This is a genomic window from Arthrobacter sp. FW306-07-I, from assembly GCF_021800405.1.
In the GTDB taxonomy this organism is placed as follows: domain Bacteria; phylum Actinomycetota; class Actinomycetes; order Actinomycetales; family Micrococcaceae; genus Arthrobacter.
The window spans coordinates 3,869,159-3,926,348 of record NZ_CP084550.1 but is presented as its reverse complement, the minus strand read 5'-3'; the positions used below and the strand labels follow the sequence as shown (position 1 = coordinate 3,926,348).

At 65.2% G+C, this 57,190-nt stretch carries 48 protein-coding genes and 3 pseudogenes (1 of these 51 only partly in view); 19 read left to right on the top strand and 32 right to left on the bottom strand.

Translation table 11 applies throughout. The features are described 5' to 3' along the window. The 5 genes and pseudogenes from LFT46_RS18275 to LFT46_RS18255 all read right to left on the bottom strand — a co-directional run. Positions 1-2,439, bottom strand: the 5' portion of a protein-coding gene (locus LFT46_RS18275) for an RHS repeat domain-containing protein (RefSeq protein WP_236820596.1). Its footprint begins 1,872 nt before the window's first position; 2,439 of the gene's 4,311 nt are visible here — the first part of the coding sequence; its start codon is at positions 2,437-2,439; its stop codon lies beyond the left edge, outside the window. Between the two features lie 362 nt (positions 2,440-2,801). Further along, entirely contained in the window at positions 2,802-3,899 is a 1,098-nt protein-coding gene (locus LFT46_RS18270; protein ID WP_236822076.1) for an IS110 family transposase, read from the bottom strand. 458 nt (positions 3,900-4,357) lie between these two features. After that, positions 4,358-5,576, bottom strand: a pseudogene (locus LFT46_RS18265) (IS110 family transposase). Positions 5,577-6,062: 486 nt separating this feature from the next. Beyond that, positions 6,063-6,215: a hypothetical protein gene (locus tag LFT46_RS18260; RefSeq protein ID WP_018762471.1), complete on the bottom strand. Its 153-nt coding sequence runs from the start codon at positions 6,213-6,215 to the stop codon at positions 6,063-6,065. Between the two features lie 897 nt (positions 6,216-7,112). Then, positions 7,113-7,328, bottom strand: coding sequence for an IS3 family transposase (locus tag LFT46_RS18255; RefSeq protein ID WP_442863657.1), 216 nt, complete (start codon positions 7,326-7,328; stop codon positions 7,113-7,115). Between the two features lie 194 nt (positions 7,329-7,522). Between LFT46_RS18255 and LFT46_RS18250 the strand changes: the two are divergent. From LFT46_RS18250 to clpB, 4 genes and pseudogenes are all read left to right on the top strand, one after another. Beyond that, positions 7,523-8,051, top strand: a pseudogene (locus LFT46_RS18250) (single-stranded DNA-binding protein). An 86-nt stretch (positions 8,052-8,137) separates the two neighbouring features. Then, the gene (locus tag LFT46_RS18245; RefSeq protein ID WP_236820595.1) at positions 8,138-8,446 is read left to right on the top strand and encodes a hypothetical protein; all 309 of its coding nucleotides are present in this window, start codon (positions 8,138-8,140) and stop codon (positions 8,444-8,446) included. Continuing rightward, entirely contained in the window at positions 8,443-9,501 is a 1,059-nt protein-coding gene (locus tag LFT46_RS18240) for a sulfate/molybdate ABC transporter ATP-binding protein (protein ID WP_236820594.1), read from the top strand. Before LFT46_RS18245 ends, LFT46_RS18240 begins: the two co-directional genes overlap by 4 nt. Positions 9,502-9,673: 172 nt before the next feature. Then, entirely contained in the window at positions 9,674-12,316 is a 2,643-nt protein-coding gene (gene clpB / locus LFT46_RS18235; RefSeq protein ID WP_236820593.1) for an ATP-dependent chaperone ClpB, read from the top strand. A 43-nt stretch (positions 12,317-12,359) separates the two neighbouring features. On the opposite strand, the gene LFT46_RS18230 is transcribed toward clpB, so the two are convergent. Further along, complete coding sequence (locus tag LFT46_RS18230) at positions 12,360-13,040, bottom strand: septum formation family protein (protein ID WP_236820592.1); 681 nt, start codon at positions 13,038-13,040, stop codon at positions 12,360-12,362. 270 nt (positions 13,041-13,310) lie between these two features. Between LFT46_RS18230 and LFT46_RS18225 the strand changes: the two genes are divergently transcribed. Both LFT46_RS18225 and LFT46_RS18220 read left to right on the top strand, forming a co-directional pair. Further along, positions 13,311-13,544 (top strand): DUF3073 domain-containing protein, encoded by a 234-nt coding sequence (locus LFT46_RS18225; RefSeq protein ID WP_142135039.1) that lies wholly within the window; start codon positions 13,311-13,313, stop codon positions 13,542-13,544. A gap of 216 nt (positions 13,545-13,760) precedes the next feature. Next, positions 13,761-14,534, top strand: coding sequence for a VOC family protein (locus LFT46_RS18220; protein ID WP_236820591.1), 774 nt, complete (start codon positions 13,761-13,763; stop codon positions 14,532-14,534). A gap of 72 nt (positions 14,535-14,606) precedes the next feature. Here LFT46_RS18220 and purM read toward each other — a convergent pair whose 3' ends face one another. From purM to LFT46_RS18205, 3 genes are read right to left on the bottom strand one after another with little or no spacing between them, the layout of a single operon-like run. After that, positions 14,607-15,752 (bottom strand): phosphoribosylformylglycinamidine cyclo-ligase, encoded by a 1,146-nt coding sequence (gene purM, locus LFT46_RS18215; protein WP_236820590.1) that lies wholly within the window; start codon positions 15,750-15,752, stop codon positions 14,607-14,609. After that, positions 15,749-17,419, bottom strand: a complete 1,671-nt coding sequence (gene purF / locus LFT46_RS18210) for an amidophosphoribosyltransferase (protein WP_236820589.1) — start codon at positions 17,417-17,419, stop codon at positions 15,749-15,751. Before purF ends, purM begins: the two co-directional genes overlap by 4 nt. 57 nt (positions 17,420-17,476) lie before the next feature. After that, a complete protein-coding gene (locus tag LFT46_RS18205) occupies positions 17,477-17,791 on the bottom strand; it encodes a hypothetical protein (protein WP_236820588.1) in 315 nt (104 codons plus the stop codon). Positions 17,792-18,116: 325 nt separating this feature from the next. Between LFT46_RS18205 and LFT46_RS18200 the strand changes: the two genes are divergently transcribed. From LFT46_RS18200 to fdhA, 5 genes are all read left to right on the top strand, one after another. Continuing rightward, positions 18,117-19,202 carry an S-(hydroxymethyl)mycothiol dehydrogenase gene (locus tag LFT46_RS18200; RefSeq protein WP_236799833.1) on the top strand — a complete coding sequence of 362 codons (1,086 nt, stop codon included), beginning with the start codon at positions 18,117-18,119 and terminating at the stop codon, positions 19,200-19,202. Further along, positions 19,202-19,822 carry an MBL fold metallo-hydrolase gene (locus LFT46_RS18195; protein ID WP_236799831.1) on the top strand — a complete coding sequence of 207 codons (621 nt, stop codon included), beginning with the start codon at positions 19,202-19,204 and terminating at the stop codon, positions 19,820-19,822. The genes LFT46_RS18200 and LFT46_RS18195 overlap by 1 nt, the downstream gene beginning before the upstream one ends. Positions 19,823-20,386: 564 nt before the next feature. Then, entirely contained in the window at positions 20,387-21,691 is a 1,305-nt protein-coding gene (locus tag LFT46_RS18190) for an aromatic ring-hydroxylating oxygenase subunit alpha (protein WP_236820587.1), read from the top strand. Continuing rightward, positions 21,688-23,097, top strand: coding sequence for a ferredoxin reductase (locus LFT46_RS18185; protein WP_236799827.1), 1,410 nt, complete (start codon positions 21,688-21,690; stop codon positions 23,095-23,097). The genes LFT46_RS18190 and LFT46_RS18185 overlap by 4 nt, the downstream gene beginning before the upstream one ends. Before the next feature lie 137 nt (positions 23,098-23,234). Further along, on the top strand, positions 23,235-24,449 hold the full coding sequence (gene fdhA / locus LFT46_RS18180; RefSeq protein WP_236799825.1) for a formaldehyde dehydrogenase, glutathione-independent: 1,215 nt from the start codon (positions 23,235-23,237) through the stop codon (positions 24,447-24,449). Positions 24,450-24,546: 97 nt separating this feature from the next. On the opposite strand, the gene LFT46_RS18175 is transcribed toward fdhA, so the two are convergent. Continuing rightward, entirely contained in the window at positions 24,547-27,054 is a 2,508-nt protein-coding gene (locus LFT46_RS18175; protein ID WP_236820586.1) for a GcvT family protein, read from the bottom strand. Positions 27,055-27,274: 220 nt separating this feature from the next. Then, positions 27,275-28,606, bottom strand: a complete 1,332-nt coding sequence (locus LFT46_RS18170; protein ID WP_236820585.1) for an MFS transporter — start codon at positions 28,604-28,606, stop codon at positions 27,275-27,277. Between LFT46_RS18170 and LFT46_RS18165 the strand changes: the two genes are divergently transcribed. Beyond that, complete coding sequence (locus LFT46_RS18165; RefSeq protein ID WP_236820584.1) at positions 28,581-28,859, top strand: hypothetical protein; 279 nt, start codon at positions 28,581-28,583, stop codon at positions 28,857-28,859. The genes LFT46_RS18170 and LFT46_RS18165 overlap by 26 nt on opposite strands. A 394-nt stretch (positions 28,860-29,253) precedes the next feature. On the opposite strand, the gene LFT46_RS18160 is transcribed toward LFT46_RS18165, so the two are convergent. The 4 genes from LFT46_RS18160 to purU are packed head-to-tail and all read right to left on the bottom strand — an operon-like array spanning position 29,254 to position 34,310. Then, on the bottom strand, positions 29,254-30,159 hold the full coding sequence (locus tag LFT46_RS18160; protein WP_236799821.1) for a bifunctional 5,10-methylenetetrahydrofolate dehydrogenase/5,10-methenyltetrahydrofolate cyclohydrolase: 906 nt from the start codon (positions 30,157-30,159) through the stop codon (positions 29,254-29,256). After that, positions 30,156-30,857 carry a cyclodeaminase/cyclohydrolase family protein gene (locus tag LFT46_RS18155; RefSeq protein WP_236820583.1) on the bottom strand — a complete coding sequence of 234 codons (702 nt, stop codon included), beginning with the start codon at positions 30,855-30,857 and terminating at the stop codon, positions 30,156-30,158. Before LFT46_RS18155 ends, LFT46_RS18160 begins: the two co-directional genes overlap by 4 nt. A 2-nt stretch (positions 30,858-30,859) precedes the next feature. After that, a complete protein-coding gene (locus tag LFT46_RS18150) occupies positions 30,860-33,352 on the bottom strand; it encodes a GcvT family protein (protein WP_236799818.1) in 2,493 nt (830 codons plus the stop codon). Between the two features lie 52 nt (positions 33,353-33,404). Next, positions 33,405-34,310 carry a formyltetrahydrofolate deformylase gene (gene purU, locus LFT46_RS18145; RefSeq protein ID WP_236799815.1) on the bottom strand — a complete coding sequence of 302 codons (906 nt, stop codon included), beginning with the start codon at positions 34,308-34,310 and terminating at the stop codon, positions 33,405-33,407. A gap of 124 nt (positions 34,311-34,434) precedes the next feature. On the opposite strand from purU, the gene LFT46_RS18140 reads away from it, so the two are divergent. Next, the gene (locus LFT46_RS18140) at positions 34,435-35,115 is read left to right on the top strand and encodes a GntR family transcriptional regulator (RefSeq protein WP_236799813.1); all 681 of its coding nucleotides are present in this window, start codon (positions 34,435-34,437) and stop codon (positions 35,113-35,115) included. 37 nt (positions 35,116-35,152) lie between these two features. After that, the gene (locus tag LFT46_RS18135) at positions 35,153-35,332 is read left to right on the top strand and encodes a hypothetical protein (RefSeq protein ID WP_236820582.1); all 180 of its coding nucleotides are present in this window, start codon (positions 35,153-35,155) and stop codon (positions 35,330-35,332) included. Between the two features lie 151 nt (positions 35,333-35,483). Here the strand turns inward: LFT46_RS18135 and LFT46_RS18130 are convergent, their stop codons facing one another. The 8 genes and pseudogenes from LFT46_RS18130 to LFT46_RS18095 form a co-directional block, all read right to left on the bottom strand. Continuing rightward, on the bottom strand, positions 35,484-37,400 hold the full coding sequence (locus tag LFT46_RS18130; RefSeq protein WP_236820581.1) for a BCCT family transporter: 1,917 nt from the start codon (positions 37,398-37,400) through the stop codon (positions 35,484-35,486). A 261-nt stretch (positions 37,401-37,661) separates the two neighbouring features. Continuing rightward, positions 37,662-38,471, bottom strand: coding sequence for an IclR family transcriptional regulator (locus LFT46_RS18125; RefSeq protein WP_236820580.1), 810 nt, complete (start codon positions 38,469-38,471; stop codon positions 37,662-37,664). Positions 38,472-38,551: 80 nt separating this feature from the next. Further along, a complete protein-coding gene (uraH, locus tag LFT46_RS18120; protein ID WP_236820579.1) occupies positions 38,552-38,890 on the bottom strand; it encodes a hydroxyisourate hydrolase in 339 nt (112 codons plus the stop codon). Further along, positions 38,887-39,384 carry a 2-oxo-4-hydroxy-4-carboxy-5-ureidoimidazoline decarboxylase gene (gene uraD, locus LFT46_RS18115; RefSeq protein WP_236820578.1) on the bottom strand — a complete coding sequence of 166 codons (498 nt, stop codon included), beginning with the start codon at positions 39,382-39,384 and terminating at the stop codon, positions 38,887-38,889. The genes uraH and uraD overlap by 4 nt, the downstream gene beginning before the upstream one ends. 171 nt (positions 39,385-39,555) lie before the next feature. Further along, positions 39,556-39,981, bottom strand: a complete 426-nt coding sequence (locus tag LFT46_RS18110) for an ATP-binding protein (RefSeq protein ID WP_236820577.1) — start codon at positions 39,979-39,981, stop codon at positions 39,556-39,558. Further along, a complete protein-coding gene (locus LFT46_RS18105; RefSeq protein ID WP_141945622.1) occupies positions 39,974-40,306 on the bottom strand; it encodes an STAS domain-containing protein in 333 nt (110 codons plus the stop codon). The genes LFT46_RS18110 and LFT46_RS18105 overlap by 8 nt, the downstream gene beginning before the upstream one ends. Next, positions 40,306-42,264: a glycosyltransferase family 2 protein gene (locus LFT46_RS18100; protein ID WP_236820576.1), complete on the bottom strand. Its 1,959-nt coding sequence runs from the start codon at positions 42,262-42,264 to the stop codon at positions 40,306-40,308. The genes LFT46_RS18105 and LFT46_RS18100 overlap by 1 nt, the downstream gene beginning before the upstream one ends. Further along, a pseudogene (locus LFT46_RS18095) lies at positions 42,261-43,374 on the bottom strand (PP2C family protein-serine/threonine phosphatase). The gene LFT46_RS18100 and the pseudogene LFT46_RS18095 overlap by 4 nt, the downstream one beginning before the upstream one ends. A 266-nt stretch (positions 43,375-43,640) precedes the next feature. Here LFT46_RS18095 and LFT46_RS18090 point away from each other — a divergent pair. Further along, the gene (locus tag LFT46_RS18090) at positions 43,641-43,922 is read left to right on the top strand and encodes a hypothetical protein (protein ID WP_236799800.1); all 282 of its coding nucleotides are present in this window, start codon (positions 43,641-43,643) and stop codon (positions 43,920-43,922) included. Between the two features lie 195 nt (positions 43,923-44,117). Here the strand turns inward: LFT46_RS18090 and LFT46_RS18085 are convergent, their stop codons facing one another. Together LFT46_RS18085 and LFT46_RS18080 are read right to left on the bottom strand one after the other, a co-directional pair. Next, positions 44,118-44,690, bottom strand: coding sequence for a GNAT family N-acetyltransferase (locus tag LFT46_RS18085; protein WP_236820575.1), 573 nt, complete (start codon positions 44,688-44,690; stop codon positions 44,118-44,120). A 9-nt stretch (positions 44,691-44,699) separates the two neighbouring features. Further along, positions 44,700-45,092 carry a hypothetical protein gene (locus LFT46_RS18080; protein WP_236820574.1) on the bottom strand — a complete coding sequence of 131 codons (393 nt, stop codon included), beginning with the start codon at positions 45,090-45,092 and terminating at the stop codon, positions 44,700-44,702. Positions 45,093-45,186: 94 nt separating this feature from the next. Between LFT46_RS18080 and LFT46_RS18075 the strand changes: the two genes are divergently transcribed. Further along, positions 45,187-46,581 carry an MFS transporter gene (locus tag LFT46_RS18075; RefSeq protein ID WP_236820573.1) on the top strand — a complete coding sequence of 465 codons (1,395 nt, stop codon included), beginning with the start codon at positions 45,187-45,189 and terminating at the stop codon, positions 46,579-46,581. Between the two features lie 53 nt (positions 46,582-46,634). Here the strand turns inward: LFT46_RS18075 and bcp are convergent, their stop codons facing one another. From bcp to LFT46_RS18040, 7 genes are all read right to left on the bottom strand, one after another. Then, positions 46,635-47,114, bottom strand: a complete 480-nt coding sequence (gene bcp, locus LFT46_RS18070; RefSeq protein ID WP_236820572.1) for a thioredoxin-dependent thiol peroxidase — start codon at positions 47,112-47,114, stop codon at positions 46,635-46,637. A gap of 81 nt (positions 47,115-47,195) precedes the next feature. After that, positions 47,196-47,858, bottom strand: a complete 663-nt coding sequence (locus tag LFT46_RS18065) for a winged helix-turn-helix domain-containing protein (protein WP_236799793.1) — start codon at positions 47,856-47,858, stop codon at positions 47,196-47,198. Positions 47,859-47,867: 9 nt separating this feature from the next. Beyond that, the gene (gene allB, locus LFT46_RS18060) at positions 47,868-49,211 is read right to left on the bottom strand and encodes an allantoinase AllB (protein WP_236820571.1); all 1,344 of its coding nucleotides are present in this window, start codon (positions 49,209-49,211) and stop codon (positions 47,868-47,870) included. Next, entirely contained in the window at positions 49,204-50,397 is a 1,194-nt protein-coding gene (locus LFT46_RS18055) for a glycerate kinase (RefSeq protein WP_236820570.1), read from the bottom strand. The genes allB and LFT46_RS18055 overlap by 8 nt, the downstream gene beginning before the upstream one ends. Before the next feature lie 2 nt (positions 50,398-50,399). Then, positions 50,400-52,190: a glyoxylate carboligase gene (gene gcl, locus LFT46_RS18050; RefSeq protein WP_236820569.1), complete on the bottom strand. Its 1,791-nt coding sequence runs from the start codon at positions 52,188-52,190 to the stop codon at positions 50,400-50,402. Positions 52,191-52,321: 131 nt separating this feature from the next. After that, positions 52,322-53,200, bottom strand: a complete 879-nt coding sequence (locus tag LFT46_RS18045) for a 2-hydroxy-3-oxopropionate reductase (RefSeq protein ID WP_236820568.1) — start codon at positions 53,198-53,200, stop codon at positions 52,322-52,324. Positions 53,201-53,306: 106 nt separating this feature from the next. Continuing rightward, positions 53,307-54,107, bottom strand: a complete 801-nt coding sequence (locus LFT46_RS18040; RefSeq protein WP_236820567.1) for a hydroxypyruvate isomerase family protein — start codon at positions 54,105-54,107, stop codon at positions 53,307-53,309. A 191-nt stretch (positions 54,108-54,298) separates the two neighbouring features. Here LFT46_RS18040 and LFT46_RS18035 point away from each other — a divergent pair, with 191 nt between their 5' ends. The 3 genes from LFT46_RS18035 (at position 54,299) to LFT46_RS18025 (ending at position 57,171) form a co-directional block, all read left to right on the top strand. Continuing rightward, positions 54,299-55,189: a hypothetical protein gene (locus LFT46_RS18035; RefSeq protein ID WP_236820566.1), complete on the top strand. Its 891-nt coding sequence runs from the start codon at positions 54,299-54,301 to the stop codon at positions 55,187-55,189. 76 nt (positions 55,190-55,265) lie between these two features. Then, complete coding sequence (locus tag LFT46_RS18030; protein WP_236820565.1) at positions 55,266-56,327, top strand: LacI family DNA-binding transcriptional regulator; 1,062 nt, start codon at positions 55,266-55,268, stop codon at positions 56,325-56,327. A gap of 100 nt (positions 56,328-56,427) precedes the next feature. Further along, complete coding sequence (locus LFT46_RS18025) at positions 56,428-57,171, top strand: MBL fold metallo-hydrolase (protein ID WP_236820564.1); 744 nt, start codon at positions 56,428-56,430, stop codon at positions 57,169-57,171. Positions 57,172-57,190: the final 19 nt, after the last annotated feature.

Below are 57,190 nucleotides of genomic sequence, written 5' to 3'. Positions count from 1 at the left end.
CGGGCGGTAGTTCAGTAGCGGGTCCCCGATAGTCGTCGGGTAGGTGAAGGACACCTCCCCTGCCGTCCCTGTGGGCCCGGCCAGAGGTGAGGTGATCTTCGTCAGGGAATTACCCGCATTGTAGGCGTAGGTGGTGGCCTGCCCGAGCCCGTTGGTGCTGCTGGTGCGGTTGTCGTGCCCGTCAAACTTTGCCGAGGTGGTGTTGCCGTTCGGGTCCGTGGTGGTGAGGACGCGGGTTTTGCTGGCGTCCAGGGTGTAGGTGGTCTGTTTGCTGTTCGGGTCGGTCAGGTAGGAGAGGCTGCCGTCCGCGTTGTGCGTCTGGGTCCAGGTCGCGGCCGCGGCGGTGCCTTGGCCGTAGGTGATGGTGTTCACCCATCCGTCCGTGGCGTGGGTCAGGGCCGTGGTGTTGGTGCGGCCGTCGGTGTAGGAGGTGAGTTTGCCGTTGGTGTAGGCGAAGGTGGTGACCGTGCCGGTGGCGTCGGTGATCTTTGACATCCGGCCTTCGCCGCCGCCGTATTCGATGTTGACGGTGCGGTTCAGGGAGTTGTCGGTTATCGCGGAGGGCTGGTTCAGGTTCCGGGTGTCGTTGTAGACGTAGGAGATGGTGCGGCCCTGGGTGTCGGTGGTCTGGGTCAGCCGGCCGTTGCTGTAGGTGTAGCTCACGGTGTTCGGGTTGATGGCGTTCGCGTCGACGGAGCGGACCATGGCGAAGTTGGTCCCGTCGTCCTGGTAGACGTTGGTGATTCCGGTGTCGTTGAACCGCAGCCAGTACTCGGTGGTGGAGATCTTGGTCAAAGAGGCGTTCAGTTCCTGGGCCATCGCGTACGCGCCGGCGGTGTTGGCAAAGGTGTACCAGCCGCCGTCCGGGGCGGTGTAGATCATGTTGCCGGTCGGAGGGTCGATCCTCAGTGCCGTTTCCAGCCGGCCCATCGACAGGGTGGGGCGGTGGTCGTACCTGGTGTTGTACCGCCAGGCGACGTTCATGTCCTGCCCGATGCCACGGATGTTGAACAGCCGGCCGGTGAGAACGGCGTTGCCGTTGGTCGGATTGAGTGCGATTTTCGCGGAGTCGGTCAGGGTGTGGGGAACCATCGAGGCCTTGCCCCGGGCCCCTGACTGGGAACCGTCAACGGTGACCGGTGGGAGCAGGTTCGCGTTGTTGAACCAGCCCTGGGAATCGATCACGTAATTGACGGGGCTGGATCCTTCGTTGTAGATCATGATCTTCCCCGTGGTGGCGCTGGGTCGAACGACAACGTTGTTGGACGCCGGATCCGGGGAGTAGTTCACGGTGCTCAGGTTCGGCTCGGGCTCATCCGAGGGCCAGATCCGCAGGAACCCGCCGCCACTGCTCAACGGGGTCACGTTCATCATCACGCCGGCCAGGTTTGTCGAGGCCACGGGCAGGCCGCCGACCCCGGCGATCTGCAGCTCGATCCTGCCGTAAGGCGCGATTGGGGTGTTCGTCAGCCTCGAGTCGTACAGCCGGGACTCAACCGTCGTGAAAGCACTGTTGGAGACCTGCCCGTCAAAATAGCCCTGGATATCAACGATCACGTTCACCCCCGCCGTGGACGCATAGTGCTTGATATCCACGACGCCGGCGGCATTGAGGTTCAGGACCGCCGCGACGGCGGTGATTTCATTGCCGCGGAAGTTCAGTGAGGTGCCCGGGCCTGCCCCGGCGTCGAAGCCGCCGCCGGGAAGGGTCTCGAAAATCGGGTTCGGGGCATCGGTGCTGATAACGGTGATATTGGCAAACACAGCCGTTGCGGTGTCCGGGACCCCGCCCTTGCCCTTCAACGTCAGGCTCTTGATCCCCGTGCCCGTCCAGGCACCGGCCGGGTAACCCGTCCCGTCGCGGGTATCAATCACCCGGGATGTTGGCACCGAAACGAACGCGCCCGGAGCCGGGGTATCCCCACTGGTGAAATAGCCCTGAACATCGACGATGAACTGCTGCGAGGTAGTGGCCAGCAAGGCAAGCTTGCCGTCGGTCCCCACGGCGACAATCGCGGAATTGGACATCGTGTCCCCGGTCCCGGAATACAACACCGTCGTCTCACGCTGCCGGGCGGTGTTCGGCACGACCTGCGCTGCACTGGCACTGGTACTTCCCACAACCGTCAACGACACCAACACCGCATCCACACCAGTGGTCGGGACCCCGCCTGCGCCCAGGATCTGGAACGGGTACCACGTGTTCGGCGTCAGCGGACCGGTAATCCCGCCCTGACCGGTTCTGGTGTCCACCACCCTGCCCTGTACCGGCACAAACACACCGGCCTGCACCGAAGGTGTGGACTGCATCGGAGCCAGGCCCGGCGTCTGGATGGAGGCCGGAGCAGCGGAGACCGAACCGACACTCCCAGGAACGGCGAACGCCGGTGCGCTTAGCCCCGCGATCGTGATGCTCAGGGCAACAACGGTGGTGATCACCGCCCTGATGGCAAGAAAACCGGCTGAGACAGGCCGAAAAATGGCAGAACGAATCGAGCGCTGAACAGTAGACATCCCCCACGAGCTTTCTACGAAAAGATCCGCGGCAATCCCCAGTTACCGAAAGCCCGAACCCCCCAACGAGTGATGCCCTGACGCTAAACCCCCACGCCAAAAATCAGCAACGATTTGATCAAAACCTTGGACAAAACTGCGGAAGTGCCCGCCATCATTTTCGAAAGCCCATCCGTCACTGTCGTGCAGTTGCGCTGGCCGCGTTCTTGGCAATGCCTGGAGGTCCGGACGACCGCCGCCAAGGCTGATCATCCTGGGTGATGTACTTCGTGTGCTCCCATTCCGGGCTAAGGGGCTGCCCCGGCAACGGGTGATGGGACCGGTTCGGCGGTGGCGTAAAGGGTGTTGAGTTGGCGGTAGAGGGTTCGGGCGATGTAGCGCTTGAGGGATCTGCGGATTTCGCGGTAGCTACGGCCTTCTTGAGTGCGTTTGGTGACGTACTCCCGTGTTCCGGGGTCGTGGACCATCCGGGTCATAGTGATGGTGTGCAAGGCTCGGTTTAGGCGTCTATCACCGCCCCGGTTGAGCCTGTGTCGAACAGTGTTACCGCTTGAGGCTGGCAAGGGATTCACCCCTGCCAGTGAGGCGAAGGCAGCTTCGCTGCGAACCCTTCCTGGATGCGACCAGGCTGTCAGGACAGTGGCGATCGTGACAGCCCCGGCACCCACCATCTCCAATAGCGGCGCAGCGGGGCTTTGCTGAATTAGCTCTGTCATGCGCTTCTGGTTCGCACCCAGCTGAGTGGTTACTTCGATAACGCGGCGCGCCAACCGAACTGCTTCCTCGCGCGCGATAGACAGTTCGATCGGCTCCTGTCGCTCCCGCCATCTGGTGATCGTCGCGATCTGGGCGGGAACCAGCGGTTTACGGGCGTCGATTCCGAGATCATGGGCTCGGAGCAAGGCGATGAGTGCATTGACATTCATTGTTCGGTCCCGGGTCAGCTGGTCCCGGGCGGCGCTGAGGATCCTGAGTCCGGCACGGGTTCCTTCATCCCGGCGTGGAGCTCGGAGCTGGGACTCCTCCAAGCCAAGGACAGCGGCTCCGATGGCGGCGGCGTCCAGCGGGTCCGATTTGCCCAGCCCCCGACGGCCTCGGGCGTTCATCCGTGGGGCCTCGGCGACGTCGTAACCGGCGTCCGTTACTGCCCGGGCCAGACGTGCCCCATATGAGCCGATACCCTCAACAGCCCAAAGACACCCCATATCGCCGTCTGTCCGTCGGCCTACCCAGCCAAGTGCGCGGGACACCCCTGCCGGGGTGGTCGGGAACTGCTCGCACGCGATTTGTCGCTTGGTGCTGGCCTCGATGATGGCGTACGTGTGTGTGCGGGCGTGACAGTCCACGCCGATGACGAACGGGCGGGTCTGCGCAACGATGGTCAACGCGGCCACCCTCCTTCCTTTCGAACGGGCAAGACTGGTCGCATCACGACCGGCGCTGAACCTGGGAGGTGTCACTTCGAGGCAAAACTGTGATGAGCCACAACCTCCAGAGGCTGGGCAAGCTTCTGATCAAGCCACCGTCGTGGGACAGGTCAATGCCGGTCGCTCCACCCCGCGCGGACAAATCGGGGGAAACGCACCCTCAAGGGGCAATTGTTTTTTCGAGTCACGCGCCAGGCAGAACGACCGGCATCAACACTGCCAGCTAGTCCCAGACCAACCGCTGCAAGACTCACAGAATCCTTCTATCCCGCGCTGTTGAATCCATGAACTACTGTCAGCGAGCCTTCAAGTTCTTGTCAATGGTCTGGAAAGCCGTCCTCGCCGGGACCGCTCTATCGCCATGATTCAGCCCGCGTAGTGGCTCTCCTGCTTAGGTTGTGTGGTTGGGGTTGTGGTCAGGCGGCAGATGCGAAGGCGTGTTGCTCATCGAATGGGTTCCGGCGTTTTGAGACAGAAATAGAGCTGCCCGAGGAACCGGTTAAAGAGGTTGCGCTGGGCAGCTGCGTGCCAATCGCCAGCTGCGCGGCGCCGTCGGTAGTGTTCGTAAGCACCCGTGGAGCATTTGAGGGAGGCGAAGGCCCATAGAAATCCTGCGTTCATGAGCCGGTCGTTTTTGACGTATCGTCGGCCGACGTAGATCTTCTTCCCTGATGCGCGGGTGATTGGTGCTGATCCGGCATAGGCCTTCAGCGCTCGGGCGTCAACGAATCGCGTGGGATCGTCCCCCACTTCCGCAAGTATTCGTGCGCCGAGTTGGACGCCTAAGCCTGGGAAGCTCAGAAGAATTTGTGCGTCTGGGTGCTGCAGGAAGGCTTCTTCAACGGCTTCGGCGAGTCTGTCTGCCGCTATGCATGCAGCGTCCAGTTGCAGTAGCAGGGATGCTAATTGCATGCCCATGGCGTCCTCGACGGTCTGTGGGTGCTGGGCGTAGTTAGCCCGGAAGATCTCCTTGATTCTGGCCGCTTCAGCCTCGATTCCCCTGCTGCGTCCTGATCGGCGAAGGGCTGCTTGCAGCTGTGTTGTCGTAAGTTTCGCCGCCCGGGCAGGGGTAGGAGCGATGGTAAGGACCACTCGGGCATCTTCCCGGATGAGGCCATTCTGTTTGGCGAGGAACGCCTGGAGGGCTGCAGGGTAGTAGCACCTCAGGAGCGAGCGGACCTGGTTGGCTATTTGCTGCCGCGCCCAGACAGCGTCTTGCTGAGCGCGGGCCAAGACGGTGATTGCTTGGGCCAATTCGCTGTCCTGCGGCAGGGGTCGGTGGGCTGCCATGTCGGTACGCAGGATGTTTGCCAGGACGAGCGCGTCGCCGTGGTCGGATTTCTTGCCGGAGAGTGCGTACCTATCCCGGTACCGGGCGGCTGAGAGTGGGTTCACCGCGTAAATCCGGCGGGTTCCCGTTCGCAAAGTGGCTACCAAAAGCCCATGGCTGGTCTCGATCGCTATGGGGATCGGGGCCTCCGGGCTGTCTCCGTGCGCAGCGAGCAGTTCCAGTAGGCTCTTGTAGCCTGTGGTGTCATCTGTGATGCGTTGCTTGGCGAGAAGCTCGCCCGCGTCGTTGACGAGCGCGATGTCGTGGTGGTTTTCGGCCCAGTCGATGCCGCAGTACACGTTCAATTCCTGCTCCTAACTCTTTTCCCTGTATGGGTGAGCCTGTTCGGGGCACGCGGCGACCTAATTCCAGGACTCTTTGGTCCGCCATCTCACTAGCCGTTCGTGACACCGGCTCATCCAGGGGGCCTCAGTCTTAATCAAGAGCTCGGCGGCTCGGGAATTTAGAGAGAGGTCTCCCCTTGATGGGCTCGCACCACAAAGAGCTTCCCCCTGGCAGTCCTGCCGGGTTCGCAGACACTCCGCGGGAGCTAGGAAACCGCTTAGGACGCGAAAAGGAGGACGGGTAACCTTCTGTGACGGGCTTCGGGACGCCCAGTCGGCCGAGTGGCTGCCGCTCTTTTGCGAGGCCTCAGGGGCCAGGAAATTTATAGGAGTACACCGGCAGCCCAGGTGTCAGGAAACCCGTCACAGTTAGCGGCTTCGAAAGCCCAATTGGAGCCGCTAATACAGAATTAGGAAATCTATGGTGCAGCGTCAGCGCTGCAGTGGTTACGGCTCGTCGAGCCGGTGGTCTTCCTGGGGAAAGTCTACGGGGCCGGTCGGTGGGCCTGCGGTGAGCAGGCGCAGCTCCAGGAAGTCTTCGATCGGGCTGGCGTCGGGGGCGACGGTGTCGTCCTCGGTCATGCGGATCTCGTCGGCCACGGGTTTCCTTGCCTGCTGTAGGACTGATTGCGTCCTTTCACAGTAGTGGCAGTTTCTGCGGGTTGGCTGGAAGTGGCTGCGCCCGCGGCAGCGTCATCGCGGCCGGCGGAGTGCGCTAGCGGGGGAGGCCGCCGCGCACCTGGGGAAGATCCGACGGGAAGGGCCGGACCCCTTGGGTGAACTGGTCCCCAAATGTTGGACCCTTAGATGTGCCGGATCCACTCTAGCGGCCAAAGAATCGCTGTCGTAGAGAAGGTCCTGCCTCGCTTAGGAGAGGACCTTCTCTACAACCTCTCGTTCGCTACTGGCTTGCAAGTTGTTGGACAACGGATGCAAGAAGTATTCCTATGCCAGTTGCTACAAGGGACAGTCCGAAAATTACCAGTCCTGTGCTGCAAAAACGCCTGAGGCCTTCAGATGAGAGATCCTTTGCAAAGCCTCTAAGCCCGTCCATCATTGAACGGGCGAACCAATTCCGGCTCAAGATGATGAGCACACCGGAGACCACGCAGGCGGCAGCAGAATAGAGCGAGGGCGACAAAGTTATTCTCCTTCAAATTGACCGCCTGAGAGGCGGTACACGAGGAGGATCACACCGGCAATAATTCCTAAGGCGGCAAGCGTCCTGTACTGAAGCCGTTGACGCCTGATATACCGGTCAACGTCCTGGCCTGGGTGACTACGTGAGTAGCTTCTCGCCGCGAAGCTTTCCATCAGTCGGCCTAGAACGAGCATAGCCAGCCCACAGCAAACCCAGATTACGCCGACCAGCTCTGGCGTCGACATCAAATCCTCCAGTCCGTAGCTATTGAATATTGTTGCGCATTCACAGATTGGTGGTTAGGTCACGTTGCTTAGGTCCGGGTGGATTCGCGGAGTAGTTGTAGGTGAATGGACTTAGGCCGCCATAGTCTGCGCACGGTACTGGATCGGACTGAGGCCCTTGAGCTTTGTGGAGATTCGTTCAGTGTTGTACCAGTGGATGTATTCGTGCAGCGCTGACACCAGAGCATCGGTGTTGAGGAATCGGACGCGGTGGAAGAGCTCTTCTTTGAGGTGTCCGAAGAAGTTCTCAATGACGGCGTTGTCGTAGCAGTTGGCTTTGCGAGACATCGATTGGACCGCACCGACGTCCGCCAAGAGTGCCCGCCAAGATGGTGATGTTCTCGGTGTCTGGTGTGGGTTCGTTTTGAGGTCCGGTCCCACCTGGTTGGTCGTGGGTGCGGTCGTGTGTGAGTCCCAGAGCCCACCTTCCCCGAGCGGGCGGCGGCTGATCGCCTCAAAGTACCGGTCATCCCCACCGTTACCTGGGTTGGCGTAGTCGTCGTACAGTAACAACCATTATTGTCATTGGAAACCTGACATCGGACCCCGAGCTGCGCTTCACTCCGAGTGGGTCGGCGGTAGCGAACTTCACCATCGCGTCAACGCCCAGGACGTTTCGACCGTCAGTCCAACGAGTGGAAGGACGGGGAGACCCTGTTCCTCCGTGCCAGTGTCTGGCGGGAAGCGGCGGAGAACGTGGCCGAGTCTCTGACCAAGGGCATGCGTGTGATCGTGACCGGCCGGCTGAAGTCCCGTTCCTACGAGACCAAGGAAGGTGAGAAGCGCACCGTTATCGAGCTCGAGGTGGACGAGATTGGCCCCTCACTTCGGTATGCGAATGCCAAGGTCAACCGCACCCAGCGCAGCGCCCAGAGCGGGCAGGGGAACGGCTACCACAATGCCAACAGCCAACCCCAGACCGGGCCCCAGGACGATCCCTGGGCCGTGCCGGCCACCAGCAATGCCGCCGGCGGATGGGGCAACGGACCCGACTCCGAACCCCCGTTCTAAGCAGTACAACTGTCGGGGTCAGCAGATACGCTGGCCCCGACAGGCAGCGCCCTCTAATCCAGACCACGAGTAAAAAGGACCACCCAATGTCGCATGCAGATGACCTCCGCGCCTGGGCGCGAGGCATGTACCCCACCGAGGCAGCAACGGAGCTGCTGCTAAAGGCGTTCGGGGGGAAGTTCGCTGCACCCGGTAATCCGTGGGTGCACACGAGCGGCGAACCCGAGGGGCCCAATCAGGTGAAGGCGTGGATCGACTTCGCCGCCATCCCCGAAGAGGTCGGGCCGCTCTCCGGCGGGGAACGTCGTTTCCTCATCCGGCGCCCGGCAGCGGGCCGCGCCGGATCCGGACAACGCACGACGGCGGCCGCTCCGGCAGGAGGGAGCGCACAGTGACGCTGTCCTTCCAAGCGGCCGTGGCCGGCCGGGGGTTCGACGTGGCCCTGACCGTCCGGCCGGGCGAAACCGTCGCCGTCATGGGACCCAACGGCGCCGGTAAATCGACCCTGCTGTCCAGCATTGCCGGCCTGCTGCGGCCGGACAGCGGCCGGGCCGAACTCAACGGCAGGACGCTCTTCGACCTCGATGGGGCACAGCACACCTGGTCGCCGCCGCACGACCGCGGCACGGCCCTGCTCGCCCAGGAACCCCTGCTCTTTCCCCATTTGAACGTTCTGGAGAATGTCGCTTTCGGGCCCCGGAGTGCCGGCGTATCCAGGCGGGAGGCCAAGGAGCAGGCCCTGCGGCTGCTGGCAGACGTCGAAGCGGACCATCTGGCCGCGCGTCGTCCTGCCGAGCTCTCGGGTGGGCAGGCCCAGCGCGTCGCCGTGGCCCGGGCGCTCGCCGCCGACCCTGCGCTCCTCCTGCTCGACGAGCCGCTGGCCGCCCTGGACATCCACTCCGCGCCGCTGCTGCGCCGCCTGTTCAAGCGCGTCCTGGCCGGGCGGCAGGCCATTATCGTCACCCACGACGTGCTGGATGCGCTGATGCTCGCGGATCGCGTGGTGATCCTGCAGGACGGCAAGATTGCGGAGGAGGGTCTCACCCGGACCGTCCTGGAGCGCCCGCGAAGCTCTTTCGCCGCCGGGCTTGCCGGGCTGAACATCGTTGCCGGCACCCTCGACGGCACCGGGGTCCGGACCGATGGCGGCCTCAGGGTCACCGGCCACGACGACGAACCCGGCCACCTGCACACGCCGGGCGGTTCCGGCGTAGCCGTCTTCCCGCCGTCGGCCGTTTCCGTGTTCCTGACGGACGCACATGGAAGCCCCCGGAACTCGTTGGCTGTCACCATCACCGATCTGGAGCCGCACGGCGACCAGATCCGCGTCCGCGCCGGAAGCCTCGCCGCGGACATCACGCCTGCCGCTTCCGCGGACCTGGGCCTCGTCCCGGGCATGAAGGTGCACTTCGTGGTGAAGGCTGCCGCCGTGTCCGTGTACGGAACCTAAGGGCCCTGAACACAGGGCCGGAGCCGGTTCCCGGGAGGCCCCCGGTTCTTGAAAGGTCCTCGGGCTCTGGACAGCCGTTTCGCCTTGGGCAAACATGGCTAGTGGACCTCCCCGTTCAAAGTTGAGCGTAGTAGACTCAACTTAGTCAACAAGCCCCCGAAAGGAGCTCTCTTTGGACGTCAAATTCACCACCAAGAGCCAGGAGGCTCTTTCCGCCGCGGCAATGAACGCCTCGACGGCCGGGAACCCCCAGGTGGAACCGGCCCACCTCCTCAAGGCCCTGATGGACCAGCGGGAGGGCGTGGCCGTTGCGCTGCTCCGTGCGACCGGGGCCGACCCCGACGCCGTCAGCGTCCAGGCCAGCAGCGCCATCAAGGCCCTGCCCGCAACGTCCGGCGGCTCCAGCCAGCAGGCCCAGCTGTCCCGGCCTGCGCTGCAGGCCATCCAGCACGCCAAGGAGGAGGCTGACCGGCTGGGCGATTCGTTCGTGTCCACCGAAGTGCTCCTGGTGGGCCTGTCCGCCGGCAATGACGCCGCTGCCCGCCTGCTGCGCGACGCCGGCGCTTCCCGCGAAGCCCTGCTCGCCGCGCTGCCCGGCGTCCGTGGCGACCGCAAGGTGGACAGCCCGGACCCGGAAAACACCTTCCAGGCACTTGAGAAGTACGGCACCGACCTGACTGCCATGGCCCGCGCCGGCAAGCTGGACCCCGTGATCGGCCGCGACTCTGAAATCCGGCGCGTGGTCCAGGTCCTGTCCCGGCGCACCAAGAACAACCCGGTGCTCATCGGTGAGCCCGGCGTGGGCAAGACCGCCGTAGTGGAAGGCCTGGCGCAGCGGATGGTGGCCGGGGACGTCCCGGAAAGCCTGCGCGGCAAGACCCTGATCTCCCTGGACCTGGGTTCCATGGTTGCCGGTGCCAAATACCGTGGTGAGTTTGAAGAACGGCTGAAGGCGGTGCTTGAGGAAATCAAGGGCTCCGATGGCCAGATCGTCACCTTCATCGACGAGATCCACACCGTGGTGGGGGCCGGCGCCACCGGCGACTCCTCCATGGACGCCGGCAACATGCTCAAGCCCATGCTGGCCCGTGGCGAACTGCGGCTGATCGGTGCCACCACCCTGGACGAGTACCGCGAAAACATCGAGAAGGATGCGGCTTTGGAGCGCCGCTTCCAGCAGGTGTACGTAGGTGAGCCCAGCGTGGAGGACACCATCGGCATCCTCCGCGGACTGAAGGAACGCTACGAGGCGCACCACAAGGTGTCCATCGCCGACTCCGCGCTGGTGGCGGCGGCCACGCTCTCCAACCGCTACATTTCCGGCCGGCAGCTGCCGGACAAGGCCATCGACCTGGTCGATGAGGCGGCTTCACGCCTCCGCATGGAAATCGACTCCGCCCCGGAGGAAATCGACCAGCTCCGCCGGCAGGTGGACCGCCTCACCATGGAGGAACTGGCCCTGAGCGGCGAATCGGACCCCGCGTCCGTGGAGCGGTTGGCCGCACTCCGTGCCGACAAGGCGGACAAGGAAGAGGAACTCTCCGCGCTGAATGCCCGGTGGGAAGCCGAGAAGGCCGGCCTCAACCGGGTAGGCGACCTGAAGGCCAAGCTGGATGAGCTGCGCTCCGCCGCTGACAAGGCCCAGCGCGAAGGTGACCTGGAGACGGCTTCGCGGATCCTCTACGGCGAAATCCCGGCGCTGGAACGCGAGCTGAACGCCGCCGCGGAGGCCGAGGCTGCCGTCACGGACAAGCCGGCGCAGATGGTGGCGGAGGAAGTGACCGCGGAAGACATCGCGGAGGTCATCTCGGCCTGGACGGGCATCCCCGCCGGCCGGATGCTGCAGGGCGAAAGCCAGAAGCTGCTGCACATGGAGGAGGAGCTGGGCCGGCGCCTGATCGGCCAGGCCAAGGCCGTGAAGGCAGTGTCGGACGCCGTCCGGCGCGCGCGGGCGGGCATCAGCGACCCCAACCGCCCTACCGGTTCGTTCCTGTTCCTGGGCCCCACAGGCGTGGGCAAGACCGAGCTGGCCAAGGCCCTGGCTGACTTCCTGTTCGACGACGAGCGTGCCATGGTGCGCATCGACATGTCCGAGTACAGCGAGAAGCACAGCGTGGCCCGCCTGGTCGGGGCGCCTCCGGGATACGTGGGCTACGAGGAAGGCGGCCAGCTGACCGAGGCCGTCCGCCGCCGCCCGTACTCCGTGGTGCTGCTGGACGAGGTGGAGAAGGCGCACCCCGAGGTGTTCGACATCCTCCTGCAGGTGCTCGACGACGGCCGCCTCACCGATGGGCAGGGCCGCACCGTGGACTTCCGCAACGTGATCCTGGTGCTGACCTCCAACCTGGGCAGCCAGTTCCTGGTGGACCAGTCGTTGAACGCCGAGGCCAAGCGCAACGCCGTGATGGCCACCGTGAACGCGTCCTTCAAGCCGGAGTTCCTGAACCGGCTCGATGAAGTGGTCCTGTTCGACGCCCTTACGGTGGAGGAACTGGCGCACATCGTGGAACTGCATGTGGCGGAACTGGGTCGGCGGCTGCACGAGCGGCGGCTCACCCTCGATGTCACCGACGGCGCCAAGGCATGGCTGGCGTTGTCCGGCTACGACCCCGCCTACGGTGCCCGGCCGCTGCGCCGCCTGGTGCAGCGCGAGATCGGCGACCGGCTGGCCAAGGCCATCCTGGCGGGCGAGATCAGCGACGGCGACACAGTCCTGGTGGACACCGCGCCGGACTTCGGCGAACTCACCGATTCCAGCGTCGACACGCTGACCGGTGCCCCGAGCTCAGGGCTGTCGGTCCGTCGGAAGGACTAGCCTCGCGCTGCGGTTTGGGTGTGCTGCCCCGGCAGGCTCTCTGTCAGGGCAGCACACTTGCGTTGATCACGTTGCCGCCGTCGGCCGCGACGTAGCAGTCCACCCGACGGTCGCCTGATCCCCAGCTGGTGGTGCTGGGGTAACTGCGCTGGTAGTTGAGCGGGAACTGCTTCGCCGCCGGGCTGAGCTTTGCTGCCTGGCAGACCTCCAGCGCTTTTGCCTTGAGCGGGTCCGCACCCGGATACTCGGCGTCCTGCGGGTAGTGCAGGGTGGCCACCAACTGCGCCGAATGGGGCGTGTCACAGGCCACCACCGTGGACGACAGCGCCTGCGGGTCGAAGTCCTTGAAGCAATCACCAACGGCGTACGCGGCGGGTGCCACCCCTTCCCGGGGGAGGGGCTGGGGGCTGGCGGGCGGAGTGACGGCGGTCTGCAGCACACCCGGTGCAGCGGCTTTCGGTGCCTGGGTGCCCGGGGAAGAGCCCAGCCACACGGCAAGCCATACCAGCGATCCCGCAACCGCCAGGATTACGACGACGAGAAGCGCCTTCCAAAAGGCCGGCCGCCTGTTGGCGCGCTTTTCCAGGGCGGGCTCGTGGGGCGTTTGGGACCAGGTGACGGATTCCGGCGCAGGAGCTGACGTACCGTTTCCGTTAGGGATCTTAGGCAGGCCTCCGGTGCGCGGCGGCGAGGACGGTTTTGGCGGGAGGTCCTGCTGGTTCACGGGTGCGCATCCTCCTGGTTTGGTTCCGCGGCTCGCCAACGGCCGGATAATATCGGCAGTTCTTAGGTGACTCTACCGAAGAAAAATGCCGGAATCCCGCGGGTGGGAGTGCGTCATGGTACCCCACCGGGCCGTGCGGGCCTCGAGGCGGCAAGCGGGGCCCGCCGAAAGCATGTAATCTAGGTGTACGACAAATTGACCAAACATTCCGGGGCCTCACCGATCGCCAAGGTGACCACCTCCGGTCCAAGTACAAAAGGGGGTCACGCCATGGGGCGCGGCCGTCAAAAGGCAAAAGCTACCAAGCAGGCTCGGGACATCAAGTACTACTCCCCGAACACTGACTACTCGGCACTTCAGCGTGAGCTGACGGGCCCTGCCAGTCGTTCAACGAGCCGTTACTCGAATGAGCCGGTCGAACCGGACTATTCGGCTTATGTGGATAAGTACGCGGATGATTTGGATGACGATGACGACGAGGTTGACCACCGTCGCATCGGCTAGTTGTCGCAAGCCCGCCGTGGCTCTGGCCCGGCTGCTGTGGCGCTCAAGCACAGACTGATCCCGCAGGAATGCGGACGCAGGTAATGTGCGGGAACTCCTTTTTGATACCCGGTTCGGGTGACCGCTTACAGCGCGAAGCCCGCTGCCACCCCGGATTACCGGTGCGGCAGCGGGCTTTCCGTATTGCTTCACGGACCGGATTGGTAACCTGACCGGATGACTGTTCGGACCACGTACGCCAACGGCGAGCCCTGCTGGGCGGATCTGCAGACCCCGGATGTTGCCGCCGCCAAAGACTTCTACGGCCGTATCTTCGGCTGGACCTACCAGGACTTTCCCACCCCGGATGGCCGCAGCTACGCGCAGGCCTTCGTGGGCGGAGAGCTGGTATCCACGATCGCACCGCAAAACCCCCTCCAGTTGGAGGCCGGCACTGCCGCAAAGTGGAACATCTACTTCTCCGCCAAGGATGCCGCGGACGTGCTGGAAGAAGCACGCCACACCGGTGGCACTGCTTTGTTCGGCCCGGAGCCGGTGGGCGATACGGGAGTGCTTGGCTTCCTGGCCCCTCCCGGCGGTGGAACCACCGGGATCTGGGAGCCCGGAACGCACTACGGAAGCCGCTTGTTCAACGAGCCCGGTGCGCTTGCCTGGGCGGAACTGTTCACGCCCGAGCCTCCGGCCGCCGTCGGCTTCTTCCAGCAGCTGTTCGGGCATGAGGTCACCGAGTATCCCCAGGACGACGGCGGCAGCTACAGCACGCTGCTCATCGACGGCAGCGAAGTGGCCGGCGTCGTTCCTGCCGATGAATGCGAGCAGGCCGACTGGCAGGTCTATTTCGGCGTGGCGGATGTTGCAGGGGCGGCAGCGGCGGCCCAGGCAGCAGGCGGCGAGGTCCTGGTGGAGCCGGACGAATACCCTGTCGACGGTTCACTGGCCACCATAAGGGATCCCCAGGGCGGAGTGCTCAACCTGATCCAAGTCGATTAAAAGCATCGAGTGCTGAGTACTTGTCGTTCCCAGGCGTGAAAACGACAAGTACCCAGCAATGGATGGAGGGTTTTAGGCGTAGGCGTTGACCAGGCGGACAGCTCCGCCGTCCACGCCCTTGGCGCCCTGCACGTAATCGGGGCCGGACTTGTCGATCGAATCGGAGTCCGCGGTGACGGTGCCCATGATCCAGGACGGCAGCCCGCGCTCGTTGAGGCGGGCCACGGCGGCATCCGCTGCTTGGGGGGACACGATGGCCACCATGCCCACGCCGAGGTTCAGCGTGCGCTCCAGGTCGGCCAGGGGGACGTTGCCCAGTTCGGACACGAGCTTGAAGATGGCCGGCAGTTCCCAGGTGGCGCGGTCAACCGTGGCCACCAGGCCCTGCGGCAGGACACGGGCCAGGTTGGCGGCCAGGCCACCGCCTGTCACGTGGCTGAAGCCGTGCACGGCCGCGCCGGCGCTGACCGGGAAGGTGCGGGCCAGGTCCAGGCAATCGGCCGCGTAGACGCGGGTCGGCTCCAGGAGTTCCTCACCCAGGGTGCGGCCCAGTTCCGAGACCTGGCGGTCCAGCGCCCAGCCGGCATGGTTGATGACGCGGCGGACCAGGGAGTAGCCGTTGGAGTGCAGCCCGGAGGAGGCCATACCGATCACCACGTCCCCGGCGCGGACCCGGTCCGGACCCAGCAGCGCGTCGGCCTCCACTACGCCGGTGGCTGCACCGGCAACGTCGTACTCATGCTCGCCCAGCAGGCCGGGGTGCTCGGCGGTTTCGCCACCCACCAGGGCGGTGCCGGCTACGGAGCAGGCGGAGGCGATGCCGCGGACGATGTCGGCGATGCGCTCCGGGACAACCTTGCCGCAGGCGATGTAGTCGGTCATGTACAGCGGCTCGGCGCCCACCACCACGATGTCGTCCACCACCATGCCCACCAGGTCGAACCCGATGGTGTCGTGGATGTCCATCGCCTGCGCGATGGCCACCTTGGTGCCCACGCCGTCCGTTGAGGTGGCCAGCAGCGGCTTCCTGTAGGTCAGCAGCCTGGAGACGTCGTAGAGGCCCGCGAAGCCGCCCACCCCGCCGATCACCGAGGAGTTGTGGGTCGCCTTGACGGCATCCTTCATGAGCTCGACGGCGCGGTCCCCGGCTTCAACGTCCACGCCGGCGGAGGCGTAGGTGATGCCGGAGTTTTCTGCGGCGGGGCTGGCGGAGGTCATACGGAATCCTTCTTGTCGGCGCTGGTGGCGGCGTGTACGTCGGGCACGAGGTCGGCTTCGGTCAGCAGGTTCTCGAATTCGGAGTCCGGGCCCGGATCGCAACCGGTGGCACCGGACTTTTCCGCGGGATCCTCGGTGGCGTCAACGGCCAGGGCGGCGGTTTCACCGGGGAGCGCGGACGGGGAAGGCTTCAGGCCGCCGAGGTCCGTGCGCTCCAGCAGGTTCTTGCCCAGCTTGTCCGCATCGGGAAGCTTAATGGGGTATTTGCCGGTGAAGCAGGCAGTGCAGAGGCGTTCGCGCGGCTGCCGGGTGGCCCCGATCATGCCGTCCTCTGAGATATAGGCCAGTGAGTCGGCGCCAATGGCCTGGGAGATCTCTTCAATGGTGGCGCCGTTGGCGATCAGCTCGGCCCGGGAGGCGAAGTCGATGCCGTAGAAGCAGGGCCACTGTACCGGCGGGGAGGAAATCTTCACGTGCACGGCGGCAGCTCCGGCTTCCCGGAGCATCCTTACGATGGCCCGCTGGGTGTTGCCGCGGACGATCGAGTCATCCACCACGACAACGCGCTTGCCGCGGATCACCGATTCCAAGGCGTTGAGCTTGAGCCGGATGCCCAGCTGGCGCAGGGTCTGCGACGGCTGGATGAAGGTGCGGCCCACGTAGGAGTTCTTGACGAAGCCGTGGGCGAAAGGGATGCCGGATTCCTCGGCGTAACCGACCGCCGCCGGGGTGCCGGACTCCGGTACGGGGATGACGATATCCGCAACCTGGGTGTTTTCCCGGGCCAGCTGGCGTCCCATCTCCACCCGGGATTCGTACACGGACCGCCCTGCTATGGCGGCGTCCGGGCGCGCAAGGTACACGTACTCAAAAACGCAGCCCGCCGGCGTCGGCTCCGCGAAGCGCTTGGAACGCACCCCGTCCTCGTCAATGGCGATGAACTCACCCGGCTCGATCTCGCGGATGAAGCTGGCACCCACGGTGGCCAGGGCGGACTGTTCGGACGCGACGACCCAGCCGCGCTCCAGCCGGCCCAGGACCAGGGGGCGGATGCCGAAGGTGTCGCGCGCCGCGTAAAGGGTACCTTCATCCATGAAGACGAAGCAGAAGCCGCCTTTGATCTTGGGCAGCAGTTCGGTGGCGGTTTCCTCGAGCGTCTTGCCCGGCTCGCCCTCCAGCAGGGCGGTGACCAACGCGGTGTCCGAGGTGTTGCCCTGCTTCATTTCACCGGTGAGATGACCGCCGTTGCGTTCGGTGATCATGGCGTTGAGTTCCACGGTGTTGGTCAGGTTGCCGTTGTGTGCCAGGGCAACCGTGCCAGTGGCCGTGGCGCCGAGCGTGGGCTGTGCATTGGCCCAGTGGCTGGCGCCGGTGGTGGAGTAGCGGCAGTGGCCCACAGCCAGGTGCCCGGTCAAGGTGTTCAGGGTGGTCTCGTCGAAGACCTGGGAGACGAGGCCCATGTCCTTGTAGACGTTGATCCGTTTGCCGTCGCTGGTCGCTATGCCAGCCGACTCCTGACCGCGGTGCTGCAATGCATACAGCCCGTAATAGGTAAGTTTTGCTACTTCCTCACCCGGTGCCCAGACGCCGAAGACGCCGCAAGCGTCCTGGGGGCCTTTTTCGCCGGGGAGAAGATCATGGGAAAGTTTTCCATCGCCGCGTGCCACTGATCGATTATCGCACGATATGGGGTATGTCTTTTCCGGCCACCGGTTTGTGACCTGCTAGCCCTGGGGATCGGTATCGGGCTCTGAATCCGGAACAGCCTCCACCACGGCCGTCTGCTGCCGTTTCACGCTTCGACGGTCAAGGACCAGCGCCAGGCCAGCACCGAGGATGGCACCGATGGCAGCGAACATGATCAGGAAGAAACCGAAGACGGCTGCGGGGTCGAATGACGCGTCGCCCGGAACCGCATATGCCACCACTGCGGCAGCGATAATTCCCACCACGGCACCCAGGATCAGGAATGGAACGTATTTGGGTGCCCGGCGGACGGTTACTTCGCGCCGCTCGGCAGGGGTTTCTTCAAAAGCCATGCCATCCAGCCTACTGCCGGACATTTGGGCCACATAACAGGACGCCGGGCGGCGGGAGCCCAGGTTTCCTGCCTCGCCAAACTTCGCCCGGAAAGGATCCGTGACCCGCGCCGCAACTGGCCTGCAACTGATATATCTATTGACACGACCTGTAGCCGCTGCCATATTTCCCGTTAGTGCTTTGTGCAACTTGTTGTGTAATCCGCAATCATCCCGCAGGTCGCACTGGCCATGGCGAGACCCCTGGGCCTTGGCACGTCAGCTAGATTGGCACTTGGTGCCGACTCACCGGATCCAGCCGGATCCAGGAAAGGAACACAAGACCATGGTCCACAAAGTCCAAGCAGTTGTGGTTAAGGAAAAGAACGCCCCGGTGTCGCTGGAGACGATCCTGGTGCCGGATCCGGGCCCGGGGGAGGCCTTGGTCGACATCCTGACCTGCGGTGTCTGCCACACCGACCTGCACTACAAGCAGGGCGGTATCGGCGACGACTTCCCGTACCTGCTCGGTCACGAAGCCACTGGCGTGGTTAGCGCTGTCGGCCCTGATGTCACCTCCGTGGCTCCCGGCGACCGGGTCATCCTGAACTGGCGCGCTGTGTGCGGCGAGTGCCGCGCGTGCGCCAAGGGCCAGCCGCAGTACTGCTTCAACACTCATAACGCCACCCAGAAGATGACCCTCGAGGACGGGACCGAGCTTTCCCCGGCCCTGGGCATCGGCGCCTTCGCCGAAAAGACCCTTGTGGCTGCCGGACAATGCACCAAGGTGGACCCCGAGGCGGACGCTGCCGCCGTCGGCCTGCTGGGCTGCGGCATCATGGCCGGCATCGGTGCCGCAATCAACACCGGCGACGTCAAACGCGGCGAGTCCGTGGCAGTGATCGGCTGCGGCGGCGTGGGCATCGCGGCGATCGCCGGCGCCAAGCTGGCGGGCGCGACGACAATCATCGCCGTGGACATCGATGACAACAAGATTGAGATGGCCAAGTCCCTCGGTGCCACCCACGGCGTGAACTCCAAGCAGGAGGACGCGGTGGAAGCCATCCGTGCCCTCACCGGAGGATTTGGCGCGGACGTGGTGATTGACGCCGTCGGCCGTCCTGAAACCTACAAGCAGGCCTTCTACGCCCGCGACCTTGCCGGCCGCGTGGTCCTGGTGGGCGTGCCGACGCCGGAGATGACGCTGGAACTGCCGCTGCTGGACGTCTTCGGGCGCGGCGGCTCGCTGAAGTCCTCCTGGTACGGTGACTGCCTGCCCTCCCGCGACTTCCCCATGCTGGTGTCGCACTACAAGCAGGGCAACCTGGACCTGGACGCCTTCGTCTCCGAACGCATCACCATCAAGCAGGTGGAGGAAGCGTTCGAGAAGATGCACGAGGGTAAGGTCCTGCGCTCGGTGGTGGAGATCTAATGGCAGTCACCATCGAGAACCTGGTCACCTCGGGCACTTTTTCGCTCGACGGCGGCACCTGGGACGTGGACAACAACGTCTGGATCGTGGGCAACGATGAGGAATGCGTCATCATCGATGCGCCCCATGACGCCGCTGCGATCATCAACCAGGTCCGCAGCCGCAAGGTCAAGGCCATCCTGCTCACCCACGCGCATAACGACCACATCGGCGCCGCCCGCGAAGTAGCAGACGCTCTGGGCGCCCCGATCCTCCTGAACTCGGAGGACCTGGTCCTGTGGGAGCAGGTGTACCAGGACGCCAAGCCCGACCAGTACCACGCCGACGGCGATGTGTTCGAAGTTGGCGGGTCCACGCTGCGTGCCATCCACACCCCGGGGCACTCGCCGGGATCCACGTGCTTCTACCTCGAGAGTGAAGGGACGGTCTTCACCGGGGACACGCTGTTCAACGGCGGCCCGGGTGCCACTGGCCGGTCCTACAGCGACTACCCGACCATCCTGACCTCCATCAGGGAGAAGCTGCTGACCCTGCCCGCTGAGACCGTGGTCCGCACAGGCCACGGCGACAACACCACCATCGCCGCGGAACGGGAAACACTGGCCAAGGTGGCGCAGTAGCCAACAAAGAATCGATGCAGTAAGCCCGTGAAGGGCGGAAACAGCGACGGCGACAGTCCGGCAGGTGCCGGTGTCGCCGTCGCTGTTGCATGTTCCCGGTAGTCACGCAGGGTTGTTGCCGTCCGGCCCCCCTCCGGATCCAGGTCCCTGCCGTAGCCGCCGGCGGAAGCCAAGCGCCCGCGAGGTGGCACTTCGCGGCAGTCCAAAGCACTGGGATTGCCGTCAAATGCCAATTCGCGGGCCGTTCCGGGGTGAAAAGTGCGGGTTTATTCGACGCTGCACCTGACACGCAAGGCCTGTTGGCGGCACGCATCGGACGACACATTCCGGGCTTTTCCGTCATATCTGAAATTCATTGACAGCGGGGGTGGCAGGAGTCACACTGTTGCATATGGTGATCGCTGTTGCGTTAGGTGCTTCCAGTTCTCCTCTGGAGTCATCAAGTCTGTTGCTGATGTACCTCCCCACATTGGTGAACAGAACGTCCTGGACAACCCCTGTTGCCCCAGCCGCTCCGTAATCTCCTCAATTTGCTCAAAACCCAGCCCTTTTGGGAGGAAACACATGACTACCTCAGTGAACGCGCCCCTCAGCGCACGCGGAAAGCTCGCTTCAACATTGCCGGCCGAGCAGCTGGCTGAAATTACCGAGTTGTTCGCTCTACGGCGCACCGGCTACTCCCTCGACGCCCCCTTTTACACCGACCCCACCATCTTCAAGCTCGACATGGAGGCCATCTTCGGCCAGCACTGGATCTTTGCCGGCAGCGTTGCCGAGCTGCCGGAGCCGGGCGACTACATCACGGTGGACTACGGCCCCTACTCCCTGATCGTGCTGCGCACCGATGAGGGCGACGTCAACGTCCTGCACAACGTCTGCCGCCACCGGGGTGCGCGGGTCCTGACCGAAGCTGCCGGTTCCACCGGAAACCTGGTCTGTGGCTACCACTCCTGGACTTACTCCCCGGAGGGCAACCTGATCCACGCCTCCGCCCCCGGCGAAGCCAAGTTCGATAAGAACTGCTTTGCCCTCAAGCGCGCCCACAGCCGCGAGGTTGCCGGCCTCATCTTCGTCTGCATCGCTGACGAACCGCCCGCAGACTTCGACGAGACCTCCAAGATCTTTGAGCCCTACCTGGCACCCCACGACCTGTCCAAGACGAAGATTGCCTACCAGCAGAACATCATCGAAGAGGGCAACTGGAAGCTCGTCATGGAGAACAACCGTGAGTGCTACCACTGCGACGGACACCCGGAACTCGCCTGCTCGCTCTTCCCCACATGGGGCCTGACCGAGGGACTGATTCCGGCCCACCTTGAAGAGGTCTGGGACCGCAACAAGGAAGCCCAGTCCTCCCTCGAGGAGCGCTGCCGCCGCTACGGCCTGCCCTACGAGGTGGTTGAGGAACTCGACACCCGCATTGCCGGTATCCGCATCTCACGCGAATCCCTGGACGGCGAAGGCGAATCGTTCTCGGCCGACGGCCGCAGGCTCTCCAAGAAGCTGCTCGGCGACCTGCGGGACTTCCGCCTGGGCCGCTGCTCGATGCACCTGCAGCCCAACAGCTGGTTCCACTTCCTGGGCGACCACGTCATCACGTTCGGCGTCTTCCCCATCAACGAGCACCAGTCCCTGGTCCGCACCACCTGGCTGGTGGCTGACGACGCCGAGGAAGGCGTTGACTACGACCTCGACAAGCTCACCTACACCTGGAAGCAGACCAACATTCAGGACAAGGCGTTCGTGGAACTGTGCCAGCAGGGAGCTGCCAGCCCCGCCTACGAGCCCGGCCCGTACATGAAGAGCGAATACCAGGTGGAGGCCTTCATCAACTGGTACGTCCACCGCGTGCAGGAGCACTTGGCATGATTGACGTCCTCACCCAGACGCAGGTCCAGGAACCACAGCGCATCCGCGGCCTTGAAATGCCGTGGAACCGGGTGATGGGCAGCGTCGAAGGACCGGCCAGCGCAGCCAAGGCCCTGGGCCCGTGGCATCCGCAGGAGTTCATGGCCGAATGCGTCGAAACCATCCCCGAAGCGGGCGGCATGATGACCTTCGTGTTCCGCCGCTCCGATGGTGCACCGCTGGCGTTCCGCCCGGGCCAGTACGTGAACATCGCCTTCCCGGTTAACGGCGAGGACCAGGAACCCGTGGACCGCAGCTACTCGCTGTCCAGTTCGCCCACGGAACCGTGGACCTTCAGCGTTACCGTTAAGCGTGACCCGGGCGGACTGGTTTCCCCTTGGGTGCACCAGAACGTCAGGCCCGGCACCGTCCTGGACATGCTGGGACCTGTGGGCGCATTCCACCTGCCTGACGCCGACCGGCGCGCCCGGTACCTCTTCCTGGCTGCAGGCGCCGGCATCACCCCCATCATGTCGATGCTGCGGACCATCCACTCCCTGCCGGGAACCGCCGACGTGGTGGTGCTCTATCACGGCGCGGAAGCCGGCGGCTTCGCCTTCCACCGGGAGCTGGCCTACATCGCTTCCGTGGACTCGCGCATCAAGGTCTTCTATGCCCTGGGCGACCGCGGCAGGCCCGAGCACTGGGAAGGCTTCAGCGGACGGCTGACCTCAGCCATGATCGATGAGGTGGCGCCCGACGCCAACGGCCGGCAGGTGTACGCCTGTGGACCGGAGGGGTATCTGAACACCGCCACTGAGTTGCTCAGGAAGGTGGGCGTCGACGACACCTCCATCTACATGGAGTTCTTCTCCGGCGACCGGCAAACCCTCCTCGAATACCAGGCCGAGCTCGCCCTGGCGGCGGACATCGCCGAGGAAATCGCTGGGGAAATCGCGGAATCCGCCGAGGACTACTTCGAAGGCCAGCCCGCAGCGTTCGGGATCTACGAGCCCGGCTACGACCAGGACGGAACCCTGCAGGCCACGGGACTGGCGCTGGAAGCTGCCAACCCGGAAGCCCCGGCCCCGGCCGGTGGCACCCCGGCTGTGGCCCCGGATGCGCAGACCCCGGACGCCTCCAGCTTCGACACCGTGGGAACCGGCAGCCTCACCCTGTCCTTCATGCGCACCGGGATCAACGTGCGGATCGACCCCGAGGAGCACATCCTCGAGGTGGCCCAGCGCGCCGGTGTCCGGATCGGCGCCAACTGCAAGGAAGGCATGTGCGGCTCCTGCAAGGTGGTCAAGTTGTCCGGGGAGATCGACATGAACCACCAGGGCGGAATCCGTAAACGTGAAATCGATGCCGGAAAGTTCCTTCCCTGCTGTTCCACCGCGCGCACCGACATGGTGATCGACGCCTAGCCGCGCCCTGGGCCGGCGGGCACCCCGCGGCCCCCAAAGATTCACCGCAAGTGAAAAGTAACACCACACGGAAGGTCTGATGCACCCAGCGTCAGGCCTTCCGTGGCAACCGAACGCCAACCATAGGAGCCATGCCCATGTCAGGTAACAAAGCCGTTGCGTACAAGGAGCCCGGAGTCGTCGAGGTCATCGACACCCCGTATCCCTCGTTTGAGCTGAAAGCCGGCCCCGGCGTCAATCCCGCCAATGTCGGCCGGAAGGTCCCTCACGGGGTCATCCTGCGCACCGTGAGCACCAACATCTGCGGGTCCGACCAGCACATGGTCCGCGGCCGGACCACCGCACCGGCCGGCCTCGTCCTGGGGCACGAGATCACTGGCGAAGTCATCGAGACCGGGCCCGACGTCGAGTTCATCAAGGTCGGGGACATCGTCTCCGTCCCCTTCAACATCTCCTGCGGCCGCTGCCGGAACTGCAAGGAGCGCAAGACCGGGATTTGCCTGAACGTGAACCCCGACCGTCCCGGCTCCGCCTACGGCTACGTGGATATGGGCGGTTGGGTTGGCGGCCAGGCCGAATACGTGCTGGTCCCCTACGCGGACTGGAACCTGCTGCGCTTCCCCGACCGGGACCAGGCACTGGAGAAGATCATGGACCTGACCATGCTCTCCGACATCCTGCCCACCGGTTTCCATGGCGCCGTCACGGCAGGTGTCGGGGTCGGGTCCACCGTGTACGTTGCCGGAGCAGGTCCCGTGGGCCTTGCCGCGGCCGCCAGCGCCCAACTGCTGGGAGCAGCGGTGGTTATCGTGGGCGACCTGAACGAGGATCGCCTGGCCCGGGCCCGGTCCTTTGGCTGTGAAACCGTGAATGTGGCCAACGGCGACCCCGCCGACCAGATCGAGCAGATCCTCGGCGTCCGGGAAGTCGACTCCGGCATCGACGCCGTCGGTTTCGAGGCCCGCGCACACGGCCACGGCGCCCAGGAAGCACCGGCCACCGTCCTTAACTCGCTGATGGACCTCACCACCGCCGGCGGCTCCGTGGGCATCCCCGGTCTCTACGTCACGGGCGATCCCGGAGCAGCGGACGAGGCCGCCCGAAAGGGAAGCCTGTCCCTGTCGCTGGGTACCGGCTGGGCCAAGTCCCTGTCCTTCACCACGGGCCAGTGCCCGGTGATGAAGTACAACCGGCAGTTGATGATGGCCATCCTGCATGACCGAATCCAGATCGCCAAGGCGGTCAACGCCACGGCCATTCCGCTGGAGGATGCCCCGCGCGGGTACGCGGAATTCGATGCCGGAGCCGCGACAAAGTACGTCCTGGACCCGAACGGCTACCTCAACAACTAATGCCTGGTTCCCGTTTATAAAGAGCGGTAAGGCCAAACGGCGGCACCCCGGACTGAGCAGTTCAGTCCGGGGTGCCGCTTGCTGTGGGTGGGGCGGATCAGCCGCGGAGGCGTTCCATGCCCGGGTCAAAGAGCGGTTCGGCGCTGATGGTGGCGGCTACGCGCCGACCGAAGTACTCGATTTCCACGGCGTCCCCTTCGGCCACCGACGAGGGCAGCCAGGCGTAGGCGATGGGCTTGCCGACGGTGAAGCCGTACGCCGCGCTCGTGACGTATCCAGCGGCTTCCCCGCCCACGTACACCGGTTCCTTGCCCAGCACCACTGACGTGCCGTCGTCGACCGTCAGGCAGCGCAGCGTCTTGGCCGCCGGCTGTTCCTTGCGGACCGCCAGGGCCTCGGCACCCACGAACCCGGTCTTGTCCTTGGCCACGGAGAAGCCCAAACCAGCCTGGTAGGGGTTGTGCTCGGAGTTCATGTCCGTGCCCCATAGCCGGTAGCCCTTTTCAAGACGCATGCTGTTGAAGGCGCCGCGGCCGGCAGCGATGATGCCGTGCTCTTGGCCGGCTTCGAACAGCAAGTCCCAGAGCTTCAGCCCGTATTCAGCGGTGGTGTAGAGCTCCCAGCCCAGTTCGCCCACGTAGGAGAGCCGCATGGCCGTGACGGGGATGCCCCCAACGGAGATTTGCTTGGTGCGGAAGTACTTGAGGCCGTCATTGCTCAGGTCGTCCGTGCTGACCTTGCCGATGACCTCGCGGGCCAGCGGGCCCCACAGGCCGATGCAGCAGGTGCTGCCCGTAATGTCGGTGACGTGGACCCACTGCGCGGGATCCGCCGCCGACTGCCGGCGGGCCTCCACCCGGAGGTAGTCGAAGTCAACGTTGCTGTTGACGCCCAGCTGGAACTCCTCCTCCGCGAGCCTTGCCACGGTCACGTCGCTGCGGATGCCGCCGTCGTGCTCCAACAGCAGGCAGTACGTCACGGCACCTGGCTTCTTGGCGATGTTGCCCGTGCTGAGCCGGTGCAGCAGTGCCTGGGCGCCGGGGCCGGTGACGGAGAGGCGCTTCAGCGGCGTCATGTCGAAAAGTCCGACGGCGGTGCGCGTCTTCCACGCTTCGGCGGCGGAGATGGGGGAGTGGAACATGGCGGACCACTCGTCCCTCTCGGGGGCCTGCCATTCTGCGGGCAGCTCTTCGAGGAGCCGGCGGTTGGCTTCGAACCAGTGCGGGCGTTCCCAGGCGGCGGATTCCAGGAAGAAGGCCCCAAGCTCCTTCTGCCGGACGTTGAAGGGGCTGACGCGCAGGTCGCGCGGCGATTCGCGCGGCTGCAGCGGGTGCAGGACGTCGTAGATCTCCACGAAGTTCTGCTGCGAGGTCTCGCTGACGTAGGCGTCGGAGGTCTGCACCTTTTCAAAGCGGGTCAGCTCGCAGCCGTGCAGGTCGGTCTGCGGGTGGCCGTCGATGATCAGCTCCGCCATGGCCTTGGCCACGCCGGCGGAGTGGGTGACCCAGGCGGCCTCGGCCACGAAGAAGCCCTCGAGGTCCGGTGCCTCGCCCATGAGCGGGCCGCCGTCGGGGGTGAAGGAGAAAATGCCGTTGAATCCGTCCTGGATCTCAGTGCTGCGCAGTGCCGGCAGCAGGTCCTGGCTGTCCTCCCACGCGGGAACAAAGTCTTCGAGGGTGAAGTCCAGGCGGGAGGGCATGCGGTGGTCGGACATCTCCTTGGCCGCCACCTTTGGCAGCGCGGACATGTCCACCGGCATCGGGCGGTGGGCGTAGCTGCCGATGCCGATGCGGTCGCCCCATTCGCGGTAGTACAGGTCCTTGTCCTGGTGGCGCAGGATGGGCTTGCTGGCACCCTTCGGAAGCTCGTTGACGCCCTCGAGTTCGGCCAGGGGCGTGGTGACCGCGTACTGGTGGGCCAGCGGCAGCAACGGCACCTCCAGGCCTACCATCTTGCCGAGCTCACGTCCCCAGAACCCGGCGCAGGACACCACGATGTCAGCCGGGATCACGCCGTCGGACGTCTCCACGCCGGTGACCTTGCCGGCTTCCCGGGTGATGCCGGTGACTGTGGTGGAGCCGCGGTAGCTCACGCCGCGCTCGCGCGTGCGCTCGATCAGCAGCTGCACCGCCCGGGCCGCCAGGGCGATTCCGTCGGTGGGGATGAGCAGGCCGCCCAGGACCTCGCGGCCGCCGGAAAGCTTTCCGGTATTCAGCAGCGGGTAGATCTTTTCGCATTCGTCGGCGTCGATGATCCGGCTTTCGACACCCCAGGACGTCATCACGCCCATCTTGCGCTGTAGGTCGGCGAAGCGCTCCGGAGTGGTTGCCAGCTCCAGGCCGCCCACCTGGTTGAAGCAGGACTCGCCGTCCTTGCTCAGGGCGAGGAGCTTGTTCACGGTGTACGTGGCGAATGCCGTCATGGTCCTGGACGGATTGTTCTGGAACACGAGGCCCGGGGCGTGTGACGTGGAGCCGCCTGCCAGTTCCAGCGGGCCCTGCTCGACGACGGTGATGTCGTTCCAGCCGCGGCTTACCAGCTCGTCGGCGAGGTTGGTGCCGACGATGCCGGCTCCGATGATGACGACGCGGGGTGATGCGCTCATGATTTTTGGTTCTCCTGGGTGGTGCTGGAATCCGCCTGACCGGGTGATGGAGTTAGCTTCGCTATGAGCAACGCGCATCACTATATGCAACAGAGTGGCTTAGCTCACATTGGATGTCAAGGATTTCCTGCTTTGTTGCGGGGATCGGCAGCACCGCGTCGAAAGGCAGCAAAGAAGCCCCCGCCGCAGGCACGGCGAGGGCCTCTTGTGCAGTCCCGTGTCAGTGGGAGACGTCTGCTGAGATGTCGGCGAGGGTGCGCCCCTTCGTCTCAGGCGCGAGCCATTGCGAGAGGATTGCCCCGAGTAATGCGACGGCGGCGGCTACGACCATGCTGGGCCCCATGCCGATGTTGCTGATCGCCCACGGCAGGGCGAAGGTGCCGAGCGCGGCTCCAATGCGGCTGAAGGCCGCGGCGAAGCCCATTCCGATGCCGCGCAGATGGCCGGGGAACAGCTCGGCCGGATAGACCTGGGTCAACGTGGTGTAGCCGGCGTTGAAGAAGGAGAAGGCGAGGAACAGGGCGAGCACGAGGATCGCCGGTGCGTCCGCCCAAACTCCGATCACCAGAAGGATGCCTGCGCAGAGCCACTGCCCGGGCACGGTAAGGATTCGGCGGCCGAGCTTGTCAATCAGAAGCACGGTGGTGACAACACCCGCGGTGGCAAGTGCGGACAGCCCGACTCCACCGGCCCAGCCGCCGCCGAAGCCGAACTGGTTGAGCACGTCGTCGGCGAAGGTGGCGATCGCGAAGTACGGAGTGACCGCACAGAACCAAAAACCTGAGGTGAAGAGGGTGGTGCGCCAGTTCTGCCTCGAGAACAGCATTCCGAGGGAGGCGCTCTTGATTTTGGTCCTGCCCTGCGCGGCCTGGGCCTCCTGGATCGCCCTCAGGTCGATCTCTTCGGTGATGCTGTTGTGCATCTGGGGCGATTCGATGTATCTGTGTGCGATCTCGAGTGCTTCCTCACGCCGTCCCTTCGTAATGAGCCAGCTGGGCGATTCGGGGAGCCCGAAGCGGGCGAAGAACAGGACAAATGCGAGGATCGTGCTCGTGCCGATGACGAGGCGCCAGGGGGTGCCGGCATCATGCAGGAGCGTGCCGATGATGAATGCCATCATGAAGCCGACGTACCAGGCGATCAGGGTCAGTCCGAGCAAACGCCCGCGGAGCTTTGGCGGGGAGAACTCTGACAGCAAGGGGCCGCCGATGGAGTATTCACCGCCGATCGCAACGCCCATGAGGAACCGGATGATGGCCAGTTGGATCACGGCTCCGTCTCCGGAAGTTACGAAGAACTGGGCCGCTGAGGCCGCGAGGAACAGGCCCATGTCCACGAGGAACATGGGCTTGCGTCCGAATTTATCGGTAGCCCAGCCGGCCAGCGGGGAGCCGACGAAGATACCAGCCAGCGGGCCTGCCGCAATCATGCCCAGGGACAGTGCGTCGAGCTGGAGCTCTGACCGCATGGGTCCGGTGACGGGGCCGATAATTCCGAGGATGTAACCGTCGAGGAACATTCCGCCGATGAAGACAGCAACAAGCCGCACCATGAAGCGACGTTTGAACGCGGAGCTGGTCTCTTCTGATTTTGAGGTGTCGACGGGGGCCGTCGACCTGGTCGAATTAATCATTGAAATTCGTTCCCTTCGGGCTTCAGCGCAAGCCGCTGACGGCACCGGAGCGCCGTTTTCTGGACTCAGGGACAGACTCCGGTGTCGTCCCCAGGTTCCGGCGCTCTGCACTGCTTTGATCGATGGTGCTGCCATCTTTGATAGTCATCAACAGTTTCCTTTGGTGATTTAGCGGTACCGCCTGGATGCTGACATCGCTGGGCGGGCCGATGGGCGAGGTGCGGATCGGCCAGAATGAATTCGTTCGTCTGTTTCCGAGGCCATCACGGGTGGAGCCGGGGGAAGGGAAGGACATATCCGGGCAAGCTTCGTTCCGTGATGATCAACAAGGTTCGCTTTATGCAACAAAATCGTGCGCTACGTCACACTCAAAGTCAAGACTGTGAACTGTGAAAGTCAGAGTATGTAAGCGCCCTTGCTTCGTTTTCCGGGGCACGCCAAAGGCCCGCTCGTTTACGGCGTCCCGTTTTCCGAAAACGGTGCTTCGATGAGGAATACCTCCCCAGGTCTTAGGCCCATCGAAGCACCTTTCACGGAAAACGCGACTCCCGCTGCGAACGCGGACCTTAGCTTGCCGTTTCCAGGACGTGGTCTCCTGAAACGCCGGCCTGCAGCGGCAGGGGGCACGCTTGCCGCCGTGCGGCCTCCACGGTGTGGAGGAGCAGCAACGCCGTCGTCACGGAGCCGACGCCACCCGGAACAGGGCTGAGCGCAGCTGCAACCCCGCGGACGCTGTTTGCATCCACGTCCCCCACCAGCGAACCGTCGGCCAGGACGTTGGTGCCCACATCGATGACTACGGAGGAGGGAGAGACATGGCTGCCGTTGAGCAGGGCCGTCCTTCCGGCCGCGACCACCACGATGTCAGCCTCAGCCGTGTATCGCTCCAGCGGCCCGGAGCGTGAATGGCATACCGTGACGGCAGCATCCCGTTCCAGGAGCAGGAGGGCCAGCGGCTTTCCCACTACTGCCGAGCGGCCGACAACCACAGCGTTGCGGCCCGCCACCGGGATGCGATAGTGCTCCAGGATCTCGACGACGGACCGGGCGGTGGCAGGCGCGAAGGCCGGTTGTCCTACGGCCAGGCGGCCAAGGCTCAGTGGATTCGCGCCGTCGATGTCCTTTTCCGGCGGTATCAGGCCCACAAGGGCATCGGTGCGGACGCCGGCCGGAAGCGGCGTCTGCAGGATGATGCCGTGCACCGACGGTTCGGCGCCCAGGTCGCGCAGGACGTCGGCCAGCACCTGCTCGGTTGCATCGTGCCCCAAGTCCATGACCCGGCAACCGATCCCGGCCGCCTCGGCGGCCCGCTCGATGGAGCGGACGTACCAGTGGGTCGAGCCGTCGTCGGTGGCGATGACCACGGCCAGTGCAGGGTGGATACCGCCCTGTTCGAGGTCCCGGGCCTGCTCCCGGGCGCGGTGCCGGATGTCCCCGGCCAGTTCCTTTCCGGAAAGCGACTGGGTGCTCATTGAAGGATCCTTTCCCGTACCCGTGCCGTGAGGGCGTCGGCCGAGGCCACGACCTTTTCCTCGATGCCGTCCGTCTGCTCCTTGAGCAGCGACCGCACTGCCGGGTCCTTGATGGCCACGACATTGATGTCGATATTGACCCGTGCCGTGGTGGCGGCGGCACGTGCTGCATCTGCTGCTGCGGCCACATCGCTGATCACGTTCGGATTGGCGACGTCGGCCAGCCCTGTTGCGAGCTCCACCACCGCGCCGGCCAGTTTGACCAGTTGGGCAGGGGTCTGTGCGGCCTGCACCAACGCTGCCTGGATGGCCGACGTCTTGGCAGCCTTGAGCCCCTCGGTGTCAGAGGGAAGCCGGTAGGCGTCAATGACGGCCTGGAAGACCTGTTCATCGGCGTCGGCCAGGCGCAGTGCCTCCGACGCGAGCTCATCGGCCACCTTCGTGGTCCGCTCCACCAGGGCTGCGTGCTCCTCGTACTTGGGGCCGGTGGTGTAGCGGGCCACCATGGCCACCAGGGCTGCCCCTTGGGCGGCGTGGAGTGCGGCCACCGCCCCGCCTCCGGGCGTGGGTTGCCGGGAGGCGAGCCGTAGGAGGTAGCCGCCGATGGTCTCGGTGCCGATCGAGCCCGTGGCGGATGAACCGGTGCCAACCGGGCCAGCCCCGGACGGCGCCGCCGTGTTCACTTGCTGTTCCGTCATGCTCAGCCGCGCAGCCGGGACATGGTGGGGTCGTACAGCGGGTCCTGGGTGACTGTGGCCACGATGCGGCGGCCGAAGTACTCGATCTCCACCGAATCGCCGACCGAAACTTCGGCGGGCAGGTAGGAGTAGGCGATGGGCTTGCGGACGGAGTAGCCGTAGGCGGCGCTGGTCACGTAGCCAACTGCCTGGTCCTTGTAGAACACCGGTTCCTTGCCCAGCACCAGGCTGCGGCCGTCGTCGACCGTGAGGCAGCGCAGGCGCCGCCCGGAGTTCTCCTCGGTGCGGCCCTCCAAGGCTGCCTTGCCCACGAAGTTGTCCTTGGCCATCTTCACCGCGAAGCCGAGGCCGGCCTCAAAGGGGTCGTGCTCGGTAGTCATGTCGGATCCCCAGGAACGGTAGCCCTTCTCCAGGCGGAGCGAGCTGAATGCAGCGCGGCCTGCGGCGATGATGCCGAAGGGCTGGCCGGCCTTCCACAGCGCGTCCCAAAGGCGCTGGCCGTTGTCAGCGCTGGTGTACAGTTCCCAGCCGAGCTCACCGACATAGGACAGCCGCATCGCGGTGACGGGGACGCCGCCGATGACGACCTGCTTGGACCTGAAGTACTTCAGGCCGTCGTTGGAGAAGTCGTCGCTGCTGACCGCGCCGACCACCTCGCGGGCGAGCGGGCCCCAGAGGCCGATGCAGCAGGTTCCGCCGGTGGTGTCGCGCACCTGGACCCAGTCTCCGGCGCTGCCGCTTTCGGTTTGGTGCCGGGCTGCCCGCTCGAAGTAGGCGGTGTCGATGTTGCCGTTGGCGCCGAGCTGGAAGGTGTCCTCGCTCAGGCGTGCAACGGTGATGTCGCTTCGGACCCCACCCTTGTCATCCAGCAGGAGCGTGTAGGTGACGGCGCCCGGCTTCTTGTTCATTTCCGCGGTGGTCAGTTCCTGCAGCAGCTTCAGTGCCCCGGGTCCGGAGATTTCCAGGCGCTTGAGCGGGGTCATGTCGTACATGGCGACGGCGGTACGCGTCTTCCATGCCTCGGCGGCGGCAATGGGGGAGCTGAACATGCCGGACCAGGAATCGCGGGCCGGCGGCTGCCAGTCGGCGGGCAGTTCCTTGAGCAGGTCAGCGTTCGCCTCGAACCAGTAGGGACGTTCCCAGCCGGCGCCTTCGAGGAAGTACCCGCCCAGTTCCCTGTGCCGGGCGTGGAAGGGGGATACACGCAGGTTGCGCGGGGAGAGCTTGGGCTGCAGCGGGTGCATAACGTCGTAGATCTCCACGAAGTTCTGCTGGGAGGTTTCGCTGACGTATTCGGGGGTCAGCTGCACTTCCTCGAAGCGGTGGATGTCGCAGTCGCCCAGGTCGATGGAGGACTTGCCGTCCACCAGGAGTTCGGCCACGGCCCGGGCGATACCGGCGGAGTGGGTGACCCATACTGCTTCGGCCACGAAGAAGCCGTCCAGTTCCTTCGACTCGCCGACAAGGGAGCCGCCGTCGGGGGTGAAGGAGAAGATGCCGTTGAAGCCGTCCTCGATCTCGCTCTCGCGCAGGGCGGGCAGGATCTGCTTGGTGGCTTCCCAGGCCGGGAGGAAATCCTCCAGGGTGAAGTCCAGTCGGGAGGGCATGTTGTGTTCGCTGATCTCGTTCGGCTTGAAGCTGCCGAGCTCGTCCAGGTCCACCGGCATGGGCTTATGGGCGTAGGAGCCGATGCCGTAGCGGTCGCCGTGTTCGCGATAGTAGAGGTCCTGGTCCTGGTGGCGGAGGATGGGCAGACGCGCACCGTTGGGCAGCTCGTTCTTGCCCTGCTGTGCCGGAACCGGCGTGGTCTTGACGTACTGGTGTGCAAGGGGCAGCAGCGGCACGGACATGCCGATCAGTTCGCCGACCTTTGCGCCCCAGAAGCCGGCACAGGAGACGACGATGTCTGCCGGGATCACGCCGTCGGGCGTTTGGACGCCGGTAACGCGGCGGCCGGATTGCTCGATGCCGGTCACTTGGGTGTTGCCGATGTACTTCACGCCGGCCGCTTCAGTGCGCTTGATCAGCAGCTGGACCGCGCGGGCGGCCAGCGCCAGACCGTCGCTGGGAACGTGAAGGCCGCCGAGGATGTCCTCTTCGTTAATAAGGGGGTACAGCTCCTTGCACTCGGCGGGGGAGAGGATGGAGCCCTCAATGCCCCATGACGAGGCGTAGCCAAGCTTGCGCTTCAGGTCCGTAAGCCGGGTTTCGGTGGTGGCGACTTCCAGTCCGCCCACCTGGTTGAAGCAGCTGACGCCGTCCTCGGTGAGGGACAGCAGCTTCTCCACCGTGTACTTCGCGAACAGCGCCATGGACTTGGAGGGGTTGGTCTGGAAGACCAGGCCGGGGGCGTGGGACGTGGAGCCGCCCGGCATGTTGAGCGGGCCCTGGTCCAGGACCGTGATGTTGTTCCAGCCCCGGGTGACGAGTTCATCCGCCAGGTTGGTGCCGACGATTCCGGCTCCGATGATGACGATGCGTGGCGACGATTCCATAAAAGGTCTCTCCTGCTGCTTTAAGTATTGTGTCTGCGAAACGGGCGGGCGGTTACCGGAACACCACGGTGCTGGTCTGGTCCAGCAGTACCCGGTGCTGGCAGTGCCAGCGGACGGCGCGGGACAGTGCGAGTGCCTCGGCATCCTGCCCGACGGTGGACAGCTGGGCCGGGCCGTAGGTGTGGTCCACCCGGATGACTTCCTGCTCGATGATCGGCCCCTCATCCAGGTCAGTAGTGACGTAGTGCGCCGTGGCACCGACCAGCTTTACGCCGCGGTCGTAGGCCTGGTGGTAAGGGCGCGCGCCCTTGAAACCGGGAAGGAACGAGTGGTGGATGTTAATGGCCCGGCCTTCCAGCGCCCGGCAGAGGTTGTCAGAAAGCACCTGCATGTAGCGGGCCAGCACCACCAGGTCGGCGTCATACTCATCCACCAACTCCAGGAGCCGGCGCTCGGCGTCGGCCTTGGTGTCCGGGGTGACCGGGAGGTAAATGAAGGGCAGGCCGGCGGCTTCGGCCATTGCACGGTGGGTCTCGTGGTTGGAAACGACCGCTACCAGTTCCCCACCGAGGCTGCCGCCGCGCCAGCGGAAGATGAGGTCGTTCAGGCAGTGGCCGAACTTGGAGACCATGACCAGGACGCGCTGCTTGGTCTGGCCGTGGAAGCTGAACTTCATGGCGAACCGGCCCGCAATGGACGCAAATTCTTCTTCGAGCATGGCTGGCGTGTAGTTGGGGGAGCCCGAGAACGCCGTGCGCAGGTGCAGGGTTTCGCGGAGGCTGTCGTCGAACTGCTGGTGTTCGTCGATGTTGAAGCCACGCTCGAAGAGGAACGTGGTCACGGCCTGGACGATCCCTGCCTGCTCCCGGCACGACAGGGTCAGCACGAACTTCTGCGCCTGCTCTTCCTTGAGCGCGGGCAGGGTGGTGGTTGCTGAGGCTGTTTCGATGAGGGTCATGTCCCTCCTCCTTCTAGATATATTCCAAAGCACTGAACTGATATATTAGATTGGGTGCCAGCGTATACTGGTCCACAGACGAGGTCAATAGATTTTTTGTGGATTGCGAAGAAGGGGGCCCGGCATGGCATTTGAGGCTTTGGCGGTGGCGGACGACGCCGGCAGGAAGTCGCTGGCCGACGTCGCCTACGAAAGCATCCGGGACCGGTTGCTGACGCTGGAAATCAAGCCCGGAGAACTGCTCAATGACGAGCTCCTTGCCAGGAACCTGGGCGTGGGGAGAACCCCGGTGCGTGAAGCGCTCAAGCGGCTGGAGCTGGACCGGCTGGTGAAGACTTACCCCAGGCGGGGGACGTTCGCCACCCGGGTGGACGTCACCGACCTTTCCTTCATCTCCGAGATCAGGGCACAGCTGGAGCCCCTTGCCGCCGCACGTGCAGCGAGGGTTGCCTCGCCTGCGGCCCGCGCGGAGCTGTCTGCCACCCTCGAGGAGGTGGAGGCGTTTGACGTGGCTGCGGCAACGGTGACAGAGACCCTGCGGCTGGATGCCCGGGTGCACCAGGGGATTTACGCCGCTGCGGCCAACCCTCACCTGGAGGACATCCTGATCCGCTACGACAACCTGGCCACTCGGATCTGGTGCATGGTCATTGACCGGCTGCCGGACCTCCATCACCATGTGCGCGAACACCTCGATCTGCTCCGGGCGGTCATTGACGGGGATGAAGATCGCGCCGCGGAGCTGGCCAAAGCCCACGTGAGTGGATTCGAGCATGCGGTGCGCGAGGCCCTTTTCAACGCCTAGCCCATCCCGGCCCTCAGGACCGTCGTTGACTCGGAGTGTGACCTGCGCCATACTCGTGCCCGGCCGGAGTGTTGAGGTGTGGCTACTGGGGGAGCATGTGGCCACCGGGGTGGTGGACCAAGCCGCGGAGGACGGATCGGTCCTCTGGATAGCCGCCGAAGGCATCAGCACGCGGCGCATTTTCGACAAGTCATCGGGCTATCAGATCTGGGCTTAATCGCCCTGCCGCCCGCAGCGCTGCCAGTTTTTAGCGCAGCCCGCAGCTGTGTCTGGACCTAACCCGCAGTTCCGGCCCCTTGGCTGGTCTGCATAGCCATAACGACGATGGCCCCGACGCAGCCGCCGGGGCCATTGCAATGCCGGTGCTCCTACAACCGGTGGGCTGCCTTCTGCGCGTCCGTACTTGCCCCTGGGCACGGACTGCCCTTTGCGCACGCTTCTGAGCACTCGTGCTTGGTCACAAGTTCAAATTGGACGCCGCGGTGCTGCTCGACCCCCGTGCGGATGGCCCGCTCCACCACCGAGTCCGCCAGCCGGCGGTGCAGGGAGAGCGGGTCCCGCCGCAGATCCTTGGTGATGGCAAAGCAGAGCAGCAGCATAACGATGATGAAGGGCAGGGCCGCCACGATGGTGATCCGCTGAAGGCCGGACAGTGCTTCCGAGGGCTGGTCGCCGCCGGCCAGGAGCATGACGGCCGCCACGGCACCGGTCAGGGCACCCCAGAAGATGACCAGGGCACGCTTAGGTTCAGAGCTGCCGTTGGAGCTCAGTGAAGCCATGATCAGGGATGCGGAATCGGCGCCGGTGATGAAGAAGATTGCCACCAGAACCATGGCGAGGACGATCACGGCCGCGGTCAGCCAGGCGGGCAGCGGGAGGTTCTTGACCAGGTTGAACAGGGCACCATCGAAATCGATGGTGGCCTTGCCGTCGACCCTGGTCATGAGCCCCGGCGAACCGGTTTTGTCCGCTTCCTGCTGGATGCGGAAGGCGGTGCCGCCGAAGATGCCAAACCAGACCACGCTGACAATGCTGGGGACGAGCAGGACGCCGGTGACAAACTGCCGGATGGTGCGGCCACGGCTGATGCGGGCGATGAACATTCCCACAAAGGGTGTCCAGGAAATCCACCAGGCCCAGTAGAAGATGGTCCAGCCCGACATCCAGGTGCGCAATGCTTCGTCGCCGACGGCCTCAGTGCGGGAAGACATTGCGGCCAGGTCCCGGATGTAGTCACCCAGAGCGGAGGGAATGAGGTTGAGGATGAAAAGGGTCGGCCCTGCCACAAAGACGATCATGGCCAGCACGACGGCGAGGACCATGTTGATATTGGACAGCCACTGGATGCCCCGGCTGATGCCGGAAACTGCGGAGGCAACGAAGCATGCCGTCAGGATGGCGACGATCCCGACCAGCACGGGGGTTCCGATTTCGCCGGCCCAGCCGTTGGAAGTGAAGCCGCTGCCGATCTGCAGGGCGCCCAAGCCCAGGGAAGCTGCGGTGCCGAAGAGCGTGGCGAAGATGGCCAGGATGTTGATGACCTTGCCCACCGGTCCTTCAACGGTCCTGATCCCGAACAGGGAGGTGAAGGCGGCGGAGATCAGCTGCTTGCGGCCCAGTCGGTACGTGCCGTAGGCCATTGCTATTCCCACGACGGCGTACATGGCCCAGGGGTGAAGCGTCCAGTGGAAGATCGAGGTGGCCATGGCCGTTTGGATGGCGGCCGGAGTGCGGCCATCGACGGTTCCCGGCGGCGGAGAGATGAAGTGGTACAGCGGCTCGGCGACGCCGTAGAACATCAGGCCGATGCCCATACCGGCGGCGAACATCATCGCGATCCAGGAGACCGTGCGGAATTCAGGCTTTTCACCGTCCTTGCCCAGTGGAATGTTGCCGAACTTGCTCATTGCCAGCCACAGCACGAAGACGACGAAGAGTGAGGCGAGGACCATGAACAGCCAGCCCGTGTACTCCATTACCCAGTCAAGGGCGTCTTTTGACGTGGCGGCGAGACCGTCCTTGTCGAGGAATCCCCAGGCAATGAAGGCCAAGGCTATGGCGCCCGTGATCCCGAACGTCGCCTTGTCCAGCGTCAACTTCCGGTTGCGGCGCTGGGAGACTTCCTGCTCCCGCCTGCCCAGCCGCAGCTCTTCGAGGATCTGTTCATGATCGTTAGGGGCAGCCGGGGCCGCTTCTTCCCGTGGATCGTCAAGGCTTGCAGGGGCGGCGTCCCCTGACGGAGGCACTTTGGGCTTGGGGGTAGTCAAATCACTATTGATGGCCATGAAAGCGGGTCCTTTGGCTAGTCCATGGGCTTGCGAGTGTGCTTGGCCTGTAGTTGCAGGAGCCCTAACGGCAACCGGAAACCGCGGCCATGCGGGGGAAGGGTCATTAGCCCTGTGGGGGAGGTGTTCCGCAAAGATCAACAGAGTTCGCGCTAAGCAACAAGAGTGCTGTACGTCACTTTGAAAGTCAAGGGAGGCTGCACAGGCCGTGTCCCCGCTTAAAGCAAAATGACCCCCGGCCAGCCGGGGGTCATTTTGTTGTTATCGGACCGTGTAGCCCATGTTGGCGCTGACCTTGAGTCCGGCTTCCTTGAGTGTTTCCAGCAGCCCCGGGATCTGCTCAGGGTCGAAACGGAATGCGGGTCCCGAGATGCTGAGGGCGCCAATCACGGTGCCCTGGTGGTTGTAGACGGGCACCGCCACCGCGTTCAGGCCGATTTCGAACTCCTCGCGGACCACGGCGTACCCCTTGGCGGCCACCTCGAGCAGCTCCGCGTCCAGTTTCTTCCGGTTTGTGACAGTCCGGGCCGTTCGGGCTTCCAATCCCGTCTCCTTGAGGATCCGGTCCCGTTCATCGGCCCCCAGTGCTGCCAGGAGCACCTTTCCGCTGGAGGTCGCATGCAAGGGCGTGAGGCTTCCCACCCAGTCGTAGGTGGCCAGCGTGGAAGGGCCCATGGCTTGGTCCACGTTGACTGCATAGTTGGAACGCAGGACGGCGAGGTTGACGGTTTCCTTGAACTCCTCCGCCAGGCTTTCCAGCACAGGCCGTGCCTCGTGCACCAGGCTCAGCCTGCCGGGAATGGAACTGGCCAGGCGCAGGATGCCGAAGCCGAGCTGGTACTTTCCGCGCTCGCTGTTCTGGTGGACCATTTCGCGGGTTACCAGGGAACCCATCAGCCGGGAGACGGTGGACTTGTGGATCCCCATCTCCTCGGCGATCTCGCTCACGCCGGCGTGCCCTTCCCTGGCCAGGATCTCCAGGACGGTCAGAGCACGCTCCACGGACTGCACTCCGCCTGACTGGCCGCCTTCGGTGTCGGTATCTGATTCCGGTTCATTTTTAGGAGCCATACTTCCTGATCCTATGCGGGAACTGTGACGGCCGTGACATTGGATCAACCTGGGCGGCGTCCGGCCGCCCTGGATTTCCGCTAGCTCCCGCGGTAGGTGGAGTATGCGAACGGGCTCAGGAGCAGCGGCACGTGGTAGTGCTCGGGGCCGGTGACCTCGAACACCAGGTCCACTTCGGGGAAGAAGGTCTGCGTCCGCAGGCCTGCGTAGTACTTGCCCGTGGCGAAGTTCAGCTTGTAGTGTCCCGGTTCCAGCTGCTCCGGCCCCAGGTCCTTCGCCCGGCCGTCCGCGTCGGTGCTGGACGCTGCCAGCTCGCGCCAGGTGCCGCCGTCGTTCTTTGAAAGGACGACGGCGACCCCCGCCGCCGGGCGCCCGGCGCCGGTGTCGAGGATGTGGGTAGTGACGTGGGAAACGCTCATTCGCTGATCAGTCCTTCGAGCCGCAGTACGGCGATTTCGCGCAGCTGCTGCGCCACGATGCTGTCTTCTTCTTCCGGAGAGTTGGAGAGCCGCTGGTTCAGGGCCGCCAGGATTTCCGGGGCGGTGCGTCCGGCTGCCCGGATCAGGAAGACCCGGCCGAACTTCTCCTCGTACTCACGGTTCCCGCGCGCCAGGGACCCGGCGGCTTCAGCGTCCGCAGGGTCCACCCCGGCCTGCTCGGAACGGGACATTGACGCCTCGGTGCTGGCCGCCGTCGGGCGTTCCCCGATCCTGGGGTGGTGGGCCATGGCGGCTTCAACCTCGGCGGGAGTGAAAGGGTTGGCAGCCTGGGCGGCGAACTCCAGGAGCTCGATACGGCCGGCGAACGGGCGTGCGCCGGCCACCGCCTCCACCCAGCGGCTGATGTCGATGCAGGGCCGGAGGATGGCCTGGGCCGCGGTAGGATCCGCGCTGTTGAATTCGGCAAGCTTCATGCTGGTCGTATTCCTTGGTGTCATGCTGGCATCCACGGTGACGGCTATGCGGACGCCGGAGTGCCCGGCACCTGCGCACAAAGGCAGGCTTCCGCATCATGGAACTGTTATTTCAGCATACGCAATATTCAAGAGCAGGCGAGGGTCACTGTCAAGCGGCGCGCCAGATTCCTAGTCTCCTGAGGACGTCCTGGAAAGCACCCACGTGTTGGTTCCGTCCTGGCGCTCGAATGTCACCGTGGTGACCAGCGCCTCGATCAAGGCCAGGCCGCGCCCCGACTCGGCGTCGTCGTCCGGGGTGGAGGCCTCCATGGGACCGAACGGCGCCTTGGCGTAATAGGCGCTGACCCGGGCCTGCAGCAGCGCGGGCTGCACCGTGGTCTCCACGCCCAGCTCCACCTCGCGGTCCCCGGCCGGCTGCGCATGCTGGACGATGTTGGACGCGGATTCGATGACGGCGGTGGTGAACGTCATCTGGTCCATGTCGTTCACGAACGGGACGTCCAGCCACAGGCTGTCGAGGTCGTTGTGGATCTCTTCTATGGCCTCTTCGGCGGCCGGTCCGCGGAAGCTGCGCGATGCCAGTACCTCAGTCATTGCTGAACGCCTCCTCGGCCGTGGGGTAGGCGGTGAGGACCTTGTCCATGCTGGTCAACTTCAGGACCATGTTCACTTGCGGCTGCACGGCAGCGATGCGCAGGTCGCCGCCGGCCTGGCGGGCGGCCTTGAGGCAGCCGATCAGCGCGCCAAGGCCGGAGGAATCCATGAACGCAGTGTTTTCCAGGTTGACCACGATCCGGTTGGATCCGCCGGCGATGACGTCCGTGACGAACTCGCGCAGTTTGGGCGCGGAGACCATGTTGAGCCGGCCGTCCGCCTTGACCTCCGCGTACGAATCTTTGACCTCGTAACTGAACTCCATCAGGATTCCTCTCTGTTTGCAGGTTCTGCGGCCGGTTCGTACCCCTTGTAGAGCACGGCGCGGACCAGGATGCTCGTGACCACCAGGTCAAAGACCACCCAGACAACGTTGACCAGGGTGCCCAGCGGCTCGGCCAGGCCGGTGGCCAGGCGGATGATGCCGACGACGGCGGCGACGGCCAGCAGGATGGACACCACGATCTGGGGCCGGATGAGGCTCCAGCTGGGTCCGCCGCTTTGGCGCGCCTTTGGGGTGACGGCAAACCCAAGGGGACGGCCGAACCAGACGTTGCGGGCCGCCGTCGTGCATGCCCTGATCCAGGTGGGGAACAGCGCAAGGCTGTACTGCTGGCCGCGCCAGGTGGGAATGCCCCGGCCTGCCACGGCGAACAGCAGCTGGTTGACCACCATGAACGGGATGAACCGGATGAAGAAGTCCCAGCTCAGGCTGCTGACCGGCAGGATGCCCAGCAGCAGGTAGATGATGGGGGCGGCGAAGTAGATGACCGCGGCGAACCCGCTCAGGTACGTCCACATGGTGGCGAAATACATCAGGCGCTGGCCGAGCTTGAGGCCCTTCTGCACCAAAGGGTTCTCGCGGAGCAACACCTGGATGGTGCCCTGGGCCCACCGGAGGCGCTGGGTGAGCATGGTCTTGAGGTCTTCCGGCGCCAGGCCGTAGGCCAGGATCTCGTGGTGGTAGACGCTCTCCCAGCCCATGGCGTGCATGCGCATGGCGGTGGCCATGTCCTCGGTCACCGAGATGGTGGCCAGAGGCATCACCGGCTGGGCCTCGTTGCTGCGCTCCACGGTGAGGGCATCCAGGACGGCCTGGACGGACTCCAGGGCGCCCAGCGGGGACCAGTCGCGGGCGGACATGCGCTGGACGGCGTCATCAGCCACCACTGGGACACCGGACTCGCCCACGTGGGCCAGCTCCATGGCGGCGATTTCCTCGAGGTCTGCCTGCAGTGCTGCGACGTCGGCCTGGACCAGGGTCTGGACGGCGGCGTCCACGCGGCGGCGGACCCGGTAGGTCACTTCGCTGAGGGGGCGGCCGGTGTCCACTTCCGCCTGGGCTTCGCGGGTCGCCGCCTCCACCTCGTCCAGGACCTCCGCCACCAGGGGTGACTCGACATCGGCAGATTTCCGGGCCTGCTTGATGGCTGCCCGGGAGGCGGCCAGGGCCCGGCGGATGCTCTTCTCGGTTTCCTTGACGTAGCCCACCAGGCCCAGCTGCATCAGGGCCTCCCGGCGCAGGATGGCGTTGGAGCCGCAGAAGAAGGCCGCGTTCCAGCCGTCCTTGCCCTGCTGGATGGGGCCGTAGAACAGCGGTGCCTGGCTGCCGAGCGGATCGTCGGCCGGGACATTGCTGAAGTACTGGGGCGTCTGGACCAGGGCCACGCGCCGGTTGTTGAAGTAGCCCAGGGTCTTTTCCAGGATGTCCGGCTCGGGGATCTGGTCCGCGTCCAGGATCAGCAGGAATTCGCCGTGGGTGACCATGAGGGCGTTGTTGAGGTTGCCGGCCTTGGCGTGCCGCGGCAGGTCCTTGGTCCAGTCCCCGCTGCGGGTGACGTAGCCCAGGCCATGCTGTTCCGCCAAGGCCTTGAGCTCGGGGCGGGCGCCGTCGTCCAGGATCCAGGTGCTGTGCGGGTGCCGGATCTTCTGCGCCGCCAGCGCGGTGGTGAGGACCATGTCCAGGTCCTCGTTGTAGGTGGTGATGAAGACGTCCACGGTGGCGTCTTGCGGCGGCGGCGGGGCGCCTTTGCGGATCTTCAGCTTCCACACGGTCATGCCGAAGAGCATGACGTCGATCAGGCTGTAGGTTTCGGCGACCACCAGGGGGAGGGCAATCCACCAGGCATCCCAGTTGAGGGACGCCGCCCAGCGCCAGGCGATGTAGTTCAGGCCGGTCAGGACGGTGAGCACCACCACCAGCCGGGTCCAGAAGCGGGTCATGCTGCCACCTCCCCGGGGAGCCGGCGGACCACAACCACCGTGACGTCGTCTTCGGCGGTCTCCGCCGGGGCGAGGGCCATGATGGAGCTGCTGGCTTCATGGGCCGAACCTGCAGCCTGCGTTGCCTGCTGCACGGCGTCCGTGAAATCCTCCACGGACTCGAACACATCCAGCACGCCATCGCTGACCACAACCAGGGAATCGCCCGGGGCCAGCTCCAGCTCTGCCTGCGGCCACTGCCTTCCGGGCCAGGCCCCCACTGGAGGCCCTCCGGTGGGGAGGCGGTCCGCCGGACCCGCAGGTTGGACGTGCAGCGCAAGTCCGTGGCCGGCCGTCGACGTAGCTGACCTTGCCGGACGCCGCGTCCAGCCGGGCATGGAAGAGGGTGACGAAGGAGTTGGAGGAGTCAAGGTCGCTGGCGATTGCCTTGCTGGCAGAGGCGAACCCCGCGTCCAGGTCCTGCCGCAGGCCGGTGGAGCGCATCACTGCACGGACCGTTGCCGCGATCAGCGCCGCGCCCATGCCCTTGCCCATGGCATCGGCGAAGGTCAGGTGGAGCCCGTCGGGCGTCTGGTACCAGTCGTAGAAGTCGCCGCCCACGCTGCGGGAGGGGCGAAAAAGGCCCGAAACGTCGTAGCCGTCCACCCGGATGTCCTCCTTGGGCAGAAGGCTTTGCTGCACCTCCGTGGCGCGTTCCAGTTCACTCCGGGCGGCGGACGCCGCCGCTTGGGAGGGGCGGCGGCGGAACAGGGCGTTGATCCGTGACTGGAGTTCCCGGGGGCTGAACGGCTTGCTGATGTATTCATCGGCGCCGTTGTCCAGCCCGGTGAGCTTGTCCAGTTCGTCCGCGCGGGCAGTGAGCATCACGATGAACGCGTCCGAGAATTCGCGCAGGAGCTTGCATACCTCCAGCCCGTCAAGGTCCGGCAGGTTCAGGTCCAGCGTCACCAGGTCCGGTTTGGTCCGCCGGACTTCCTCCACTCCGGGGAGGCCGGCGCCCGCCTGGGTGACGTCAAAGCCCTGCTTCACCAGGACGCGGACCAGCAGGCCGCGGATGTCCGGGTCATCTTCGATGACTACCGCACGGCGAGTTTCGGAGGGAGAGACCATTCTCTACTTCTACCGTATTAAGCCGCACAGGGCATGTCTTAGGCTTCACAGTTTCCGGTGACTTGCCTGACAGGAGGCGATACCCACCCTTTTCGGTCCTGCGCAGGGGCACCGCTCAGCAGATCTTGTGGAAATCTTGGCATCTGCTTGCCGGGACGTTGAGGTGCGGCGCTCACACTCGAAGGAACGCAGCAGCTTCCAGGAAACAGCGTACGACGACGACACCGCGCGGAGGCTGTACGGCTTGCGGAAGGCGGGGAAGCCACATGGAACAAGTTAAGAGGAAGGGCGCGGACAAGGCCAAAGCATGGCTTCGCGTCTACTTCCACTCACGCAAAGTACGGGCGGCATCGCGGGAACTGGAGCACGCGCTCGCCGAATCGCGGGAAGTGTCCAGCTGGCCGGGGGACCGGCTTCCGGTGGGGGAGGAGATGTCCCGGCACGTAGAGAAGCTGACCCGGCGGCTGAAGCTGGAGACCGAGGCGCACCGCAGGCTCGAAGTCCTTTTCAAAACTGCGGGTGGAGGGCATTCCGTAGCGGCGCTTTAGGTGCCACACTTAGCAGCAATCGATTGGCTGGGGGATAGTCAGGAGATTGCTGTGAGTTTGTTGCTCGGCTGGTCGTACCTAATGGCAGGACTCATGACCATGGACGCGCTGCTCCTGGCGCTATGGGCCATGGAGGTTGACTGGGGCAAATACTGGCGCCGGAAGTAGCTCTGGGGGAGCCGCCGAAGCCCGTGCTTATGTGAGTTCCAGCCGCATCAGCACGCGCGGAAAACCGTTCAGGACCGACGTCGTGTCCGCCGCCTTGGTGAAGCCTGCGTCCTCGAACAGCTTGCGGGTTCCCACATATGCCATGGTGAGGTCCACTTTGCTGCCGCCGTTGTCCACCGGATAGCCCTCCACGACGGGCGCCCCATAGGACCGTGCCATCCCGACGGCACCTTCCAGCAGGTGGTGCGAGATCCCCTTTCCGCGGTGGCCGGGGCGTACCCGGAGGCACCAGACCGACCAGGCGTCCCGGTCGTCAACGTGCGGGATCTTCCTGTTGCGGGCGAAGCTGGTGTCCGCGCGCGGGTGGACCGCTGCCCACCTAACGGGTTCGCCGCCGTCGTACGCTATGACTCCGGGTGGCGGATCCTGGGTGACCAGCCGCCTGACCAGTTCCCCCCGTTCCTCGCCCCGCAGCGAAACGTTTTGCTTGGAGGGGATCCGGTAGCTCAGGCACCAGCAGACCGTGGCGTCCGGCCGCTTGGGCCCTACCAGTGCTTTGACGTCCTCGAAGTTTGTTGCCGGACGCACCTCGATCACCATGCGATCATCCTAGTCACCGGGAATCCGGCCAATACTCCACGCCGCCACCCTGCGGACGTCAACACGGGTTGCCTGCAGCGGCACCCTGACTCCTCCTGAGAGAAGGACAGGCCCCAGGAAGTGGATGTACTGCGGCTGGGCGCCGTTGCCGGATTCATCCGTCGCGGATTCCCAGGCGTCGAGGACCCCGGCGACAGCCCAGCTGCCAATCCGCACCTGGTCATTCTGCCGCTGCGTCCAGGCCTGCTCCGACACCACCGATCCGGACAGGACCGCACCGTCGACCACTACGGTTAGTTCCATGGTGGCGTCCTGACTTGACCCGAAGACCGAGGCGAGCACCAGTGCCAGGCGCGGGTCCTTCCCGTTCGCCGGCGCTTCCTTATCCGTCCCGTTGTGCATGGCGTCCCCTTCCTGAATTTGGGGTAGAGCTGAATCCCCTTCAGGCCAGTTTCCACCCTGTTGGCGGTCCTTGCGCGTCACTACACTGGGACGCATGACCCAGCAGGAACCGGGCAACGCCGCTGCGGATCCAGAAACAATCCACCGCTCCCTGCGTACCCCGGCCCAGCGCTCCCGAACCTTTGCCGGCATCCTGGTCAACACCGCCCTGGCGAATATCACCACCAGCTACCTGTGGTTCGCGCTGACTTTCTGGCTGTACCTGGAGACGCGCAACGTGATTGCCACCGGCGTGGTGGGCGGCGCCTACATGCTGCTGATCGCCCTGTCCAGCATCAGCTTTGGCACTTTCGTGGACCGTTACCGCAAGCTGGCCGTCATGCGCTTCGCCGCCGGCTTCAGCCTGGTCATGTTCGTGCTGTCGGGGGTGATGTTCCTGCTGACGCCCTCGGCATCGCTGCTGGACCTGGGGCAGCCGTGGTTCTGGATCTTCAGTGTGATCATCCTGGTCGGCGCCGTGGTGGAGAACCTGCGGAACATCGCCCTGTCCACAACCGTCACCATCCTCATCGAGCCTGAACGCCGCGCCAATGCCAACGGGCTGGTGGGTATGGTGCAGGGGCTAATGTTCATCGTCACCTCCCTGCTGTCCGGACTCTCCGTCGGGTTGCTCGGCATGGGCTGGACCATCGCGGTCGCACTGGTGCTTACGGCGCTCGCCGCCGCGCACCTGCTGACCCTGCGGATGCCCGAGGAAGTGCGCGCGGCGGCAACGGACGCCCAAGGCGGCTTTGATCTTCGGGGTTCTTTGGCCGCGGTGCTGGCCATCTCCGGGCTGTTTGCGCTGGTCCTGTTTTCCACGTTCAACAACTTCATCGGGGGCGTCTACATGGCGCTGATGGACCCCTACGGGCTGGAGATGTTCTCGGTGGAGATGTGGGGCGCCGTGTTCGCAGTTGGATCCACGGGGTTCATTATCGGCGGTGCCCTGATCGGCAAATTCGGGCTGGGAGCCAACCCGTTGCGCACCCTGCTGATGGCAGTGGCAGTCATGGGGGTTCTCGGCGCGGTCTTCACCCTGCGGGAGTGGGCGTGGCTCTACATCCTGGGAATCTGGCTCTACCTGCTGCTGGTCCCGTTCGTGGAGGCGGCCGAACAAACCGTCATCCAGCGGGTGGTGCCGTTGGAGCGGCAAGGCCGCGTCTTCGGCTTCGCTATGGCGTTTGAGTCCGCCGCGGCCCCTGTCACCGCTTTCCTCATCGCCCCCATCGCCCAGTTCTGGATCATCCCTTATGCGCGGTCGGCGGACGGCGCCGCCGCCCTGGCGCCGCTGCTGGGTGAGGGCACGTCCCGCGGGATCGCCTTGGTGTTCCTGGTGGCGGGCATCATCATGATCGCGGCGGCGCTGCTGGCCTTCCTTACGCCGGTCTACCGCAGGGTTTCGGCGTCCTATGCGCAGGTTGCAGCAGAGGTGAAGGCAGAAGGTTAAACGCCGGACGCCCCAGCAGTATGTACTGGGGCGTCCGGAGATGCAGAGAGAGCTTAGACTCCCAGGGCTTCCTTGAGGCGGGTGACGTGGCCGTCGGCCTGGACCTGGTACTGGGCCAGGGTGACGTTTCCTTGGGGATCCACTACAACCGTGGAGCGGACGATCCCCTCGTGGATTTCGCCGTTGACCAGCTTTTCGCCCCAGGCGCCGTAGGCCAGGGCAACCGCGTGGTCGGGGTCGGAGAGCAGCGGGAAGGTCAGGGAGAAGTCGCCGCTGAAACCGGCAAGCGCTTCCGGGGCGTCGGGGGAGACACCGAGAACTTCATAGCCCTTGCCCTGCAGGGAGGCAAGGCTGTCGCGGAAGTCGCAGGCCTCGGTGGTGCAGCCGGGGGTGGCGGCCTTGGGGTAGAAGTACACGATGACGTTCTTGCCACGGTAATCGGCCAAGGAGGTTTCCCGGCCCTGGGCGTCCCGGAGGGTGAAATCAGGAGCCGGGGTGCCGGGCTGAAGCTTGGTGGTCAGGGTGGGGCTCATGGCGTTCCTTTGTAAGACTCGGTCAGTGATGGCCAAACATCCAGTGAAGCGGGTTGCCGCTTACTGATACAAACCCGCGCGTCATATGCAGTATTCCGCAGGACCCCGAACCGCGGCGTGCGGGCCGGGAACAAACTGGTAGCCGCCGCCGCGCACCGTGGCCACGGCGTGGCGGGCGTTGCCCAGTTTCTTGCGGATCCTGCCCACGTATACGTCGATGGAGCGGGCGGTGGCGCCGGGGAAATCCAGCGATTCCAGGAACTCCTGCAGCTCCTCGCGGCCCACTGTGCGGGACAGGTGGGTCACCAGATACCGGAGCACCTTGTACTCGACGCCGGTCAGCGCCACCGGACGGCCGTCCAGCAGGACGGTGTCCGCGGCAAGGTCCACGGCGACGCGGCTGACGGGGCCGGCCGACGGCGGCAGGCGGGTGCCGCCGTCGGCCCTTGAAAGTGCCGGGCTGGGTGCCTCCGCCGCGGAGGAAGCGCGGGAGGAGTCATCTTTTGCTTCCTCCGCGGCGGACGTGGGGGCTCCGGCGGCAGGCCAGTGGACTTCCGCCTCCGGAGCAGTTTCGAGGGCCCTCGCGAGGACCATTTGGGCGGCATGGTGCAGGAGTTCCGGGCTGGTTCCTTCAGCCGGGACCACCCACAGGGCCAGTCCGTGGGCCGTGGCCCGCCGGGCCGGAACCGGATACGGCACCTGGTGCGGGGCCGCCGTCCGTGGATGATGGGCTTCCACTGCCATGGCGCGCCCCTATACGCCGCCGCGGCGGATCAGCTTGCCCGTAGGGGTCTGGCCGTCCACTACGGCGCCGCGGAGGTAGGTTTTGCGGACGACGCCGGACAGGGCTTTGCCGTCGTAAGGGGTGATGGGGTTCTTGTGCTTGAGCTTGGAGACGTCCACAACGAAGGCTTCGTCCGGGGCGAAGACGGAGAAGTCGGCGTCGTAGCCCAGGGCCAGCTGTCCCTTGTTGGTCAGCCGGGCCAGGTTGGCGGGCTTCTCTGCCATCCAGGACACCACCTGCTCCAGCGGGATGCCGCGGTGCCGCGCTTCGGTCCAGATCAGGGACAGGCCCAGCTGCAGCGACGAGACGCCGCCCCAGGCCACGGCGAAGTCGCCATTTTCCAGGTCCTTGAGGTCCAGGGTGGAAGGGGAGTGGTCCGAGACGATGCAGTCGATGGTGCCGTCCTGCAGGCCCTGCCACAGCAGCTCCCGGTTGGAGGCCTCGCGGATGGGCGGGCAGCACTTGTAGGCGGTGGCACCGTCCGGGATTTCCTCCGCCATCAGCGTGAGGTAGTGCGGGCAGGTCTCCACGGTGAGCCTGACCCCGTCACGCTTGGCGCTGGCGATCATGGGCAGCGCGTCCGACGACGACAGGTGCAGGATGTGCGCGCGCACACCGGTCCAGCGGGCCCGTTCGATGACCTCGGCGATGGCCTTGTTCTCGGCGCCGCGGGGTCGGGAAGCCAGGAAGGTTTGGTAGTGGTCGCCGCCCGGGTGGGGTGCGCGGTCGATGGCGTGCGAGTCTTCGGCGTGGACGATCATGAGCGAGTCAAAGGACTTCAGCTCGGCCATGTCCTCTTCCATCTCGTCCGCGTCCAGGTGCGGGAACTCGTCCACACCGGAGTGCAGGAGGAAGCACTTGAAGCCGAAGACGCCCTCGTCGTGCAGGGGGCGCAGGTCGGCCTTGTTGCCGGGGATGGCCCCGCCCCAGAATCCGACGTCGATGAACGCCTGGTCCTCGGCCACCTCGCGCTTGAGCTTGAGGTTCTCCACCGTGGTGGTGGGCGGGACGGAGTTCAGCGGCATGTCGATAATGGTGGTGACGCCGCCCGCTGCCGCAGCGCGGGTGGCGGAGGCGAAGCCCTCCCACTCGGTGCGGCCAGGCTCGTTGACGTGGACGTGGGTGTCCACCAGGCCGGGGAGCAGGGTTTCGTCGTCGGCCAGTTCGATGACTTCGGCGCCGGCCAGGCCGTTGCCCAGCGGTTCGATGGCCACGATCTTGCCGTTGCGGACACCTACCTCGCGCGGCGCGATGCCGGCGGTGGTCAGGATGCGCTGGCCCCGGATGACGAGGTCAAAACGTTCTTCAGACACGGAGGTCCTCCTTGGTACTTGCGGCGGCGGGCCTGTTGGCCGCCAGCCCCGCACTGATTTGGGTGCCCAGCTGCTCCAGCAGCGGCCCAGCCTCTGCTATGCACCTGTTTACATCGGTTTCGAGCGCCGTCAAAGCGTAGACGTCCTCGAATCCGGCCGCTGCCGCCTGGCCCTGGTCCAGGGTGGTCCGGCCGCAGACGGCGATGACCGGAACGCCCTGGGCCGCGGCGGCCCGCGCAACGCCCATGGGGGTTTTGCCCAGCAGGCTTTGCTCGTCCAGGCTGCCTTCGCCGGTGATCACCAGGTCTGCACCCGCCAGGCGGTCCGCCAGCCCGGTGAATTCCAGGACGACGTCGATGCCCGGCCGCCGCGACGCGGCCAGGACGGCGATGGCGGCGTAGCCCACGCCGCCGGCTGCCCCGGCTCCGGGAGCCTCAGCAGCCTTGACGGCGCGGAATCCGATTTCCCTGGCCAGGACTTCGACAAACCTGGCCAGGGCGGCGTCGAGCATGCCGACGTCTTGGGGCGTGGCGCCCTTCTGCGGACCGAACACCGCTGCGGCGCCTTGGGCGCCCAGCAGCGGGTTGTCCACATCGGAGGCCAGCACAAACCGTGTGTCCACCAGTCGGGGCTCGAAATCGGTGAAGTCGATGCTGTGCAGGTTTGCCAGCGCAGCCCCGCCCGGTGGAAGTTCGTTGTTCCTGTTGTCCAGGAACCTGGCGCCGAGCCCCTGCAGGAGCCCCGCGCCGCCGTCGGTGTTGGCACTGCCGCCCACGCCGAGCACGATCCGCCGGCAGCCGGCGTCGAGCGCTGCCCGGATGAGCTGGCCGGTGCCCAGGCTGCTGGCCGTGGCGGCAGACGTTGAGTCCGGGCGGCCGCCATTCCGGACGCTTGGCACCAGGGCCAGCCCGGACGCCGTCGCCATTTCAATGACTGCCTCATGCCCGCGGACCGCGAAGTCCGCCTGCACCGGCTGTCCGGTTGGCCCGGCGACCGTTGCCGTGCGGCGGGTGAATCCGGAGCCGACGGCGGCGTCGAGGGTGCCCTCCCCGCCGTCGGCCACCGGAATCCGGACCACGTCAAGGTTGCCGCCGGCCCCGCGCTGCAGGCCCTTTTCCAGGTGGCTGCACACCTCCGGGGCTGACAGCGATCCCTTGAACTTGTCCGGGGCGATCACGATGCGCATGGTTAGGCCTGCAGTGCCAGGATGGCGGTGGGAGCGTCGGCGGCGGATTCCGCCAGTTCCTCGAACTCGTTCACGGCGTTGATTTCCACGCCCATGGAGATGTTGGTGACCTTCTCCAGGATCACTTCCACCACCACGGGAACCCGGAACTCACCCATCAGGGCCTTGGCCTTGTCGAACGCGGCAGCGAGGTCGCTGGGGTCCTCCACGCGGACGGCCTTGCAGCCCAGGCCTTCGGCCACCTTCAGGTGGTCCACGCCGTAGCCGCGGGTGTCCTCGGACAGGTGGGAGCTGTTGATGTTTTCGAACGCCAGGGACACGTTCTGTTCCATGTTGAAGCCGCGCTGGGACTGGCGGATCAGGCCCAGGTAGGAGTTGTTCACCACCACGTGGATGTACGGCAGGTTGAACTGCGCGCCCACGGCCAGTTCCTCGATCATGAACTGGAAGTCGTAGTCGCCGGAGAGGGCCACCACGGTCTGGTCCGGGTTGGAGCGGGCGACGCCGAGGGCAGCCGGGGCGGTCCAGCCCAGCGGGCCTGCCTGGCCGGCGTTGATCCACTTGCGCGGGCCGAAGACGTGCAGCATCTGCGCGCCGGCGATCTGGGACAGGCCGATGGTGGACACGTAGGTGGTGTCGCGGCCGAAGGACTTGTTCATCTCCTCGTACACGCGCTGCGGCTTGATGGGGATGTTCTCGAAGTGCGTCTTGCGGTGCAGGGAGGCCTTCCGGTCCTGGCACTCTGCACCCCAGGCGCTGTAGTCCGGCAGGGACCCTGCCGCTGCCCGCTCCTTGGCGAGCTCAACCAGCCCCGCCAGCGCCGCGCCGGCGTCGGACGCGATGCCCAGGTCCGGTGAGAACACGCGGCCGATCTGGGTGGGCTCGATGTCGATGTGCACGAACTTGCGGCCTGCCGTGTAGGTTTCCAGGCCGCCGGTGTGGCGGTTGGCCCAGCGGTTGCCGATGCCGATCACGAAGTCGCTCCGCAGGTAGTTCTCGTTGCCGTAGCGGTGGCTGGTCTGCAGGCCCACCATTCCGGCCATGAGCTGGTGGTCATCCGGGATGGTGCCCCAGCCCATCAGGGTGGGGATGACCGGAACGTTCAGGGTTTCGGCCAGCTCCACCAGTTGCGCGGAGGCGCCGGCGTTGATGATGCCGCCCCCGGCCACGATCAGCGGGTGCTTGGCGGCGAGCAGCATGTCCAGGGCCTTTTCCAGCTGCTTGCGGGAGGCCTTGGGTTTCTCAACGGGGAGTGGCTCGTAGGTGTCGATGTCGAATTCGATTTCTGCCATCTGCACGTCGATGGGCAGGTCCAGCAGCACCGGCCCGGGGCGGCCGGAGCGCATCAGCTGGAAGGCCTTCTGGAAGGCGCCGGGAACCTGGCCCGGTTCCAGGATGGTCATGGCCATCTTGGTGACGGGCTTGGCGATGGACTCGATGTCCACGGCCTGGAAGTCCTCCTTGTGCAGCTTGGCCACGGGGGCCTGGCCGGTGATGCAAAGCATGGGGATCGAGTCTGCCCAGGCTGCGTAGAGGCCGGTGATCATGTCGGTGCCGGCGGGCCCCGAGGTGCCGACGCAGATGCCGATGTTGCCGTCCTTGGCGCGGCTGAAGCCATCGGCCATGTGGCTGGCGCCTTCGACGTGGCGGGCCAGGGTGTGGCGGATGCCGCCGTGGGCGCGCATTGCGGAGTAGAAGGGGTTGATGGCGGCGCCTGGCAGGCCGAACGCCTCGATGGCGCCTTCCTTTTCCAGGATGGCCACCGCTGCATCAACGGTACGCATCTTGCTCATGGGGTGCTCCTTGTTGTGCCCCTTTGGGGCGAAGTCTGGGTGTTTTTGGGTATGGTGAGGGAACCGCCGTCGTTTTATGTCCGACGGCGGGTGCCCTGCTGGTGTTTCTTAGGCGCCTGTAGCGCTGGTGCTTATTTCCTGCCGCTGAGCTGGAGGACCTGCTTGAAGAGTCCGGAGTGGTCCAGTGCGCCGTCGCCCTGGTTGACGGTGGCGGCGACGAGCTGGGCGACGATAGCGCCGAGCGGGATGGTGACGTTGGCTTCGCGGGCGGCCGAGGTGACGATGCCCAAATCCTTGTGGTGGAGGGCCAGGCGGAAGCCGGGGTCGAAGTTGCGGTCCAGCATCTTCTGGCCCTTCTGGTCCAGGACCTTGGAGCCGGCCAAGCCGCCGCCGAGGACCTTGAGGGCGGCGTCCGTGTCCACGTTGTAGGCCTCAAGGAAAGCGATGGCCTCGCCGAGGACCTCGATGTTGACGGCGACGATCAGCTGGTTTGCAGCCTTGACGGTCTGGCCTGAGCCGGAGGGGCCCACATGGACGATGGTCTTGCCGACGGCGTTCAGGACATCCTGGGCGTCCTCGAAGTCGGCCTTCTCACCGCCGACCATGATGGAGAGGACGGCGTCGATGGCGCCCTGTTCGCCGCCGGAGACCGGGGCGTCGAGGGGGCGGATGCCTGCTTCGCGGGCCTCGTCGGACAGGCGCTTGGCGACGTCGGGGCGGATGCTGGAGGCGTCGATCCACAGGGTGCCCTGCTTCGCGTTGGCGAAGACGCCATCCTTGCCGCTGACTACGCCCTCAACGTCGGGGGAGTCCGGCACCATGGTGATGACGACGTCGGCATCCTTGACGGCGTCAGCGATGCTCGAGGCACCCTTGCCGCCCTCGGAGACCAGCTTGTCGATCTTGTCCTGGCTGCGGTTGAAGCCGGTGACGGTTTGGCCGGCCTTGACCAGGTTGATTGCCATGGGCAGGCCCATGATTCCGAGTCCGATGACTGCAACGTTGCTCATGATGGTTCTCTTTCTGAAGTCTGTATGTGTTCCCAACTGACTCGCATTTGTTGTCGTTTTGAGGGCTCATAACGACAACTACTGCGAGTCAGTTGGGCGGGAGGGGTCAGTTGGATACGCGCTCGCGGATGGCCCAGCTGAAGGCCGTTTCCTGCGGTTCCTTGTACTCGAGGCCGATGTAGCCTTCGTAGCCGAGTTCGCGGCTGCGGGCGATCCACTCGCCGAGCGGGAGTGTTCCGCTACCGGGTGCGCCGCGTCCCGGGTTGTCGGCGATCTGGATGTGGCCGAAGTCCTTGGCGTGGTTTTCGATGACGGCCGGGACGTCATCGCCATTGACTGCCAGGTGGTAGAAGTCAGCGAGGAGCTTGATGTTGTCGACGCCGGCCTCCTCCTTCACGCGGGCGATGACCTTGAGTGCGTCGTCGGCGGTGAGGAGCGGGTACTTGGGTGCGCCGCTGACGGGTTCCAGGAGGACGGTGCCGCCGATGCGGGCCACGCCCTGGGCTGCTGCCGCCAGGTTCTTGACGGCGAGTTCGTCCTGCTCTTCGGCGGTGAATTCGTCCTGCCGGTTGCCGTAGAGGGCGTTGAAGGCCTTGCAGCCCAGGCGCTCACCGATGCCGGCCACCACGTCGATGTTGTCCTTGAACTCGGAGCAGCGTCCCTTCCAGGAGACCAGGCCGCGGTCGCCGCCGGGCATGTTGCCGGCGTTGAAGTTCAGGCCCGTGAGCTGGACGCCGGCGTCCGTGATGGCGTTCTCGAACTTGGTGACCTCGCTGTCCGCCGGGACGGAGGTTTCGAAGGGCCACCAGAATTCGACGGCGTCGAAGCCTGCTGCCTTGGCGGCGGCGGGGCGCTCGAGCAGGGGCAGCTCCGTGAGGAGGATGGAGCAGTTCACTGTGTACGTCATCGTAGGTCCTTCCAAGGAGGGCTTTGATCTATTTTCCCTTGCGTCCGGCTTCCTCACCGTTTCCGCTTTGTGGAATTTAGATTCTGCTTTATGAAAAGTGTAGGGAAGGTGGGGTGGGGTAGTCAAGACCGGCCCCGGGCAGCAGACTGGGATGACGTAAGTCCGTTCTGCGGAAACGAATTGGAGCGATCATGACCGGCGCCCGCCTCCGTCTTCTGGCCTGGCTCGTTGCCGTGGCCGGATTCCTTTCCGGCTGCACGACGGTGGCGGATCTCCGGGAGGCGTCGAGTGCTCCCGCCTCACCGGCTGCTGCATCTGCGGATGCTTCTACGGAGTCCTCTGCCGGTCCCGATGCATCCGCAGCCAGTACCGCCCTGGCACCTCCGCCGGCCCCCATCCCGGCAGCGCCTGCAGAACCGGCTCCGAGTCCGGCAGCCCCTCCAGCTCCAGCTCCAGCCCCGGCTCCAGCTCCAGCCGCGGCGCCGCAGCCGTTCGCCCTCAACCTGTACCGGGAGGGGGATTTCGTGCCGCAGTACACCTTCGACTGGTGTGTGGCCGCGAGCATTCAGATGGCGCACAACCTCATCGACGACACCGGCGGCGGAACCTGGGCTGACCGGGCACAGCAGAACGAGCTGTGGGAAATGGCGCGTGCCCGTTCGTCCGATTCGTTCAACGGTGCCAACCCGTTCGGCTGGGCGCAGGTCCTGACGTTGTCAGGAATGGGGCCGTACGGCGTCGTAAGCATTCCCGACTACCAGGAAGCACTGCGGACGGCGGCCCGTGCCATCACCGAAACGGGGCGGCCTGTTGGGCTGGTGATGTGGAGCGGCCGGCATGCCTGGGTGATGAGCGGTTTCGAGTCGGTGGGGGACCCCCGGCAGTTCGCGGACTTCTCGGTAACCGGTGTCCACGTCCTTGATCCGCTGTACCCCTACGGGAGCGGCCAGTGGGGACCGTCGCCCGCGCCCAATGCTCTGCTGAGCCCCGAACAACTTGCTACCCAGTTTGTGGTCCGTGAGCCCCGGCGGTGGAGCAGCGCCCTGCCCGCCGGCTACCTGCTGGTGCTGCCGCAGGCCTGACCTTTGTGCTTGCCTTCCCGGGCATCAGGGACGTCAGGGCCGATACCCTAGAGCCCAAAAGGTGGGTGGGACACAGGTGAGCAGCAGGACAATCGGCATCAGGGACGTGGCAGTGGCCGCAGGCGTGTCCGTCACCACGGTTTCCCATGTCCTGAACGACGTGCCGTACGCCAGGGTCAGTCCGGAAACCCGCAAGAAGGTGCGGTCCGCGGCGGAGCAGTTGGGGTATGGGCCAAACCGGCTGGCCCAGGCCCTGCGGACCCAGCGGACCGGCATGCTGGGTCTGGTCTGCGAGGACATGGCCAGCACGCCCCACACAGGCAGGATCATCGTGGGGGCGGAGGAGGCCGCCAAGGCCCGGGGGTACAACCTTCTGATCATCAACGCGTCAGGTGCGGCCAACCTTGAATCCCGACAGGCCGACGTCGGCGCGCTCCTGAACCGCCGCGTGGATGGCATCCTTTACGCCACCGCTGATTACCGAAAGGTGGAGTTCCCGGCGAACTTGGGCAGCGTGCCCGCCGTCCTGGTCGGCTGCGAGATGGGGGAACCAAAAGTCCCCGCGGTGGTGCCGGATGCGGAAGGTGGTGTACGCCGCGCCCTGCACGCTCTTGTTGGCGCGGGCCACACGCGCGTGGCCTTCATCCACAACGCCGGTGATGTTCCCTCAACCCGCCGACTGGTGCAGTCCTTCCGGGCCGCGCTTGACGAAGCAGGGCTCGACGGCGGCACGGCACCTGTGGAGTCAGGGGTCCCCAACGTGCAGGGCGGCTACTTCGCGGCCCGGCGCATCCTGTCAGGTGAAGACCGCGCCGATATGCCAACGGCACTGTTTTGCCACAACGACCTGATGGCGATGGGCGCCTACCGTGGGGCCGCCGAGTTGGGACTTTCCATTCCCGGTGACCTTTCCGTCATTGGCTTCGCTGACCAGGGGTTGGTCGCGGACAGCCTCTATCCGGCCCTGACCACTGTGGAAACGCCCCATCACGGAATGGCTGCCTTGGCAGCCAGGCTCCTGATTGACGCCGTTGAGGCGAAGAGCGACCTTTCCTTGCTTGCAGCGCAACCGGCCATGGTGGACTGCACACTGATGGCCCGGGATTCCGTCGCAGCCCCTCCAAGTCAAACAACCTAGCTCCTCCCGTCCAGGACCGCGAAGGCGTCCCCGACTACTCCGGCACCGGTTCCCATGCCCTCACGGCGTTAGGTGCATGGTTCCTGGGTACTTTCCTTTCATGCTTATCCCCAACGTCGCAGACGGTGTCCACCTGATAACCCACGCCAACGTCAACTGCTATGTGATTGAGGACGACCACGGCGTGACCCTGGTGGATGCCGGGCTGCCCAGCATGTGGCCCATGCTCACGCAGCTCCTGGAGGAACGGAACCGGCGCCCGCAGGACGTCAAGGCGCTGGTCCTCACCCACGGGCACTTCGACCACGTTGGCTTTGCCCTGCGGGCACACAAGCAATGGGGGATCCCGGTCCTGGTCCACGCGGAGGACGCCCGCCTGGCGGCGCACCCCTACCGCTATAAGCCGCAGCGCAACCGCTTCCTCTACCCCTTCACCCATCCCAAGTCGCTGCCGGCACTTAGCCGGATGGCGGCAGCCGGAGCCCTGGCCGTCAAAGGCATCTCCGATACCAAGCCGCTGGGCACCGGGGTGGCTGACGCTGTCACCGGCCGTCCTGACGTCGTCCATACTCCCGGGCACACCGACGGACACTGCATCCTGCACCTGCCGGACCGGGGCGTCCTGCTGACCGGCGACGCCCTGGTGACGCTCGACCCCTACACCGGCCAGGCCGGCCCGCAGATTGTGGCATCGGCCGCCACCAAGGACACGGGGCAGGCGCTGGCATCGTTGGAGGCCATTGCGGCAACGGGAGCAACCACGCTGCTGCCCGGCCACGGTATGCCCTGGAAAGAGGGAGCGGAAGCGGCGGTCCGTGAGGCACGCCGGATCGGCGCGCACTGACCGGAGCCGGGTCCCAGGC

Bases quoted from the DNA above. Each gene is read 5' to 3' on its own strand.
- LFT46_RS18040 (WP_236820567.1), bottom strand. From the start codon at position 54,107: ATGACGTACACAGTGAACTGCTCCATCCTCCTCACGGAGCTGCCCCTG.
- uraD (WP_236820578.1), bottom strand. From the start codon at position 39,384: ATGAAGCTTGCCGAATTCAACAGCGCGGATCCTACCGCGGCCCAGGCC.
- LFT46_RS18185 (WP_236799827.1), top strand. From the start codon at position 21,688: ATGATTGACGTCCTCACCCAGACGCAGGTCCAGGAACCACAGCGCATC.
- LFT46_RS18245 (WP_236820595.1), top strand. From the start codon at position 8,138: ATGTCGCATGCAGATGACCTCCGCGCCTGGGCGCGAGGCATGTACCCC.
- LFT46_RS18195 (WP_236799831.1), top strand. From the start codon at position 19,202: ATGGCAGTCACCATCGAGAACCTGGTCACCTCGGGCACTTTTTCGCTC.
- LFT46_RS18175 (WP_236820586.1), bottom strand. From the start codon at position 27,054: ATGAGCGCATCACCCCGCGTCGTCATCATCGGAGCCGGCATCGTCGGC.
- LFT46_RS18090 (WP_236799800.1), top strand. From the start codon at position 43,641: ATGGAACAAGTTAAGAGGAAGGGCGCGGACAAGGCCAAAGCATGGCTT.
- LFT46_RS18130 (WP_236820581.1), bottom strand. From the start codon at position 37,400: ATGGCCATCAATAGTGATTTGACTACCCCCAAGCCCAAAGTGCCTCCG.
- LFT46_RS18100 (WP_236820576.1), bottom strand. From the start codon at position 42,264: ATGACCCGCTTCTGGACCCGGCTGGTGGTGGTGCTCACCGTCCTGACC.
- LFT46_RS18160 (WP_236799821.1), bottom strand. From the start codon at position 30,159: ATGAGCACCCAGTCGCTTTCCGGAAAGGAACTGGCCGGGGACATCCGG.
- LFT46_RS18205 (WP_236820588.1), bottom strand. From the start codon at position 17,791: ATGGCTTTTGAAGAAACCCCTGCCGAGCGGCGCGAAGTAACCGTCCGC.
- LFT46_RS18190 (WP_236820587.1), top strand. From the start codon at position 20,387: ATGACTACCTCAGTGAACGCGCCCCTCAGCGCACGCGGAAAGCTCGCT.
- purU (WP_236799815.1), bottom strand. From the start codon at position 34,310: ATGACCCTCATCGAAACAGCCTCAGCAACCACCACCCTGCCCGCGCTC.
- LFT46_RS18140 (WP_236799813.1), top strand. From the start codon at position 34,435: ATGGCATTTGAGGCTTTGGCGGTGGCGGACGACGCCGGCAGGAAGTCG.
- LFT46_RS18105 (WP_141945622.1), bottom strand. From the start codon at position 40,306: ATGGAGTTCAGTTACGAGGTCAAAGATTCGTACGCGGAGGTCAAGGCG.
- LFT46_RS18065 (WP_236799793.1), bottom strand. From the start codon at position 47,858: ATGGCAGTGGAAGCCCATCATCCACGGACGGCGGCCCCGCACCAGGTG.
- LFT46_RS18150 (WP_236799818.1), bottom strand. From the start codon at position 33,352: ATGGAATCGTCGCCACGCATCGTCATCATCGGAGCCGGAATCGTCGGC.
- fdhA (WP_236799825.1), top strand. From the start codon at position 23,235: ATGTCAGGTAACAAAGCCGTTGCGTACAAGGAGCCCGGAGTCGTCGAG.
- LFT46_RS18075 (WP_236820573.1), top strand. From the start codon at position 45,187: ATGACCCAGCAGGAACCGGGCAACGCCGCTGCGGATCCAGAAACAATC.
- LFT46_RS18125 (WP_236820580.1), bottom strand. From the start codon at position 38,471: ATGGCTCCTAAAAATGAACCGGAATCAGATACCGACACCGAAGGCGGC.
- LFT46_RS18055 (WP_236820570.1), bottom strand. From the start codon at position 50,397: ATGCGCATCGTGATCGCCCCGGACAAGTTCAAGGGATCGCTGTCAGCC.
- LFT46_RS18080 (WP_236820574.1), bottom strand. From the start codon at position 45,092: ATGCACAACGGGACGGATAAGGAAGCGCCGGCGAACGGGAAGGACCCG.
- LFT46_RS18025 (WP_236820564.1), top strand. From the start codon at position 56,428: ATGCTTATCCCCAACGTCGCAGACGGTGTCCACCTGATAACCCACGCC.
- LFT46_RS18225 (WP_142135039.1), top strand. From the start codon at position 13,311: ATGGGGCGCGGCCGTCAAAAGGCAAAAGCTACCAAGCAGGCTCGGGAC.
- LFT46_RS18035 (WP_236820566.1), top strand. From the start codon at position 54,299: ATGACCGGCGCCCGCCTCCGTCTTCTGGCCTGGCTCGTTGCCGTGGCC.
- LFT46_RS18110 (WP_236820577.1), bottom strand. From the start codon at position 39,981: ATGACTGAGGTACTGGCATCGCGCAGCTTCCGCGGACCGGCCGCCGAA.
- LFT46_RS18165 (WP_236820584.1), top strand. From the start codon at position 28,581: ATGAAGACAGCAACAAGCCGCACCATGAAGCGACGTTTGAACGCGGAG.
- bcp (WP_236820572.1), bottom strand. From the start codon at position 47,114: ATGAGCCCCACCCTGACCACCAAGCTTCAGCCCGGCACCCCGGCTCCT.
- uraH (WP_236820579.1), bottom strand. From the start codon at position 38,890: ATGAGCGTTTCCCACGTCACTACCCACATCCTCGACACCGGCGCCGGG.
- LFT46_RS18085 (WP_236820575.1), bottom strand. From the start codon at position 44,690: ATGGTGATCGAGGTGCGTCCGGCAACAAACTTCGAGGACGTCAAAGCA.
- LFT46_RS18045 (WP_236820568.1), bottom strand. From the start codon at position 53,200: ATGAGCAACGTTGCAGTCATCGGACTCGGAATCATGGGCCTGCCCATG.
- LFT46_RS18255 (WP_442863657.1), bottom strand. From the start codon at position 7,328: ATGTCTCGCAAAGCCAACTGCTACGACAACGCCGTCATTGAGAACTTC.
- LFT46_RS18170 (WP_236820585.1), bottom strand. From the start codon at position 28,606: ATGGTGCGGCTTGTTGCTGTCTTCATCGGCGGAATGTTCCTCGACGGT.
- gcl (WP_236820569.1), bottom strand. From the start codon at position 52,190: ATGAGCAAGATGCGTACCGTTGATGCAGCGGTGGCCATCCTGGAAAAG.
- LFT46_RS18155 (WP_236820583.1), bottom strand. From the start codon at position 30,857: ATGACGGAACAGCAAGTGAACACGGCGGCGCCGTCCGGGGCTGGCCCG.
- purM (WP_236820590.1), bottom strand. From the start codon at position 15,752: ATGACCTCCGCCAGCCCCGCCGCAGAAAACTCCGGCATCACCTACGCC.
- LFT46_RS18220 (WP_236820591.1), top strand. From the start codon at position 13,761: ATGACTGTTCGGACCACGTACGCCAACGGCGAGCCCTGCTGGGCGGAT.
- LFT46_RS18200 (WP_236799833.1), top strand. From the start codon at position 18,117: ATGGTCCACAAAGTCCAAGCAGTTGTGGTTAAGGAAAAGAACGCCCCG.